This is a genomic window from Nocardia sp. NPDC102475 (genome assembly GCF_055584605.1).
Genome location: NZ_JBVJLS010000005.1, coordinates 397,492 through 452,065 on the forward strand (window position 1 = coordinate 397,492; position 54,574 = coordinate 452,065).

General features: G+C 64.9%; 55 protein-coding genes and 1 pseudogene (1 of these 56 cut by a window edge). 30 read left to right on the forward strand and 26 right to left on the reverse strand.

The window, feature by feature from the left end; genetic code table 11:
• Nucleotides 1–1,096: the 3' portion of an FAD-dependent monooxygenase gene (locus ACZ60G_RS12355; RefSeq protein WP_465809766.1), read on the forward strand. 422 nt of this gene lie to the left of the window's left edge; the window shows 1,096 of its 1,518 coding nt (coding positions 423–1,518); its start codon lies off the left edge, out of view; the stop codon is at nt 1,094–1,096.
• Between the two features lie 47 nt (nt 1,097–1,143).
• Here ACZ60G_RS12355 and ACZ60G_RS12360 read toward each other — a convergent pair whose 3' ends face one another.
• Complete coding sequence (locus ACZ60G_RS12360) at nt 1,144–1,554, reverse strand: nitroreductase family deazaflavin-dependent oxidoreductase (RefSeq protein WP_465809768.1); 411 nt, start codon at nt 1,552–1,554, stop codon at nt 1,144–1,146.
• Nucleotides 1,555–1,685: 131 nt separating this feature from the next.
• Here ACZ60G_RS12360 and ACZ60G_RS12365 point away from each other — a divergent pair, with 131 nt between their 5' ends.
• On the forward strand, nt 1,686–2,453 hold the full coding sequence (locus ACZ60G_RS12365; protein ID WP_465809770.1) for a trans-aconitate 2-methyltransferase: 768 nt from the start codon (nt 1,686–1,688) through the stop codon (nt 2,451–2,453).
• 201 nt (nt 2,454–2,654) lie between these two features.
• Here the strand turns inward: ACZ60G_RS12365 and ACZ60G_RS12370 are convergent, their stop codons facing one another.
• The 6 genes from ACZ60G_RS12370 to ACZ60G_RS12395 all read right to left on the reverse strand — a co-directional run bounded on the left by ACZ60G_RS12370 (nt 2,655) and on the right by ACZ60G_RS12395 (nt 8,649).
• Nucleotides 2,655–3,092, reverse strand: a complete 438-nt coding sequence (locus tag ACZ60G_RS12370) for a nuclear transport factor 2 family protein (RefSeq protein WP_465809772.1) — start codon at nt 3,090–3,092, stop codon at nt 2,655–2,657.
• 94 nt (nt 3,093–3,186) lie between these two features.
• Entirely contained in the window at nt 3,187–4,083 is an 897-nt protein-coding gene (gene murQ, locus ACZ60G_RS12375; protein ID WP_465809774.1) for an N-acetylmuramic acid 6-phosphate etherase, read from the reverse strand.
• A 16-nt stretch (nt 4,084–4,099) separates the two neighbouring features.
• Nucleotides 4,100–4,963 (reverse strand): MurR/RpiR family transcriptional regulator, encoded by an 864-nt coding sequence (locus tag ACZ60G_RS12380; RefSeq protein ID WP_465809776.1) that lies wholly within the window; start codon nt 4,961–4,963, stop codon nt 4,100–4,102.
• A gap of 3 nt (nt 4,964–4,966) precedes the next feature.
• Nucleotides 4,967–6,127 carry an anhydro-N-acetylmuramic acid kinase gene (locus ACZ60G_RS12385; RefSeq protein ID WP_465809778.1) on the reverse strand — a complete coding sequence of 387 codons (1,161 nt, stop codon included), beginning with the start codon at nt 6,125–6,127 and terminating at the stop codon, nt 4,967–4,969.
• Complete coding sequence (locus tag ACZ60G_RS12390) at nt 6,127–7,656, reverse strand: sodium:solute symporter (RefSeq protein WP_465809780.1); 1,530 nt, start codon at nt 7,654–7,656, stop codon at nt 6,127–6,129. The genes ACZ60G_RS12385 and ACZ60G_RS12390 overlap by 1 nt, the downstream gene beginning before the upstream one ends.
• A 63-nt stretch (nt 7,657–7,719) precedes the next feature.
• Nucleotides 7,720–8,649, reverse strand: coding sequence for an N-acetylglucosamine kinase (locus ACZ60G_RS12395; RefSeq protein WP_465809782.1), 930 nt, complete (start codon nt 8,647–8,649; stop codon nt 7,720–7,722).
• A 58-nt stretch (nt 8,650–8,707) separates the two neighbouring features.
• On the opposite strand from ACZ60G_RS12395, the gene ACZ60G_RS12400 reads away from it, so the two are divergent.
• Entirely contained in the window at nt 8,708–9,208 is a 501-nt protein-coding gene (locus ACZ60G_RS12400; protein WP_465809784.1) for a DnaJ family domain-containing protein, read from the forward strand.
• Nucleotides 9,209–9,237: 29 nt separating this feature from the next.
• On the opposite strand, the gene ACZ60G_RS12405 is transcribed toward ACZ60G_RS12400, so the two are convergent.
• Complete coding sequence (locus ACZ60G_RS12405) at nt 9,238–9,897, reverse strand: RraA family protein (protein WP_465809786.1); 660 nt, start codon at nt 9,895–9,897, stop codon at nt 9,238–9,240.
• 203 nt (nt 9,898–10,100) lie between these two features.
• Here ACZ60G_RS12405 and ACZ60G_RS12410 point away from each other — a divergent pair, with 203 nt between their 5' ends.
• The 3 genes from ACZ60G_RS12410 to ACZ60G_RS12420 all read left to right on the forward strand — a co-directional run bounded on the left by ACZ60G_RS12410 (nt 10,101) and on the right by ACZ60G_RS12420 (nt 12,095).
• Nucleotides 10,101–10,700 carry a cupin domain-containing protein gene (locus tag ACZ60G_RS12410; protein WP_465809788.1) on the forward strand — a complete coding sequence of 200 codons (600 nt, stop codon included), beginning with the start codon at nt 10,101–10,103 and terminating at the stop codon, nt 10,698–10,700.
• A gap of 57 nt (nt 10,701–10,757) precedes the next feature.
• The gene (locus ACZ60G_RS12415; RefSeq protein WP_465809879.1) at nt 10,758–11,165 is read left to right on the forward strand and encodes a TIGR03668 family PPOX class F420-dependent oxidoreductase; all 408 of its coding nucleotides are present in this window, start codon (nt 10,758–10,760) and stop codon (nt 11,163–11,165) included.
• 99 nt (nt 11,166–11,264) lie between these two features.
• On the forward strand, nt 11,265–12,095 hold the full coding sequence (locus tag ACZ60G_RS12420; RefSeq protein WP_465809790.1) for a mycofactocin-coupled SDR family oxidoreductase: 831 nt from the start codon (nt 11,265–11,267) through the stop codon (nt 12,093–12,095).
• 2 nt (nt 12,096–12,097) lie between these two features.
• Here the strand turns inward: ACZ60G_RS12420 and ACZ60G_RS12425 are convergent, their stop codons facing one another.
• The gene (locus ACZ60G_RS12425) at nt 12,098–12,331 is read right to left on the reverse strand and encodes a hypothetical protein (protein ID WP_465809792.1); all 234 of its coding nucleotides are present in this window, start codon (nt 12,329–12,331) and stop codon (nt 12,098–12,100) included.
• Nucleotides 12,332–12,588: 257 nt separating this feature from the next.
• On the opposite strand from ACZ60G_RS12425, the gene ACZ60G_RS12430 reads away from it, so the two are divergent.
• The 3 genes from ACZ60G_RS12430 to ACZ60G_RS12440 all read left to right on the forward strand — a co-directional run bounded on the left by ACZ60G_RS12430 (nt 12,589) and on the right by ACZ60G_RS12440 (nt 16,479).
• Entirely contained in the window at nt 12,589–12,798 is a 210-nt protein-coding gene (locus ACZ60G_RS12430) for a TOBE domain-containing protein (RefSeq protein ID WP_040690806.1), read from the forward strand.
• Nucleotides 12,799–13,173: 375 nt separating this feature from the next.
• The gene (locus ACZ60G_RS12435) at nt 13,174–15,525 is read left to right on the forward strand and encodes an arylsulfatase (RefSeq protein ID WP_465809794.1); all 2,352 of its coding nucleotides are present in this window, start codon (nt 13,174–13,176) and stop codon (nt 15,523–15,525) included.
• A gap of 45 nt (nt 15,526–15,570) precedes the next feature.
• Entirely contained in the window at nt 15,571–16,479 is a 909-nt protein-coding gene (locus tag ACZ60G_RS12440) for a formylglycine-generating enzyme family protein (protein ID WP_465809881.1), read from the forward strand.
• A gap of 45 nt (nt 16,480–16,524) precedes the next feature.
• Here ACZ60G_RS12440 and ACZ60G_RS12445 read toward each other — a convergent pair whose 3' ends face one another.
• On the reverse strand, nt 16,525–16,689 hold the full coding sequence (locus tag ACZ60G_RS12445) for a hypothetical protein (RefSeq protein ID WP_433527235.1): 165 nt from the start codon (nt 16,687–16,689) through the stop codon (nt 16,525–16,527).
• Between the two features lie 507 nt (nt 16,690–17,196).
• Here ACZ60G_RS12445 and ACZ60G_RS12450 point away from each other — a divergent pair.
• Nucleotides 17,197–17,541, forward strand: a complete 345-nt coding sequence (locus ACZ60G_RS12450; RefSeq protein ID WP_465809796.1) for a hypothetical protein — start codon at nt 17,197–17,199, stop codon at nt 17,539–17,541.
• A gap of 10 nt (nt 17,542–17,551) precedes the next feature.
• On the opposite strand, the gene ACZ60G_RS12455 is transcribed toward ACZ60G_RS12450, so the two are convergent.
• Entirely contained in the window at nt 17,552–18,499 is a 948-nt protein-coding gene (locus tag ACZ60G_RS12455; protein ID WP_465809798.1) for an FkbM family methyltransferase, read from the reverse strand.
• Between the two features lie 460 nt (nt 18,500–18,959).
• Between ACZ60G_RS12455 and ACZ60G_RS12460 the strand changes: the two genes are divergently transcribed.
• The 3 genes from ACZ60G_RS12460 (at nt 18,960) to ACZ60G_RS12470 (ending at nt 22,582) form a co-directional block, all read left to right on the forward strand.
• Complete coding sequence (locus tag ACZ60G_RS12460; RefSeq protein ID WP_465809800.1) at nt 18,960–20,051, forward strand: acyl-CoA synthetase family protein; 1,092 nt, start codon at nt 18,960–18,962, stop codon at nt 20,049–20,051.
• Nucleotides 20,051–21,430 carry an aldehyde dehydrogenase family protein gene (locus tag ACZ60G_RS12465; protein WP_465809802.1) on the forward strand — a complete coding sequence of 460 codons (1,380 nt, stop codon included), beginning with the start codon at nt 20,051–20,053 and terminating at the stop codon, nt 21,428–21,430. Before ACZ60G_RS12460 ends, ACZ60G_RS12465 begins: the two co-directional genes overlap by 1 nt.
• Before the next feature lie 111 nt (nt 21,431–21,541).
• Nucleotides 21,542–22,582, forward strand: a complete 1,041-nt coding sequence (locus tag ACZ60G_RS12470; protein WP_465809803.1) for a fatty acid desaturase family protein — start codon at nt 21,542–21,544, stop codon at nt 22,580–22,582.
• On the opposite strand, the gene ACZ60G_RS12475 is transcribed toward ACZ60G_RS12470, so the two are convergent.
• On the reverse strand, nt 22,579–23,715 hold the full coding sequence (locus ACZ60G_RS12475) for a helix-turn-helix transcriptional regulator (protein WP_465809805.1): 1,137 nt from the start codon (nt 23,713–23,715) through the stop codon (nt 22,579–22,581). The two genes, ACZ60G_RS12470 and ACZ60G_RS12475, sit on opposite strands and share 4 nt — an antisense overlap.
• 238 nt (nt 23,716–23,953) lie before the next feature.
• Here ACZ60G_RS12475 and ACZ60G_RS12480 point away from each other — a divergent pair, with 238 nt between their 5' ends.
• On the forward strand, nt 23,954–26,167 hold the full coding sequence (locus tag ACZ60G_RS12480; RefSeq protein ID WP_465809807.1) for a glycoside hydrolase domain-containing protein: 2,214 nt from the start codon (nt 23,954–23,956) through the stop codon (nt 26,165–26,167).
• Between the two features lie 66 nt (nt 26,168–26,233).
• Here ACZ60G_RS12480 and ACZ60G_RS12485 read toward each other — a convergent pair whose 3' ends face one another.
• Complete coding sequence (locus tag ACZ60G_RS12485) at nt 26,234–26,716, reverse strand: hypothetical protein (RefSeq protein WP_465809809.1); 483 nt, start codon at nt 26,714–26,716, stop codon at nt 26,234–26,236.
• Between the two features lie 92 nt (nt 26,717–26,808).
• Nucleotides 26,809–26,970: a hypothetical protein gene (locus ACZ60G_RS12490; RefSeq protein ID WP_465809811.1), complete on the reverse strand. Its 162-nt coding sequence runs from the start codon at nt 26,968–26,970 to the stop codon at nt 26,809–26,811.
• A 143-nt stretch (nt 26,971–27,113) separates the two neighbouring features.
• Here ACZ60G_RS12490 and ACZ60G_RS12495 point away from each other — a divergent pair, with 143 nt between their 5' ends.
• Nucleotides 27,114–27,440: a hypothetical protein gene (locus tag ACZ60G_RS12495; RefSeq protein ID WP_465809813.1), complete on the forward strand. Its 327-nt coding sequence runs from the start codon at nt 27,114–27,116 to the stop codon at nt 27,438–27,440.
• Between the two features lie 22 nt (nt 27,441–27,462).
• Nucleotides 27,463–27,855 (forward strand): SLATT domain-containing protein, encoded by a 393-nt coding sequence (locus ACZ60G_RS12500; RefSeq protein ID WP_465809815.1) that lies wholly within the window; start codon nt 27,463–27,465, stop codon nt 27,853–27,855.
• Between the two features lie 4 nt (nt 27,856–27,859).
• On the opposite strand, the gene ACZ60G_RS12505 is transcribed toward ACZ60G_RS12500, so the two are convergent.
• The 5 genes from ACZ60G_RS12505 to ACZ60G_RS12525 form a co-directional block, all read right to left on the reverse strand.
• Nucleotides 27,860–29,305: a M6 family metalloprotease domain-containing protein gene (locus tag ACZ60G_RS12505; RefSeq protein WP_465809817.1), complete on the reverse strand. Its 1,446-nt coding sequence runs from the start codon at nt 29,303–29,305 to the stop codon at nt 27,860–27,862.
• Between the two features lie 220 nt (nt 29,306–29,525).
• The gene (locus ACZ60G_RS12510; protein ID WP_465809819.1) at nt 29,526–30,518 is read right to left on the reverse strand and encodes a TIGR03557 family F420-dependent LLM class oxidoreductase; all 993 of its coding nucleotides are present in this window, start codon (nt 30,516–30,518) and stop codon (nt 29,526–29,528) included.
• Nucleotides 30,519–30,585: 67 nt separating this feature from the next.
• On the reverse strand, nt 30,586–31,059 hold the full coding sequence (locus tag ACZ60G_RS12515; protein WP_465809821.1) for a CinA family protein: 474 nt from the start codon (nt 31,057–31,059) through the stop codon (nt 30,586–30,588).
• Nucleotides 31,060–31,116: 57 nt separating this feature from the next.
• Nucleotides 31,117–31,626: a CHAP domain-containing protein gene (locus ACZ60G_RS12520; RefSeq protein ID WP_465809823.1), complete on the reverse strand. Its 510-nt coding sequence runs from the start codon at nt 31,624–31,626 to the stop codon at nt 31,117–31,119.
• Between the two features lie 151 nt (nt 31,627–31,777).
• Entirely contained in the window at nt 31,778–32,557 is a 780-nt protein-coding gene (locus ACZ60G_RS12525; RefSeq protein ID WP_465809825.1) for an enoyl-CoA hydratase-related protein, read from the reverse strand.
• A 233-nt stretch (nt 32,558–32,790) separates the two neighbouring features.
• Between ACZ60G_RS12525 and ACZ60G_RS12530 the strand changes: the two genes are divergently transcribed.
• Both ACZ60G_RS12530 and ACZ60G_RS12535 read left to right on the forward strand, forming a co-directional pair.
• Complete coding sequence (locus ACZ60G_RS12530) at nt 32,791–33,963, forward strand: alpha/beta hydrolase family protein (protein ID WP_465809827.1); 1,173 nt, start codon at nt 32,791–32,793, stop codon at nt 33,961–33,963.
• 178 nt (nt 33,964–34,141) lie between these two features.
• Entirely contained in the window at nt 34,142–34,390 is a 249-nt protein-coding gene (locus ACZ60G_RS12535) for a hypothetical protein (RefSeq protein WP_465809829.1), read from the forward strand.
• Between the two features lie 44 nt (nt 34,391–34,434).
• Here the strand turns inward: ACZ60G_RS12535 and ACZ60G_RS12540 are convergent, their stop codons facing one another.
• Together ACZ60G_RS12540 and ACZ60G_RS12545 are read right to left on the reverse strand one after the other, a co-directional pair.
• On the reverse strand, nt 34,435–35,628 hold the full coding sequence (locus ACZ60G_RS12540) for a L,D-transpeptidase (protein WP_465809831.1): 1,194 nt from the start codon (nt 35,626–35,628) through the stop codon (nt 34,435–34,437).
• Nucleotides 35,629–35,851: 223 nt separating this feature from the next.
• Nucleotides 35,852–36,718 (reverse strand): SAM-dependent methyltransferase, encoded by an 867-nt coding sequence (locus ACZ60G_RS12545; protein WP_465809832.1) that lies wholly within the window; start codon nt 36,716–36,718, stop codon nt 35,852–35,854.
• A 254-nt stretch (nt 36,719–36,972) separates the two neighbouring features.
• Here ACZ60G_RS12545 and ACZ60G_RS12550 point away from each other — a divergent pair, with 254 nt between their 5' ends.
• A complete protein-coding gene (locus ACZ60G_RS12550) occupies nt 36,973–37,227 on the forward strand; it encodes a YgaP family membrane protein (RefSeq protein WP_465809834.1) in 255 nt (84 codons plus the stop codon).
• Nucleotides 37,228–37,229: 2 nt separating this feature from the next.
• On the forward strand, nt 37,230–37,634 hold the full coding sequence (locus ACZ60G_RS12555) for a DUF302 domain-containing protein (protein WP_465809883.1): 405 nt from the start codon (nt 37,230–37,232) through the stop codon (nt 37,632–37,634).
• Nucleotides 37,635–37,887: 253 nt separating this feature from the next.
• On the opposite strand, the gene ACZ60G_RS12560 is transcribed toward ACZ60G_RS12555, so the two are convergent.
• From ACZ60G_RS12560 to ACZ60G_RS12570, 3 genes are all read right to left on the reverse strand, one after another.
• Nucleotides 37,888–38,565 carry a phosphodiesterase gene (locus ACZ60G_RS12560; protein ID WP_465809836.1) on the reverse strand — a complete coding sequence of 226 codons (678 nt, stop codon included), beginning with the start codon at nt 38,563–38,565 and terminating at the stop codon, nt 37,888–37,890.
• A gap of 298 nt (nt 38,566–38,863) precedes the next feature.
• A complete protein-coding gene (locus ACZ60G_RS12565) occupies nt 38,864–40,072 on the reverse strand; it encodes an NAD(P)/FAD-dependent oxidoreductase (protein WP_465809885.1) in 1,209 nt (402 codons plus the stop codon).
• 328 nt (nt 40,073–40,400) lie between these two features.
• Nucleotides 40,401–40,871 carry a hypothetical protein gene (locus ACZ60G_RS12570; protein ID WP_465809838.1) on the reverse strand — a complete coding sequence of 157 codons (471 nt, stop codon included), beginning with the start codon at nt 40,869–40,871 and terminating at the stop codon, nt 40,401–40,403.
• Between the two features lie 308 nt (nt 40,872–41,179).
• Between ACZ60G_RS12570 and ACZ60G_RS12575 the strand changes: the two genes are divergently transcribed.
• The 9 genes and pseudogenes from ACZ60G_RS12575 to ACZ60G_RS12615 all read left to right on the forward strand — a co-directional run bounded on the left by ACZ60G_RS12575 (nt 41,180) and on the right by ACZ60G_RS12615 (nt 52,073).
• On the forward strand, nt 41,180–43,738 hold the full coding sequence (locus ACZ60G_RS12575; RefSeq protein WP_465809839.1) for an AAA family ATPase: 2,559 nt from the start codon (nt 41,180–41,182) through the stop codon (nt 43,736–43,738).
• 422 nt (nt 43,739–44,160) lie between these two features.
• Complete coding sequence (locus ACZ60G_RS12580; protein ID WP_465809841.1) at nt 44,161–44,487, forward strand: hypothetical protein; 327 nt, start codon at nt 44,161–44,163, stop codon at nt 44,485–44,487.
• A gap of 535 nt (nt 44,488–45,022) precedes the next feature.
• Entirely contained in the window at nt 45,023–45,469 is a 447-nt protein-coding gene (locus ACZ60G_RS12585; protein WP_465809843.1) for a TetR/AcrR family transcriptional regulator, read from the forward strand.
• Between the two features lie 100 nt (nt 45,470–45,569).
• Complete coding sequence (locus ACZ60G_RS12590) at nt 45,570–46,520, forward strand: alpha/beta hydrolase (protein WP_465809845.1); 951 nt, start codon at nt 45,570–45,572, stop codon at nt 46,518–46,520.
• A 419-nt stretch (nt 46,521–46,939) separates the two neighbouring features.
• Nucleotides 46,940–47,821 (forward strand): alpha/beta fold hydrolase, encoded by an 882-nt coding sequence (locus ACZ60G_RS12595; protein WP_465809847.1) that lies wholly within the window; start codon nt 46,940–46,942, stop codon nt 47,819–47,821.
• A gap of 140 nt (nt 47,822–47,961) precedes the next feature.
• Nucleotides 47,962–48,975 (forward strand): GlxA family transcriptional regulator, encoded by a 1,014-nt coding sequence (locus tag ACZ60G_RS12600; protein ID WP_465809849.1) that lies wholly within the window; start codon nt 47,962–47,964, stop codon nt 48,973–48,975.
• Between the two features lie 395 nt (nt 48,976–49,370).
• Nucleotides 49,371–49,712 (forward strand): annotated as a pseudogene (locus ACZ60G_RS12605) (DUF4158 domain-containing protein); the annotation flags it as partial.
• Between the two features lie 73 nt (nt 49,713–49,785).
• The gene (locus ACZ60G_RS12610) at nt 49,786–50,853 is read left to right on the forward strand and encodes a glucose 1-dehydrogenase (RefSeq protein WP_465809887.1); all 1,068 of its coding nucleotides are present in this window, start codon (nt 49,786–49,788) and stop codon (nt 50,851–50,853) included.
• An 8-nt stretch (nt 50,854–50,861) separates the two neighbouring features.
• Nucleotides 50,862–52,073: an acetyl-CoA C-acetyltransferase gene (locus tag ACZ60G_RS12615; protein ID WP_465809851.1), complete on the forward strand. Its 1,212-nt coding sequence runs from the start codon at nt 50,862–50,864 to the stop codon at nt 52,071–52,073.
• Nucleotides 52,074–52,151: 78 nt separating this feature from the next.
• Here ACZ60G_RS12615 and ACZ60G_RS12620 read toward each other — a convergent pair whose 3' ends face one another.
• On the reverse strand, nt 52,152–52,889 hold the full coding sequence (locus tag ACZ60G_RS12620; RefSeq protein ID WP_465809853.1) for a FadR/GntR family transcriptional regulator: 738 nt from the start codon (nt 52,887–52,889) through the stop codon (nt 52,152–52,154).
• Nucleotides 52,890–53,011: 122 nt separating this feature from the next.
• The gene (locus tag ACZ60G_RS12625; RefSeq protein WP_465809889.1) at nt 53,012–54,205 is read right to left on the reverse strand and encodes an acyl-CoA dehydrogenase family protein; all 1,194 of its coding nucleotides are present in this window, start codon (nt 54,203–54,205) and stop codon (nt 53,012–53,014) included.
• Between the two features lie 218 nt (nt 54,206–54,423).
• On the opposite strand from ACZ60G_RS12625, the gene ACZ60G_RS12630 reads away from it, so the two are divergent.
• Nucleotides 54,424–54,574: IS110 family transposase (locus tag ACZ60G_RS12630; protein WP_465809891.1), on the forward strand; the 151-nt coding region annotated here is incomplete at its 3' end.

The window sequence follows — 54,574 nt, forward strand, 5'->3', positions numbered from 1 at the left end:
CGGGATCGAGATCAGGCGCGGTGCGGAGTTGACCGAGTTCGACGATAGCGGAACCGCTGTCACCGTCCACCTCGGTGACAGCACCGTCTGCGCGGATTGGCTCGTCGGCTGCGACGGCGGCCACAGCACAGTCCGTAAGCTAGGCGGATTCGACTTCCCGGGACTGGATCCTGAGATCACCGGCCATCAGGGTGTCGTCGATATGATCGGCGCGGAGGGCTTGCGGCCGGGTTGGAACACCACCCGAACCGGGATCTATACCAATGGTCCGACACCGGGCCGGATCGTGACCGTGGAACTCGACGGGCCGCCCGCCGACCGGACGACGCCGGTCACCGCGGCCGAATTGCAGGCCAGCCTCCGCGCGGTGTCGGGCGTGCCGGTCGAGATCACCGCCGTGCATTCGGCAACGCGGTTCACCGACAACACCCGCCAGGTCACCGACTATCGCAAGGGCCGGGTGCTGCTCGCAGGCGATGCGGCCCATGTGCATTCGCCGTTCGGCGGGCAGGGGCTCAATCTCGGAATCGGCGATGCGGTCAACCTCGGCTGGAAATTGGCGGCGGTGGTGCGCGGCGATGCGAGCGAAACCCTGCTCGACACCTACACCGCTGAACGTCATCCCGTCGGTGCATGGGTGCTGAAGTGGACCCGCGCACAGGTCGCGCTGATGCGACTCGACCAGCGCAGCAAGGCATTACGCGAGGTAGTGACCGATCTGCTCGGCACTCGCGACGGTAGTACCGCGATCTTCAAGAGGATCGCCGGTGTGCTGCACCGCTACGACCTCGGCGGTGACCACCACCTGATCGGCGCGGTCGCGCCGGATATCGAACTGTCCGACGGCAGTCGGCTCGGTGCGCATTTCGCCGATGGCTGGGCAATCCTGTTGGATCTGGCCGATTCCGCTGAGCTGCGGACGATCGCCGCACCGTGGTCGGATCGAGTGCGCGTGGTGACCGCGAAACCTGTTGCACCACGCGACCTTTCCGCGATGCTGATCCGACCGGACGGCTACGTGGCCTGGGCCGCGGATTCCGGCGAGCGCGATGGACTTGGCGAAGCGCTGCGCCGCTGGTTCGGCGACAAATCCTGATAGATGTGCCAGCCCGGACATCGTGGACCGGGCTGGCACGTCAATCGTCAGGCCTCTTGGCGGTATACCGCGACAACCGGAATCACCCGGGAAGTCTTCGCTTGGTACTCACCGAATCCCGGCATGATCTCGACCATCCGCGCATACAGTTCGTCGCGTTCGGCGCCCGTCACCACCTCGGCCTTCGCCGGATAGGTCTCGGTGCCGAGTTCCACGGTGAATTCCGGATTCGCGCGCAGGTTGTGGTACCAGGCCGGATGCTTGTCCGCACCGCCGTTCGAGGCGATGAGCACGATCCGCTCGCCGTCCGGGAGGTAGACCAGCGGGCTGGTGACCTGGCGGCCGGATTTGGCGCCCGTCGTCGTGATCAGCACCATCGCCGCACCGTCGAACATCCCGCCGACCTTGCCCGCATTGGCGCGGAACTCATTGATCACCTGCGCGTTGAAGTCGTTCACTGCACTCCCATCGGTTGTTTTCCGCACCAACCCACGCGGCGCGCCGGAAATTCCGGCCGCTTGTTGCCGGACCAGCCTATGCGGAATACAGTACGTACGTACGGTTTGGCTGAATCGACTTGGAGCTGCCGATGTGGGATCCCAAGAAGTATCTGGCCTTCGATGACCACCGCTCGCGTCCATTCTTCGAACTACTCGGCCGAATCGGGGCCGAGGATCCGCGCCGCGTCGTCGATCTCGGCTGCGGCCCAGGACATCTCACCACTTCGCTGGCCGAGCGCTGGCCGGGAGCGGTTGTCGAGGCCTCGGATTCATCGCCTGAAATGGTCGCCGCGGCAAGGAGTCTCGGCGTCGACGCACAACTCGGCACGGTGCAGGACTGGCGACCGGCACCGGATACCGATGTCGTGATCAGCAACGCGGTACTGCACTGGGTGCCGACGCACACGACGCTGCTGCCCCAATGGGTACATGCGCTACCTGCGGGCGCCTGGCTCGCATTCCAGGTGCCCGGCAATTTCGACGCTCCGTCGCACCTCGCGATTCGCGAACTGGCGGGCCGCGACGAATGGCGCGACCGGCTCGCACCCGCGGGCATCCTGCAGCCGCGTGATGTCCTCGACCCCAGTGGGTATGCCCAAATGCTCACCCGCGCAGGCTGTGCGGTCGACGCATGGGAAACGACTTACCTGCAACGGCTGTCGGGGGAGGATCCGGTACTCGAATGGGTCACCGGAACCGCTCTGCGTCCTGTCCGCAGCGCACTCGACGACACCGCCTGGCAGGAGTTCATCGAACAGTTGGCGCCGCTCTTGCGTGCGGCCTACCCGCGCCAGCTCGACGGCACCACCTGGCTGCCGTTCCGACGGGTCTTCGCCGTGGCACACAAGACCGGCTGAGACCTGGTTATACTTCCCGGCTATAGCTCAGGCGGCAATCCCTACTTCGGAGAGGTTTGCGATGGTTCCCAGCGTTCTTCCCTGTGCTTGCGGTCCAGACTGTCGGTGCGGTTGCCAGGAGGGCGGCAAGTGCTCGTGCGGAGACAAATGCCAACACGAATGACGATCGAGGCTCCCGAATCCGGGAGCCTCGATTCGTATTCAGGCGGTGCCCGGCGCGACGAACATGAAGCTCTTCTCCTCGACACGCTGCTTGATCCGCCATCGGCCATCGACGCGGGCGAAGGTGTCGTGATACCAGAGCCCGCACAGCATCAGACTCTGCTGACCTTCGCCGGTCGCGACCAGCATCGGGTTGTGACACATGGTGCGCCCGCTGGCGCTGTCACCGTCGACGGTAATGGACGAATTGCTGATCAGATGTTGGAACGCAAGGAAGTTCGGCATCACGGTGGCGAGGAACTTCTTGGTGGATTCGAGATCACCGACCGCGCCGCCCATGGCCGAATAGTCGATATGCGCATCCGCGGTGAAAATCTCGTCGAGCAGATCCCACTGTCGGGTGTCGACCGCATGCGAGTACCGGACCATGAGGTCCTCGATCTCCAGGCGGTCGGAAATCTCCTGCAGGGACAGCATCGCGCCTCCGAATTGCCGACACATCGTTCCGCCGGGGCGCGGAACTGTGGGTCAGGGTAGCGGTTGGCCGCGTGCGGATTCGGCGAACGGGATATCAGTGACGCGCGGCGTCGCGCACCCGTCCGTCCGCACCGTGGAGCAGCGCGCGGGCCGCCGACGCGTCGACTCCGGCCAAGCGCATGACGATGGCGGTTTTCACGTGACCATCCGCTGCGTCCAGTAGGGCCGCGGCGGTGGCGGGGTCGGCGCCCGTCGCTTCGGCGATGATGCGGCGTGCGCGGTCGACGAGTTTGGCATTGGTGGGCTTCACATCCACCATCAGGTTGCCGTAGACCTTGCCCGCCCGCACCATCGCCGTGGTGGAGAGCATATTGCACACCATCTTCTGTGCCGTGCCCGCCTTCAACCGGGTGGAACCGGTCAAAACCTCAGGGCCCGTGTCGATTTCGATTCCGACGTCGGCGTGTGTGCTGGCTTCGGCATTGCGGTTGCACGAAATCGCGACCGTCGCGGCACCGACCGAGCGGCCATACCTGAGCGCACCGACGGCGTAGGGGGTTCGGCCGCTGGCGGCCAGTGCGACGACGACATCGTCGCCGGTGAGTGCGATGGCGGACAGGTCGGCGACGGCCAGCGTGGGATCGTCCTCGGCACCTTCTACGGCCCGAAGGAAGGCGTCCGGTCCGCCCGCGATTATGCCGAGGACCTCGCCGGGATCGGTGCCGAAGGTCGGTGGGCATTCGACCGCGTCGAGCACCCCGAGGCGGCCGCTGGTGCCCGCGCCGATGTAGATCAGTCGACCGCCGCGCCGCCGCGCCGCGACGATCAGCTCGATCGCCCGCACGATCTCCGGAATCGCCTGCGCCACAGCGGAAGCCACACCCGCATCCTCGGCGTTCATGGTGCGCAGCAGCTCGTCGATCGGCATCGAATCCAGCGCGGTGGTGCGTGGATTCGACGCCTCGGTGGTCAGCGAACCGATTTCGGTCACCGCGGCACCGGGTGATTCATTCGGCCTCCTTGGTTCGGCGATCGGCAACCGCCTCGTAAGTTCGCCGCAGCGCCCTGGCCGCCGACGGCGTGCGTTGCAGGACGCCGACATACAGTGCGTCGACGATGAGGAGCTGACTCATGCGACTCGCCATGGCCGCGGAACGGAATCCGTCCTCACGTCCGGCCACGAGCACCGTGTGCGCGGCGGCATTCGCGAGTCCGGATCGCGCTCCCGCGGTCACGGCGACCGTGGTCACGCCCGCGTCGACGGCCCGGCGCACGGCCTCGACGATCGCGGCGGTTTCGCCCGAATGCGAGAACGCGACGGTTACATCACCGGCCTGGAGCAGGCTGGCCTGGACCAGCGCGTCATCTTCGGACGTGCATGCGCCGCACCACATTCCGATGCGGGTCAGCTTCTGCGCCATATCCATCGCGACGAGTCCGGACGCGCCGATACCCACCAGGTGCACCCGTCGCGCGCCCACCAGTGCGTCGACGACGGCCTCCATGGTCGCCGGATCGGCGAGTTCGGCGGTTGCCATCATGCCCTCGGTTTCGAAGGCGGTGAGTTTGTGCAGCACCTTCGACAACGCGTCGTCGGCGTCGATATCGGTGGCGAATACCGGCGAGCCGTCATCGCCGCCGACCGCGGCCATTGCGAGTCGCAGCTGCGGATAGCCTTCGTAGCCGAGGGTTTTCGCCAGCCGGACGACCGCGGAGGTGCTGGTCGCCGACCGGTCGGCGAGTTGGCTCACGGTGAGCTGTGCGGCGGCGGCCGGGTCGTGCCGGATCACCTGCGCGACGCGCTGTGCGGTCGGGGTGAGTCGTGGCAGTGCCGCCAGTAGGCGAGTGCGTACATCGTCAACCTCGGGCATGATTCACCTCGTCACCATGAGTCGTCGGGGCATGGCGGTCGGCACACTGGGCAGCGCGAATCCGGCCGCACCCGGGGTGATCGAACCGAGCACCGCCGCGCGACTCGCTCCGGTACAGGCGGGATGGCTACCCGCCAGACAGTGTGCGGTGAGGAAGCCGAGCACCGCGAATGCGGTTGCCTCCTTCGCCGCCGACGGTAGGCCGAGTTCGTCGGACGTACGCAACTTCGCGGTACCGAGATGTGCACCGAGCATTGCCATCAGGGTGGGATTGTGTGTCCCGCCGCCCGACGCGATGACCTCGGTCGGGCGCAGCGGTGCGAGGGCATCGGCAATGGTGCGGGCGGTCAGCGCGGTCACAGTGGCGACAATATCGTCGGAGGAGGCCGAACCGCCGTCCAACACGCGCTCCAAGTAGGTGCGGTTGAACAGCTCTTTCCCGGTGCTCTTGGGTACCGGTGCGCGGTAATAGGGTTCCGCGAGAAGGGTTTCCAGCAGATCGGTATCGATGTCGCCACGCGCGGCCCGTGCTCCGGCGCGGTCGAAATGCTCGGCGCCGCCGGTGCACAGTTCGACAGCCGCATCGATGAGGGCGTTGCCGGGTCCGGTGTCGAAGGCGACCGGCTTGTCGCCGGTGACCGTGACATTCGCGATTCCGCCGATGTTCAGCGCGGCCGCGCGTTCGGGACGTCCCGCCAGCCACAGCAGGTCGAACAGTCCCACCAGCGGCGCGCCCTGTCCGCCCGCGGCGATATCGCGCGAACGAAAGTCGCTGACGACCGGCAACCCGGTGCGCTCGGCGATCCACGCAGGCTGCCCCAGCTGCAGCGTGCCTTTCACCGCGCCGTCGCTCACCCAGTGGTAGACGGTCTGTCCATGCGAGGCGACGAGATCAGCTGTGCCGTCGAAGAACTCGTGCTGTGCCGCATCGGCAGCATCGGCGAAGGCTTGGCCGATCGCGGTATCCAGACGGCACACGGTGGCCATATCTATGGCACCCGGCGGCAAGGCGGCGATGAGTTCCGAACGCAGTTCATCCGAATACGGTCGGCTGAGCTGTCCGAGGAGATGCACCTGAATCGTCGCGTCCTGCGATGCGATATCCGCGCCTACGGCATCGATCGCATCGTGCGAGGTCCCCGACATCAACCCGATGACGCGCACTACGCCACCGCCGCGACGGGTTCCGGCTCATCCGGTGCGGACGCCGGATGGAACAGGCTTGCGATTCCGCCGACGATCAAGGTGACGAGCACGCCGATCGGCACCAACCACTGTGCCGCGATACCCTTTTCGACCACCTTCCCCGCGACGGTCACATCGATCTTGACCACCCGCACCACGAACGTCATCACAATCACCGTGGCGATGAAAGCGACGATCGCGTCGAACTGGTTGGCGCGCGCGACCAGTCGCCCGAGCAGGAACGCACCGAGCAGCGCACCGTAGGTGTACCCCGCGATGGTGAGCGCCGTCAGGTACACATTGCCCGTCGTCGCGCTGAAACCCATCGCGAACGCCGCCATCAGCGCCGCCCACACCAGTGTCATCACCCGCGCCAGGCGCAGCAGGGTGTGATCGGCGAGCGTGCGCCGGGAGAAGCTGCGAATGATATCGGCGACCGTCGAATTGGCCATGGAATTCAACGCCGAGGACAGTGAACCCATGGCCGCACCGAGGATTCCGGCGACCAGCAGTCCGGAGACCACCACCGGCAACCCGTGCAGAATGAAGTTGGGATACAGGCTGTCCGCACTGGCCAATCCGAGTTCCTTGGCCGTCTTGCCGCTGTTGTAGGACCACAGCAGCACACCGACCAGGGAGAACGCGGCGAACTGGATGGCCACGAAGATGCCCGAACCGATCATCGCCTTCTGACTGTCGCGCAGCGACCGCGTCGCCAGAATGCGCTGCACGATCAGCTGATCCGAGCCGTGCGAGGCCATCGCGAAGATCGCCCCACCAATAATCGCGGTCGGGAGGGCAAAGGTGCTGGTGAGAATGTGGGCGAGACCGAAATCGGTATCGAAGACACCGAACTTGCCCGCATGCAACGCATCCGACCAGCCGGACGCGCCGACGTGGCCGGTGAGCACGCAGATCGCGATGAGCGCGCCGGTGAGGTAGAGGCCCATCTGTAGTGCATCGGTCCAGATCACCGCCTTGATGCCACCCAGGTAGGTGTACACGACGGTGAGCAGCGTCAGCGCCACGATGATCGCGTCGTAGCCGAAGTCGAGTCCTAATTCGCTGAGCAGCAACTTGATCGGAATGGCGGAGGCGAACAGTCGCACGCCCTCGGCGAGCAGCCGGGTGAACACGAACGTCACCGCGGCCACGCCCTGCAAATAGCGACCGAAGCGCAGCTCGAGGTATTGATATGCGCTGACGAACCCACCGCGCTTGTAGAGCGGGATCAGCACGATCGCCACGACCGTGCGTCCGATGATGTACCCGATGGCCAGTTCGACATTTCCGAAGGCCTGATCGGTGTACGCTCCGCCCGGAACCGAGATGACGGTGAGCACACTGGTTTCGGTGGCCACCACCGAGAAACACACCGTCCACCACGGCATTCGGCCCTCACCGACGAAATAGTCGCTGCTGGACTGCTGTTTTCCGGACAGCCGCAGGCCGATCCACGCGACGGTGACGAGATAGACGACGATGACGGCGAGATCGAGTGCGTTCAACGCAGCTCCCCGGTGACGCGATGGACTGAATGCAACTAAGTGTCAGATGTAACGACGTCTCTGTCAATAAGTGTCAGAGATTCGAGTGACCAGCGCTTCGAGCGCCGTGGTCGGGTCGAGGGCTAGTAGCGCGGCACCGTCGATCGGGTGGCCGAGCGGATCGCGACGGTCGATCGCGTGCACGATCTGGTTGTCGAGCGGCTCGAGGAGTGGTGCGCCGAGCTTGGCCAGGCCGCCGGTGATGGCATAGGGGACCGGTGGGCGGATTCCGGATCGTTCGATCACGGCAAGGACGGTGCGAGCGAGTGCATGTGCGGCGGCCGCCATGATCGCGGCCGCGGTATCGTCGACGGCAGCGGCAACTACGGGCGCGAATTCGGCAGCGGCAAGAGCTGGATTATCGTGTTCGCCAAGGTATTTCGGCAGTGCGTCAAGTTCGATGCCGTAGTGTTCGCGGACCCTCTCGGTCAGGATGGTGCGTGGCCCGCGGCCGTCATGCGCACGCAGTGCGGCACGCAGACCTTCGAGGCCGATCCAGCCGCCACTGCCCTCATCGCCGAGTTGCGGCCCCCAGCCGTCGACCCGGGTGAACCGGCCCGCCTCGTCGACGGCCATCGCGACGGCTCCGGTTCCGATTGCCAGCACGACTCCGGGCGATCCTCCCAGCGCCCCGGCATGTGCGGTGACGGCGTCGGAAGTCACGGCGACCGCGGCCGCGCCGGGAACCTCGGCCAGCCTCCGACCGAGCGCCGCGGCCGCGTCCGGTGCCGATGCGGCGCCCGCCGCACCCACCGAGAGCGTGAACGTTGTCGGTAGCGCCACGATCTGATCGATCACCGCGCGGATCGCTCGCTCCGCCGCATCGACACCCGTACTGTCCGCCAGCCCCGGCGCGCCCGGCGCTTCCGCATAGCCCACCTGGCCTCCATCGATCCGCAGCGAACCGCGACATCCGGTCTTGCCGAGATCGATCGCGAGGACATGGCTGGTCATGGGAATATCTTTACCGTCCGTAGACTGGAGTTATGGACGTTCCGTCGATGCTGTTGCCATGACCGAGCGCAAACCCCGCGGTGTCACCTTCGAATCGTGGATCGACAAACAGGTCCGCGAGGCCACCGAACGCGGCGAATTCGAGAACCTCCGTGGCACGGGCAAACCGATCCCGAGCTCCGTCGACGACGAGAACTGGTGGTTGCAGAACTTCCTGCGCCGCGAGGGCGTGCGTGGCGGCGGCCTGCTGCCCCCGTCTCTCATATTGCGCCGCGATATCGAGGAACTTCCGGAAACGGTGCGGGACATGACCTCCGAACGCGAGGTCCGTAAAGCGGTATCGGAGCTGAACGAGCGCATCGTCGAGTGGTTGCGAATGCCGCACGGGCCGTTTGTACCGGTCGGACCGGTGAATACCGAGGAGATCGTCACGCAGTGGCGCGCCGACCGTGCAGCCACACGTCGAGTGACTCAGCCCGAATCGAGCGTGTCGAGTCCTCGGCCCGCGGCTGCCGAACCCCATTGGTGGCACCGGATCCTGCGTCGCGGTCAACGCTGAATCTACCTGCAGTGCAAGTTGTTTCAGGATCAGGACAGAAACCGCAATGTCGAGGGTTCACCGCGATTCAGAGCTGCGGTGTGCTCGGCGAGGTTGAGTCCATCGCTGAGTGTCGACCCGGCATCGAGCAGAGCGACCAGTTCGGCCTCCGCGTCTTTGACCGCTGCCGCCGCATCGAGGAGCCAGTCGATGCGGTCGGGTTCGACAACGATGACGCCCTCCTCGTCGGCGAGGATCAGGTCACCCGGGGATACCTCGACACCACCACAGGTCACCGGTATCTGCAGTTCACCGAGCTGTGCGGTGGTGCCCGCCATGGGCGTGACGAAGCGGCTGTACACCGGCAGTGCACACTCTCGGACATAGGCGATATCGCGATACCCGCCGTCGACGATGATGCCGCCGAGATTGCGCACCAGCGCGCCGCGCGCGAATAGTTCTCCGGCGAGCGCGATTTCGGCACCACCGCCATCGACGACAATGACGTCGCCAGGCGCGGCGGTCTCGACGGCGCGCAGCACGGCGAGGAAGTCGCCGCGACAGCGCACAGTGAAGGCGGGCCCGAGGATCCGCGGCTCGGCCGAACGCAGGCGAATGGCGCTGTCCAGCACCCGAATCGACTTATCGGCATCACAGATTGCGGTCGTATCGACGGCCCGGAACTTCTGGACGAGCTGGTCGGTCGGCATCGATGACGCCCCCTTCGTAACTCGAATGACGGATCAATTCGCATCGTACGGTCGAACACCGCGCGGACCAATCGTGACCATGCGATGCGCGGGGCGGGTCGAGTTGATCTTGCCGGATATCCAGCAAACTATTGGCACACCACCGTATGCTGCGTCAAGAATTCGGTTTGCCCTGCTGCGATGACGTCCAGGAGGTCATGCGCGTGGAAGACAACCGATACCTGGCCGAGGCCGAGGCCGAGGACGAAACGGCGCGCGAAATGCGCCGCAGAATCGCGCTGGCGCTACCCGCACTGGGGCTGGCGCTGCCCGTGGTCTGGAAAGGCTCGAACGGTGACGCGGCCGAGCCGTCGACCGTCGAATTTCCGACCGTCCAAGACCGGTCCCCGGGCCCGGGCACCACGATTCACGGCATGGCCGACCTGAACTGGCAGCCCGCTCCCGGCGCACCACCACAGAGCTTCGAAACCGCCGAGGTGCTCGGTTCCTATCGCGCCCCCGGCTTCTACGCGAGCTATGCCCGCTGGCACCCCGGCTGGATGAGCGCCCCGCATGCCTACACCTTCGACCGCCATGCGGTCGTGCTCTCGGGCATCTGGACCGTCGGCGCGGGCGCAACCATCGACCTGACCACGACTCTGCCCATGTATCCGGGCGAATTCGCCACGCGCACAGCGGGTACGCCACACTACGACGGCACTTTGCACGACAGCCCGGAGCCCGCGGTCTTCATCCTGTTCGGAATCGGCCCGGCCATACCGATACCCGTGGACCCCGCGCGGCCGCTGTTCGTCCGCATCTAGTCGCCGACCAGGTGAAAATGGGGCCGTTGCCGATCGTAATGTGGAGGTGCGGTGCGACTGAGTGCGAAAGTGGCGCGGGAACGGTTCATGGCAGAACCGGTAGCCCGACTCGCCACCATGTCCACCGACCTGCGCCCACACATCGTGCCGATCGTATTCGCGGTCACCGACGACACCATCTACAGCGCCGTAGACGCGAAACCCAAGACGACAACCGCCTTACGCCGCTTGGCGAATATCGCCGCCAACCCCGCCGTAGCCGTACTCGCCGACCGCTACAGCGACGACTGGTCGCACCTGTGGTGGGCCAGGGCCGACGGCACCGCACGAATCCTCGATGACTCCGAAGCCCAGCAGGCCCTGGACCTGCTGACCGCACGCTATCCCGTGTACCGCACCCAGCCGCCACCCGGTCCGGTGCTCGCCGTCGACGTCACCCGCTGGTCGGGCTGGTCCGCGAGCTGACCCTCGCGGCGTGGTCCGCGGCTGTCGCAACTCCTATTTCGAATGCGCGGCTGCTACGGGTCGTGGCAGCATGGGCTGACCAGTCGAAAGGGGACGCGCGTGGGCCAGTTGGAAGGCAGGGTCGCGGTGATCACCGGCGGCGCTCGCGGTCAAGGGCGTTCGCATGCGGTCACTTTGGCGGCCGAAGGCGCCGACATCGTGCTGTGCGATATCAGCGAACCTATCGGCAGCGTGCCGTATCCGCTGAGTTCCGAAGACGATCTCGCCCAGACTGTCAAACTCGTCGAGGAGACCGGGCGGCGTTGCGTCGCGGTGCAGGCCGATGTGCGCAGCCGCTCGGCGATGGACGGATTGGCCGAACGAGCCATCGCCGAGTTCGGTCGGATCGACATCCTGCTCGCCAATGCGGGTATCGCCTCCGGGGCGGCCGTCGCCGAAATGGACGAGCAGATGTGGCAGGACATGATCGATGTCAACCTCACCGGCGTCTTCCACAGTTTCCGCGCGGTCTTGCCGCATATGATCGAACGCCGGTGGGGCAGAATCGTTGCCACCTCGTCCATTGTCGGCCGTATGGGAGCTGCGAACTCCGGCCACTACGCGGCGGCGAAATGGGGTGTCATCGGTTTGGTGAAATCGCTTGCACACGAAGTAATTCCGCACGGCATCACGGTCAACGCGGTACTACCCGCCGGTGTGCGCACCGATATGATCATGAACCCGGCAATGTATTCGGCGATGGTGCCCGATATCGAGAATCCAACCCTCGAGGATGTGGAGGCGATGTTCGCCGCCGGTCCGCCGAATGGCGATCTCATTGTCCCGCAAGAGGTTTCCCAAGCGATCCTGCTTTTGATCGGCGAATCCGGACGTCACTTCAACGGCGAAGCGATCACCATATCCGGCGGCATGAGCGCGGGCACCACCTGAGGCTAGAACCCGACAGTGTCGAGAATCGCCAGCACGAACGGTGCGGCGACAAGGAGCACTCCGATAACCACCAGCGCCGCAATCACATTCGCGATACGCCAACCACGCGAGGCGGAATAGCGGCGCGACATCCGATGCGCATCCGCCGTGGACTGGCGCGCCCAATCCATATGCCGGGCCACGTTCCGATTCGCATTCTGACTCGCCTGCCAAGACGAGAATCCGGGATTTGTCATCGTCGATGTCCTTCCGACACTTCGAGAACCGATACCACCAACACTATTTCCGCACCACCGCAGCCGAATCCGCCGAAGTACTCATCCCCCTACTCATCCGCCCACGTCAGAATCCAGACATCGCACCTGTCAGATGCCATCTCGGCGCGGAATTCGCGTCGGCACGACCGGTCGCGTTTGCGCGGGCAAAACGCAACCCCGTGCGACCTGAACGAACATCCGATGAATCAGCGCCCGCACTGCGTAGGATCACTGACATGCGACTATCCACACGTAACCAACTCGATGGAACAGTCGTCTCGGTCACCCGCGGCGAAGCGATGGCCGTCGTCCGAGTCCGGCTGGCCGGCGGCGACGAAATCACGTCCTCCATCACCCGCGACGCCGCCGACGACCTCGAGCTCAGCGACGGCTCCCGAGTCACCGTCCTCATCAAATCAACCGAAGTCGCCCTCGGCGTCGACTGAACCTCAGATCTTCAGCAGTTCGAATCCGAGGCTCGCACTGTTGCGGCGACTGGCCACCGCCTTCGCGGATTCTCAACCTGTTCCGAACTCGGTCGCCCTGCCGCCGAACTCGTGACACATCACGGTGAGCCGCCGTACTCTCTGTACGGAAGGCGTTGATCAGCGAACTTCCCGACAGCATGTCCGGGAGAGCACGACCACCACACGTCGAATCGAATATCTGAGCCCGTCTCCGCGGTATCGCCGGAGATGGGAGGCACATCCCAACACGACAGCCGCACCGATCGGCGTTCGCGCGTGAACTCGGCATGAGGTCCGGATCCCGGACAGCAGGACGAATGGCAAACGAACAGCTCTCGCACCGGAGGTTGGATGATGGCCAGGAAGTTCGAGGGGAAGGTCGCGCTCGACATACGTGATTCGGTTCCCGATTGGGGGCCTTACGCGGAACCGACCGCGCCACGGGGCGCGCCGAACGTGCTGTATCTGGTGTGGGACGACATCGGGATCGGTACCTGGGACTGCTACGGCGGTCTGGTCGAGATGCCGAACATGAAGCGAATCGCTGATCGCGGTGTGCAGTTCACTCAGTTCCACACCACCGCCCTGTGCTCGCCCACTCGTGCCTCCTTGATGACCGGCCGGAATGCGACCTCGGTCGGTATGGCGACCATCGAGGAGTTCACCGATGGGTTCCCGAGTATGTGTGGTCGGATACCGGCCGAAACCGCGCTGTGCTCGGAGGTCCTCGCCGAGCGCGGGTGGAACACATACGCGGTCGGCAAATGGCATATGACACCACTGGAAGAGGAGAATCTGGCCGCGTCCAAGCGGCATTGGCCGCTGGGGCGTGGGTTCGAGCGGTTCTACGGGTTCCTCGGTGGCGAGGCCGACCAGTGGTATCCGAATCTGGTGTACGACAACCACCCGATCTCGCAGCCGTACCCACCGGAAGACGGATATCACCTGTCGAAGGATCTGGCGGACAGGGCGATCGAGTTCATCCGCGACTCGAAGGTGGTCGCCCCCGACAAGCCGTGGTTCACCTACCTGTGCCCGGGATGCGGGCATGCGCCGCACCACGTGCCGCGGGAATGGGCCGACAAGTACCGCGGCCGGTTCGACATGGGCTATGAGAAGTATCGCGAGATCGTGCTGGAGAACCAGAAGCGCATGGGTCTGGTGCCGGAGAACACCGAGCTGTCGCCGATGAACCCGTATGCGAATGTCACCAGTGCCGACGGCAAGCCGTGGCCGATGCTGGACACGGTGCGAGCATGGGATTCGCTGTCGGAGGACGAGAAGCGGCTGTTCCGACGGCAGGCGGAGGTGTTCGCCGGATTCCTGTCCTACACCGACGCCCAGATCGGCCGACTGCTGGACTATCTCGAAGAAAGCGGCCAACTGGACAACACCATCATCGTTGCCTTCTCCGACAATGGTGCCAGCGGCGAGGGCGGTCCGAACGGCACCGCCAACGAGATGAAGTTCTTCAACGGCTACATCGACACTGTCGAGGACAGTCTGACCAAGCTCGACGAGCTGGGTTCGCCGACCACCTACAGCCATTACAGCATCGGGTGGGCGATGGCGTTCAACACCCCGTACAAGCTGTACAAGCGCTATGCCTCGCACGAAGGCGGCATCGCCGACCCCTGCCTCATGTCGTGGCCCGCCGGGGTGGCGGCCCGTGGCGAGGTGCGCCACCAGTACCTCAATGTCTGCGATATCACCCCGACCGTCTACGACCTGCTCGGCATCACACCGCCGGACACGGTGAAGAACGTGCGGCAGCGTCCCTTGGAAGGGGTCAGTTTCCGGGCGCTGTTCGATGACGCGAACGCGGACGTAGGCAAGCACACGCAGTTCTATTCGATGCTCGGCACGCGCGGGATCTGGCATCGCGGTTGGTTCGCCGACACCGTTCACGCCGCATGCCCGTCCGGCTGGGGGCATTTCGACCAGGACCGCTGGGAACTGTTCCATATCGAGCAGGACCGCAGCCAGATGCACGACCTGGCCGAGGTTCATCCCGAGAAGCTGGAGGAGCTGAAGGCGCTGTGGTTCTCGGAGGCCGAGAAATACAACGGTTTGCCGCTCAACGATCTCGACGTCATCTCCATGATGACCCGCTCCCGCCCGACCTACGGCGCGAAGCGCGACAGTGCTGTCTACTATCCGGACGTCGCGGAGGTGGGACCCGGTGCGGCACTGGAGATTCAGGGACGGTCGTTCGCGTTGCTCGCGGAGACGACGATCGACAGTTCCGATGCCGAGGGGGTGCTTTTCGCCCACGGCGGCCGACTCGGTGGACACACCCTGTACGTCAAGGACGGCCACCTTTGTTACACCTACAACTTCCTCGGTGAGGAAGAGCAGACCATCGTCTCCGATCGAACGGTACCGCTGGGCGACCACATCCTCGGGATCCGGTACGAACGCCGCGGCACCCGCCCGGACAACTTCACACCCACCGGTGAGGCCGTCCTGTACATCGATGAGAACCCGGTCGGCTCACTGGAGGACATGCGGACCCAGCCCATCGTCTTCTCCGGCGTCGGAGAAGGAATCCGCGTCGGCCGCGACAGCGGCCAGTCCGTATCCGCGAGCTACCGCTCACCGTTCCCGTTCACCGGGGGAACCATGCACCAGGTCATCGAGGACGTGAGCGGTAAGCCCTACCAGGACCTGGAAATGGCGGCGGCTGCGGCATTTTCACGCGATTGAGGCGGGGGTTCCGTGACCGCGATCCGTGACGATATCCGGCGAGGCATGGTCCGGATAACCAGCGGCAGCTTCGCGATGGGATCGCAGGACTTCTTCCCCGAGGAGCGTCCGGTGCACCGGGTGCGGGTCGATGAGTTCTGGATCGACCCGCACCCGGTGACCAATGCCGCGTTCCGGCGCTTCGTGAAGCACACCGGATACGTCACCGTCGCCGAACGTAGTCCCGCAGCCGAGGACTATCCGGACACGGAGCTGGAGAACCTGATTCCGGGCGCACTGGTGTTCCGGCCCACCCGGGGACCAGTGCCGTTGGACGACTGGCGCCGATGGTGGCGGTATGTGCCGGGCGCGTGCTGGCGCCATCCACACGGGCCCGGCAGCACACTCGACGGGCTCGACCGCCACCCGGTCACCCAGGTTGCCTTCGAGGATGCGGCGGCATACGCGGCCTGGGTCGGCAAACAGCTGCCGACCGAGGCCGAATGGGAGTACGCCGCCCGCGGCGGACTGGATGGAGCCACCTACACCTGGGGAGACGAGTTCGAACCGACCGGCCGTCGTATGGCCAACATCTGGGTCGGCGCATTTCCGTGGCAATTCCACCCCGGCCGCGGGCAGACCGGGAGACCCGGCACCACGGCGGTCGGCACCTATTCACCGAACGGTTACGGCCTGCACGATATGACCGGAAACGTGTGGGAGTGGACCGTGGACTACTTCCGCCCCGAGCACCCGACACCGACCTGCTGTGCCCCGCGCAACCCGCACGTGGACACCCCCGAACCAACAGCGGCGCAACGCTTTCCACGCCGCGTCATCAAGGGCGGATCGTATCTGTGCGCGGCCGACTACTGCCTCAGGTACCGGCCGGCTGCCCGACAGGGGCAGACCGAGGACACCGCTACCTGCCACATAGGCTTCCGGTGCGTCGTGCGCGACGCACCGGAAGCGTGAAATTGTGTCCTCAACCGGCTAGCCCGGTTCGAGGGAGCCGCGGTCTCAGATGCACCAGACGACACTACCGAGCGGGAAACATATCGCGACCGATCCGGCCGGAGTCGCGTAGGACGACGGCGAATCGGCAGAAGCTGCGGGAGCTGCTAGGACGAGCAGGGGCAGGGCCATAACAGTCGCGGCAGCGGTCTTCACTATTTTCTTGGACATTTTGCATCCTTCAACTAAATGCTGAATCGAGGAATTGTTCTCGACATCTCCGTCATAGCCCTGTTGGGCTGATGCGTGCCCATGGTCTGTTAGACGTGGGCCACTGAATTCGGTGATGTCGGCCAGGACCGAGCTTTGTGACGTCCGCATGCTCGGCCACGCTGCCGAGCCGCTGGATTCGGTTGTGAATGTCACCTGCCGAATCGGCTGCTGTGACCCGATTCGTTGCTCGGTGAAGCGCGCACGATTTACCCCCGACCGGAGTGCGTATTCCGACCGACCGACAGCTGCGCCATCGACCGAACCGGACAGGACACCTCCTGGTACCGCTGAAAGGCGTCCAGCACAGCTTACCGCTGGCTATCCGCCAAATCAGCCGGAACGAGAACATTTAGAAGATAACTATCCTGTTAATGGCCGGTGAGGCGGAACTTTTCACGCCCCTCGACTGTCTCCGGTTCGGCAGATTCGGCGATCGGGCGTTCACGGACACCGCGGGTTCGGCTTGTGTGTGTCGTCCGCGACCGGCTGGCGACACACCTTTCGGCTGTCCTGATCGTCGGGTTGCGACTCAACAGCCTGTTCGGCTGGAACTCGGCCGACCCCATCGCAGCCTTCGTCGTCGCCGCCGTCGCGGTCAAGGAAGGCGTCAACGCCTGGCACGGCGACACATGCTGTCCCACAACCCAATTCAGCATCGACGCAGCCCAGCCCGGCGGCCCCGACTGCGGATCCGCTAGGAACTGGTCGGGCCGTCGGATCCTGGTGCGCAAAGACGGGTGGATCGCATCGCTGCACCGCGGCGATCCTCGTCGTCCGTGTGAGCCATGGCCAACCGAGCACCGGGCGTGATCGGCGGAACTCAGCTTTCGGCGGCGCGAGTGAGTAGTAGATCGATCTGCCGGGGCAAGGGCCCGGTGGCCGGCGCGGGCGGGAGTGGGTGTCGCAGCATGCCCGGAATATCCTCCGGCGCGTAGGAGTTCTGGATCCGATAGGAGTGAAAACCGTTGTCCATGAACGGTTTCAGAATCGTTCCCACGTCGTGACCGGCGATGTCGAGCCAGTGGGGAGTGACTTCGACGATGATCTCGCAGTCCTTGCGCAGCCGAGGGATCGAGGCGGCGAGCTGGGTGAGGACTGCGCCTTCGGCGCCTTCGACGTCCACTTTGATGATTCTGGCGTTCTCCAGGTCGCCCGGGTGCAGCATCTGGGCCAGTGGCAGGCCGGGAGCAGTGGCCGTGGACTGGTAGCTGTCGGGGCGGATCGTCGTGGTGGCGCCGGTGTTTGCGTGCGGGGTGTAGAGAGTCACCGTCCCTGGTTCGGTGGTGACGGCGGCTTGGACGACGCGAACGTTGCCGACGCTGTTCAGCGCCAGGTTCGCTAGCAGCTGTTCGTGTGCCGCGGGCTCGATCGCGATGACGTGTCCGGTGGGGCCGACGAGTCGTGCCGCGAGCACGGCGTACCACCCGTCCGCGGATCCGATGTCGATGAATCCGTCGCCTCGCTGCAGCCGCGAGGCGACGAGCCTGGAAATGCAAGCCTCCCAGCAGCCGTGAATGTAGATCGCGCGGGCAATGAAGTCGCTGGTCGTCGGGACCAGGAACCGCTGGCCGTATCGGGTGCGCACTGTTTTGGGTGGCCGTGGTCTCTGCTGGAGACCGACGTCGAGCCATTCCCGCAGCAGCCTCTGTTTGACGGCGATTCCGGGACCGTATCGAACCCACCAGCGGGCGGCGATGAGCAGCGGCGGCCAGGGCGGTGGTCTGAGCACGGTCTGTTGCCACCGGGGAGGAGTCGAGACAGGATTCACCGCCGTGACGGTATCGGGTCGCGCGGGGTCGTCGAGCGATTTCGCGACAGTCTCTGCCTGGTCGATGGAGGGCCGGTGCCATCCGCGACGTTTTGGCCTGTCGGTCGTCGGCAGGCCGGTGTGTGGGCGTCGCGTGTGCCTATGGCGACGTTCGGGTGTCCGGTCGTGACGGCAGCGCAGGCAACGACCAGGTGGCGAATCCCAGGTCACGGGCCCGCAGGGTCGCCATTACATTGAGCCAGGACGTGTACCGCTCAAAACTGTTGTAGCAGGCGCAATTCCGCCTAGTTGGAGCACGCGTCGCCCCGGTGGTATCCGTCGTGATCACCGCAAGCCCGACAGGTGGTTTCGATCGGGGGATCGAACCGGGTCGGTCGCGGGTTTGGCCGCCGTCAGGCACGGGAAGATTGCCCCATTCGAGCGAAATGCCCCGATTCGGGCTTTATCTGGAGGCCGATAAGTGCTCCCTGAAATTTTGGACCTCTCCCGCCGCGAACTCGCGGCAAGCAACGCGGACGACTATATCCGTGCCCTCATGCACTGGCATTTCAACGAAGATACGGGCAGCCCGTTCTGGCTGCGGCGCGCGAAGACACTCGATTTCGATCCGCTCTCCGAAGTGCGGACCTTCAGCGATCTGAGCCTTTTTCCCAATGTCGTCAACGAATTCCGCGAGGTGCCCATCGAGGATATGATTCCGCGCGGGCTGACCGGTGCGGATCGAGTCATCGCCGGGATCTACGAAAGTGGCGGCACCACCGGCGATCCGAAGCGTTTCGTGATGTTCGACAGGTGGATGGACTTCGCGCTGGGCTGGGACGAGCACCACTACACCGGAATCGGCGACGCGAATGTGCTCGCGGTGACGCCGAGCGGGCCGCATATGTTCGGAGAGTTCGCCGAGCGCCGGGCACGCAGGCACAACGGTGTGAAGTTCACCGTGGATCTCGACCCACGGTGGATCAAGCAGATGATCGGCCGGGGCGACACGGCCGACACCGAACGCTACGCCGATCACATCGTCGACCAGGCAGCCCACCTGCTGGCGACACAATCGATCGGCATACTCATCACCACACCGCCGATCCTCGAACGGATCGCGCAGCGTGATGAATTGGTCGACCTCGTGCGCGAGAAGATCGGATTCATCTGCTGGAGCGGTGCCCATATGGATGCGGATTCACGGAATATGTTCCGCCACGACATCTTTCCCGGCATTCCACTCAAAGGTCTCTACGGCAGCACCACAATCCTTGGCATGTCGCGGGAACGTGACGAGGAGCGGCCAGACGGGCTGGCGGTATTCGACACACCCAGCCCCTATATCGCGTTCCGTGTCGTCGACGCGGCAACCGGCGCCGAAGTGAACTACGGCGAGCGCGGACAGGTCGTGATGAACCATCTCACCAAATACGCACTACTGCCGAACAACCTGGAACGCGACATCGCACTGAAGGTCGAGCCACCCGCGGACACACTCGGTTGTTCGGTCGCCGATGTCGGACCGGTACGAACGTTCGACGACGTCGAGGTCATCGAGGGCGTGTACTGATGAGCGAGTTCATCCAGATCGACGCGCTCGGCCCGGACGGCGCCTACCGCGCACACGCCCGCAAGCCGCTGATCACCGTGTCCGGCGACCAGATCGGTGAGATCAGTCAGGTTCCGCCCCTCTACGTGCGGCGCACCATGGCGGCAATGCGCAAAGCACCGATCATGCCCGCGACCGCGCGCTCGTCGGCCCTGCAGCGCGCCGCCGACCTCTTCCTGCACGGCGTCATCGACGGTCTGGACTCCAGCGATTACACACGTCTGGTCTCGGTCACCTCCGGTGTGCCGCTGGCCGTCGTGCATCAGGCGGTGCACTGGGTCGCCGACGTGCTGCGCGAGCAGCCCGCAACCGTCGAGCTCGCCATGCCCAGAGGAGCCGTACGCGACTGGCACGATCCACAGACCGGTGCGGGTTCGGCCGTCTGGACTCGCAAAGGAGACCTGTTCGCGGTGCACGCCGCGGGCAATACGCCTGCGGTGCACGGACTTTGGCCCGAGGCGCTCACGCTGGGATACAAGGTCGCGGTACGACCATCCACCCGCGAACCGTTCACCGCTTTTCGCTTGGTCAGCGCCTTACGTGCGGCCGGGTTCCCGCCGGACGTCGTCACGTTGCTTCCGACCGACTACGCGGCCGCCGACGTCATCTTGGCCGAAGCGGACTTCTCGATCGTCTACGGCGGGGACGACGTGGTCGACAAGTACGGCACCAACCCCCGAGTGCTGACTCAGGGCCCCGGACGATCCAAGATCCTGGTCACCTCGGACGTGGATTGGCGCGACCATATCGAGTTGATCGCCGACTCGGTGAGCCACCTCGGCGGCACCGCATGTACGTGCGCGACCGCGGTGCTGGTCGAGGGCGACCCGGCACCCCTGGCTCGAGCGCTGGCCGAAGTGCTCGACCGGATTCCGAGCTTGCCCGCCGACGATCCGGCCGCGATCCTGACCGTGCAGCCCACCGAGGCCGTGGTAGCGATCGACGCCTACCTGCACAAGGTGGCGGGCGACGCGCACCCTATCCTCGGCGGTGACACCATCGTCGACGAACTCGATACCGGTGGCGCGGTCCTGCGCCCCTCGGTACACCTTGTGGCGGACAGCACCGCAGCACAACTCAATGTCGAACTGCCGTTCCCTTGTGTCTGGGTGGGCCCGTGGTCGGCGTCGGACGGCATTGCGCCGCTGAAGAACTCACTGGTGTTGACCGCGATGACCCAGCGACGGCAGTTGATCGAAGCGCTCCTCGACGAGCCGACGATCACCAACCTGTACCTCGGCGACAACCCGACCACCTGGCTGCGCCCGGGCGTGCCCCACGACAGCTACCTGGCCGAATTCTTGATGCGCACGAAAGGAATGATCCGTTCCGGAGTCTGACTGCCACATCGACCCCGAGCGTTCGGGCTGTGTGGGGCCGTTGTTCGGTTGACACCGGTAGGTTTGTGGACATCCTTCGCAGCCGGTGACATATCGATAGGGGCCCAACGCGTGACATTGACCGAGACCGACCCGCGTGTCGAGCCCGACCGGGTAGCGGACCGGGGCAGCGACTATGCCCGGCTGTCTCGCCGAGTGCGACAAGCGGGACTGCTGAACCGGCGGCTGCGGTACTACGGCTGGCGGATCGCGGTCACGATGGCGGCGCTGGCTGCGGGGTGGACGGCGTTCGTTCTCATCGGCGACTCGTGGTGGCAGCTGGGCACTGCGGTGTTTCTGGCCGTGATCTTCGCTCAGTTCGCCTTTCTCGGCCACGATGCCGGGCATCAGCAGATCTTTCGCACCCGGCGGGCCAACCAGCTGTTCGGCATGATCTGCGGAAATCTCGGCATCGGGTTGAGCATCGGCTGGTGGGTCGGCAATCACAATCGGCACCACGCGAACCCCAACACCGAGGGCGCCGACCCCGACATCATGGGCGTGCTCGCGCATTCCAGTGTGCGGGCGCGGGCCGGCCGTGGCATCCGGCGGCTGATATTCCGATACCAGGCATGGCTGTTCTTCCCGATGCTGTTCCTCGAGGCGGGCAGCCTGCACACCGCCAGTGTTCGAGCCCTTGTGCGGCGGTCGACGCCGTACTGGGGCCGGGAGGCCGTGCTGCTGGGCGCCCACGTGGCCTTATATCTGTCCGCGGTGTTCCTCGTGCTGTCTCCGGCTAAGGCAGTTGTCTTCATCGCGGTGCAGCAAGGCCTGTTCGGGTTCTACATGGGGTGCACCTTCGCGCCCAACCACAAAGGTATGGCCGTACTGCCGACTCCCGGTTCAATCGACTTCCTGCGTCGTCAAGTTCTCACGTCCCGCAATGTCCACGGCGGGTGGCTGACCGATGCCGCCCTCGGTGGCCTGAACTACCAGATCGAGCATCACCTTTTCCCCTCCATGCCCCGGCCCAACCTGCGCCGAGCCCAACCGATGGTCGCCGCATTCTGCGCTGAAATCGGTGTTCCCTATTGCCAGACCAGCCTTCTGGGCTCATACGGCCAAGCGCTGCGTCACCTGCACACGGTCGGTCGGTCCGCCGGCGCGGCCTAATCCTCGCGGTGTTCGACGAACTGACCGGTTCCGGACAGCACAGCAGTAAGCACCCGAACCAGTTCGGCCTGTCGATGTGTACCGGTCTTCTCGAAGACGCGTTGCAGATGTGTGCGCACGGTGTTCGCCGATACCGCCAGTTCTTCCGCGATCGACCGCAGGCCTTCGCCGCGTAATGCCGCCGTCGCAACGCGCGCTTCGGCTCCGGTCAACCCGTACAGTTGCCGCAGTGCCTTCGGTCCACCCGGAATTTCGTGATCCGGGTCGACGATGACGACGAGCGCCGCCGATGCGTACTCCTCCGGGCAGCTGATCTTCGGATCCAGCGGTAACACCAGCAGCGCGTACGAGCTGCGACCGCTGTCCCGGGGAATGAGGGTGCGCCCGCCGACGTAGGGCCCATACTTGCGGACTGCCGAATCGATCATGGCGCGCATCCCGACTGCTGTTCGGCTGTCCGATGATTCGAGGTGCCCGCGGCGTCCTATGCCGAGGCCGTCTCGCGATTCCAGGATCGACAATGCCGCCGGGTTCGCGTAGCTGATAGCGCCGCAACTGGACACGATCACCAGCCCGTTCCGATGCGCGTCGAGCACGGCGATCGCCAAGCCGTATTCGTTGCGGGCGTCCGTCAAACAGGACTGCACGTTCAGCGCGTTCCGCAGATGCGGGAGCAGCAGGCGCATCGTCGATGTCGCCTGTGATCGGTCGAGATTGCGGCTCCCATCGGGATACACCCCGATCCAGGATGTGCTGGCGCCACTGGTGAGGAGTGTGAGTATCCCATTGCCCAGCCGGTGCGGCACCATCCAGTCGCAGAAGAACGGATGCCGGTGCAGGTACTCCGGCCCCAGCAGCTCCTCGCACGTCGTAATGACACCGGCGGGTTGATGTTCGAGCGCATTCGCGATCGGATCGATACGCCAGTATCGGGTGTTGTAGCTGTGGCGCAGATCGTCCGCGCCGAGTGAACAGGCGGTCATCCGCCGGCTACCCGATGCCGAGACGACCAAGCCGCCGCGGTGCGCACCCAGTGCCGTGACGATATCGTGCACCGCCTGCGGCCAGTCAGCCGGATGCAGCGCCGCACGGTTGATTCGCGCGACGATCGCGGAGAACCTCTCGACTGTCATCGGCATATGAAATGACCTGCGACACAAGAGAAACGGCAATCATCCTGGGGTGGATCATAGGTCTTCGGGAGGTGCTTCACACGAGTAGTCCGACACTCGATTCCATTGTCGGCGAATGTCGTCGACCGGGACCGCCTTTTCATCGGTTTGGATGACGAACCGCGCCACGAGCCCTGCTCTACTCGTTTGGGCAACTGCTTCGCAGCCGGTCGGCTACGACTTCTCGGAGGGGAACGACATGACCAGGTACTGGCCCTTGGCGCGTGGCCGCATCGTCACTTCCCGATTCGGTCCCCGCGACGACGGTTTCCACTGGGGTGTCGATCTCGGCTGGCTGGGCGGCAGCGGCGGATTACCCGTCTACGCGGTTCAAGCCGGCACGGTGGTATTCGCGGGTCCGGCCTCCGGGTTCGGCGGACCCGACCCGGCAGGCTGGGTCGTCCTGGACCATCCCACCGAAGACGGCGGTGGCACGACCGTGTACGGACACGTGATTCGCGAAGTCGCGGTCGGTGTCCGGGTCGAAGCCGGGCAGCGGATCGCCCGCATCAACCCCGATTCCGCATCCAACGGCGGCGTTGCCCCGCACCTGCACCTCGAGTGGCATCGGCATGTCTGGGTGCCTCCCGGATCGGACCGGCTCGACCCGCTGCCGCTGCTGGCCGAAGCCGCAGACCCGCCACCCTCGACCAATGGAGTTCCCCGCATGTCTACCGCAGTTGATTTCGCCGCGCGTTTCATCGATCCCGACGCCATCAAGGCAGCCGGACACAGTGCTGTCATGGTCTACGTGTCGCCGAGCAGACCCGGATCCAGTTTCGGCGCCAAGCCGGTGACCAGGGAATATGCCGACAGTGTGCAGGCAGCCGGGCTCGACGTCGTTTCGATATGGCAGTACGGCAAGCCCGGTAATCCGCAGGCGCCTTCGGACTGGACCACAGGCTACGACGGCGGGCATCGGATGGGCCTCCAGGCCAGGGAAATCCATACCGCCGTCGGCGGGCACGACCGGTGCCCGATCTTCTTCGCGGTGGACGAGGACATTTCGCTGGACCAATGGAATGACGAGGCGGTCAACTTTTTCCGTGGCGTCAACGACGCGATCGGGCGGGAGTGGACCGGAGTCTACGGCTCGTCCAAGGTATGCGCCTGGGCCATCCAAGACGGTGTACTCGGCCGGACTTCCGAAGGCCGGTTCTGGGCCTGGCAGACGCGCGCGTGGTCCGGCAATCGGCTCGACACACCCGAGGCCGTCCTTTATCAGCGCGTCATCGATACCGCATCCAATCCCGGCCCCGTCATCGACGGTAGCTCGGTCGACGTCAACGACATCTTGGCTACCGACTTCGGGCAGTGGTCCATCCAACGCACTCAGGCACAAGGAGAACACGCTGTGAACGCCGCCGTATTCACCGAATTGGACAGAATGGGAAACTCCCGGTCGGAGCGCTGGGGGGCTCGCATCACGAACTTCTTGCTGCATACCCAGGAAGGCGACGGCACGGCCGAGTCGCTGGCGGCGTACCTCAACAACTCGGCCAACGGCGCCTCGTATCACTACACGCTGCGCAATGGAATCGTCTGCGATGTCGTCGACGCGGATTACGCGTCGTGGTCGGTCCTGGATGCCAACGCGCAGACGATCAATCTCTGCTTCGCGGGCAGCCGGGCGGCATGGTCGCGGGACGAATGGATGGCCATCGACGAAGACCTCCGGATAGCCGCCTGGCTGGCTGTTCAGGACGCGAAGAAGTACGGCTTCGCCACCGATGTCATCGCTCCACCGTATACGCGGCGCGACGGCATCTCCGACCACAAATATGTGACGGAGTGCCTGGGGATCGGCACCCATACCGATGTCGGCCCGAACTTCCCGTGGGACGTTTTCGAAAGCCACGTCCGAGAGTTCTCCGGCGCCGCGTTGGCCGGAGAAGTCGATGCGAAGGCGGCGGCTTCGCCGTGGCTGGGCCCGCGTCTCGGTACCAACGGCGAAGTGAAGACAGCCGACGGCGTCGGTCGATTCGCTCAGTTCAAGAATGGATACATCTACTGGCATCCCTCCACCGGAGCACATCCGATCCCGTCGTCGTTATTCGACAAGTTTGCCGAAACTGGTTGGGAAGCAGGGCCTTTGGGGTATCCGATCACCGACAACACTGTGCTGCGCGATCCGAAGGACGTGGAATGGGGCGAGGTGGAGGGTTTCCAGAACGGGGCGCTCTACCACCGCAACGGCCGACCGGTGTACTGGGTGCACGGCGAAATCCGTGACCGATGGAATCGGAGCGGATTCGAGAACGGACCCCTCGGCTGGCCGACATCCGACGAAACCCCCTTCGACACCGGGAGCTACCAGGAGTTCGAAAACGGCCGGATCTATTGGACACCAAAACAGACCCTCGCTCTTCGGTCGGTCAACGGACATGAAGAGCCGTTGCCCGATGGTCCGTGAGAGGTCCGGATTCCATCCATCGACCGGACCGGTAATCGCCGGAAGCGATTACCGGTCCGGTCGGGCTCAAAGAGCCGTGAACCGACCGAACCCCGAGGAAATGGTGATGGCGAGGCCGCCCGCGGTGGCGAGTGCGACGATCTGGCCTGCTCCGGTGAACACCGGCACCGGCGCAGGGGCGCAAGCGCAGGGCTGCTGCGCCGTTTCCCGATCTGCCACGTCGACCACACCGACTGCTCCGGTCGTCAGGTTCGACCACTGGATCCGGGCGTGGGAGTCGAGCATGGTGCTACCGCCGAAGGGGCCGGGATTGGCGACACCGAAGGTGGTGACTCCGGGTTGGTCGCCGACGGTCGCCGTCAAGTAGATGTTGAATTGCGTTGGAATACCCCATGTTTGGGAAATTTTCACGAGCGGGAGCTGGAACGTGGTCGTCTCCGCGGCGCTGGCGACAATGTGCTGCCCCAGCACCAGCGCACTCACCATTGCACCGACGAAACCCAGCTTGGCACGCACGGGGGTAGCCCGGCGAACCCCGTTGTTCGTCACTAGCCCTCCTCATAGTCGATTCCGGCCTGCATCGATGCCCGCAAGGCGATGAAATGATCGCACGGCATAGACCCGTTGCCGCGCTGACCGCTTCATTGCGAGTGGCGCCCCAGGCGGATGACCACATCGAGCAGCAGGACTGCCGCGGCCACCGCGAGCATCACCGCCACGCCCGAATGGCCGTCGGCGCGACCGTACCCGATCGCCAGCCCGACGATCAGTACCGCGGCCGTGAATAGCAGGCTCCGCTTCACGGATGCCAGTGTGACGGACTGCGGCGGTATCGAGTAGGGCGATACTCGCGTGCGGCGGTTTGTTCGAGCGCAGGATTTTCGTATGACGCTTGCGGCATTCGACGCGCGCTTCCATCGGCGTCTGTGCACGGTGGTGTAAAGCGATGTCCAGGGTATTTCTGAGTCACTCCAGCCGGGACGATCGTGAAGCGATCGCACTCGAGGCGTGGTTGACCGATGCCGATCCCGGCCTCACCGGCGAGATATTTCTCGATCTGGACCGGCCGACCGGAATTCCGGTAGTCACCGCGGTCGCCTTCAACGCCGGAACCATCCGCGTTTGGCCCATCCCGACCGCATCAGAAGACATCTTGTGCGACAAGATGACCTACAACATGAGCCGGGAGCGCTGGAACTCCTGGGTCTCGCCGGAAATCCCCTACCAGAAACTATGCCCGAACCTGCCGATCTCCGGTGAGGCGAGCAAATGACAGTGGCATCCGATGACGAGAGGTGAATGCCCTGTGGGAGAAGCGGATTCGCTGGTCTTCCGCGCGAGCACAATTCCTGCGTCGGGTCGCCATCGCGCTGGGCCTTGCCACCACGATCGCGGCATCGGTCAATACCGCGGTAAGCGCCGACGCCGCCACCCGAATCGCACCATGGATCGCCGTCCTGACCACACTCAGCGGTTCGCTCGTCGCCTTCCTCGCAAGCAGGCGATACGACTTCTTGGTGATCAGCTATCTCGCGACCGCAAACCGGCTGCAGCGACTGCTCGACCACTGGCGAACAGCGGGATCTCCGACCGATCCACCGCGATGGTCGCAATTCGTCGACGACTGTGAGAACGCCATCTCGATCGAAAACGAAAGCTGGCCGGCAAAGTGGGCCGACGCCCGCTGACCGTTCAGGTCATGGTGACGTCGATGGCCATCTGGTCGTCGCCGGGTGTGCCTTTGACGGCGATCGTGATGCCGGACCACTTTCCGCCGGGCATGTTCAGGGCCGGGGTGGTGGTCTTGCCGATGGTCGTGTTGTCACCGAAGGGATACAGGTCGTTGGCGTCTCCACGGTTCCCACCGCGGAATATCGCGGCCAGGTCCCGTTTGCCGTCGGCTTGCATCAGCTCGATCGCGAGCGCGTCCTCGTCGTTGACGTCCGCGATCTCCTCATCGACGACGTAGATCGCGACACCTTGGTCGGGCAGGAATGCGTCCTGACCGGTCTTGCGCCGGTATTCCACGGCAATGTACTGACTTTCGCGACGCATCCGTTCGGCGTTCCGAATGAAAACCGTGCCGCCGCCTTGCGCGGCAGGTTCGAGCGTGATGTTCTTCGTCGTCTTGGTGACGACGCGAGGCTGTAACCAACCGTGGAACGCGCGGAGCATGCCGTTGGGAAAGACCGGGGTGATGCCGTGATTGCCCCAGCTACCGCCGGCCATCAGGCAATAGTCGCCGAGGCCTGCCGACTGGAAGTTCGCGGACTGGGTGGTGTCGTAGTAGTCGGCCCAGCGGGCGGCGAGGTGGCCCCATTCGTGGGCGCAGACACCCATATTGCAGTCCTCGGGCACGGTGAGAAATGTCGTGACGGACAGATCGGTCGCCACCTTTTCACCGTTGCCCGGGATCGCCCATTTCAGGCTCCAGATATCGTCGACGGATCTGGTTTCTTCCGCGCCGCGCCCGGCGTGGACGATGAACAGCGCGGTGACGATCTTCTCGCCGAGTACGTCATAGGGACCGAAGTCGACACCTTCGGCAAGGGCTGCCTTGACGGCGTCACGGGCCATGCCTGCCGAGTTGCGGGGAAAGCTGTTGCCGGTTCCGGAGTTGCCGTCGGTGTAGAACGACAGGGGATGCGGCATCCGGAACCAGCCGTGTACGGCGCCCTGGATGTCGATACCGGTATCGGCCGCCGCGTCGAAGCCGCTGACTTTGCGGTAGAAGTCGCGCATGCTCCCGGACGGGAAGGTGTCTTCGCTGAACAGCATTGCCTCGTAGTAGCCAGCGCCGTGCACGGGATCGTGCGGTTTGTCGGAAAAATCGACGAGCAGCACGATTGTCTGGATTACTCCTTTGAGCTGCACGTCGGGCCGGGTGATCAGTTCCTTGCCTTTGCCCGGTTCGAGCCGGGTCGCGCCGTCGTCGAGACCGACCAGATTTTCGCCGCGTCGACCGGACCGCCAGTATTCGTAGTACTGCTCGAAGGTCATTGTCGCGGGTAGCCGACTTGCGTTCAGGAGTTCGAGATAGTGCAGGTAGAGCTGGCTGAACGCCTGTGGGGACAGCGGCACCAGACACGGTGTCGCATCGCATGTGTGGCGGGGGAGCGGGGACAGAGTGATTCTCATGATTGTGACCTTGCGTCTGTAGACAATGCTGTGTCCGCGGCGATGTTCCCCGACGACGCGCGGATGGGCTCCTCGGATGAATACCGGAGCAGGTTCGAGCGTGCGCTATCCGTGCGAGCGCGTCACGGGTGGTTAACTACCTGATTGCGTTCTCACCGGTACGCGTACGCAGATAGATTGCTCTACGGTCCTGGGCAGCGGGTGGCTGCGTTCGGGACGTTCAGGAATCGGTATCGGCCGCACGCAGTTTCGCCAGCAGCGGCTCGGCGGCCTCGGCAAGGAACCGGTCCTGTTGTTCGTCGCCGATTTCGACGACAGCGATGTCGGTGAAGCCGGCATCCTGGTAGGGCCGCACCGCCGCCACTATGGCGTCGAGATCGGGGCCACACGGGATCGTCTCGGCGACATCTTGCGGGCGAACGAACTGAGTCGCGGCCGCGAAACTCGCCGGTGTCGGCAGGTTCGAGTTGACATCCCAGCCGCCCGCCGACCATCGGAACTGTTCATGGGCGCGCTGAATTGCTTTGTCGCGGTTGACATCCCAGCTGATCGGCAGTTGCCCGGTCACGCGGGAATGCACCGCGGCGGAGTCGTTCGCGCGGATGCGATGCCACGACCGAACGAGTTCGGCGTCGGGACTGGTGCTGACCATCTCGTCGGCCAGAGGAGCGAATCGCTGCACCGATCGTCGTCCGGATACCGCGACCGCGATCGGTACCGGCTGATCCGGCAGGTCCCAGACCTTAGCGGCGTCGACTCGATACCACTTGCCGAGTCGGCTGAGCGTCCCGCCCGCGTGCAGGTCACGAATGATGCCGATGGCCTCCGCGAGTCGCTCGAGCCGTTCCTCGAGCCCGGGCCAGCCCGCACCGATGACGTGCTCGTTGAGGCTCTCACCGCTTCCGAGGCCGAGAGTGAACCGCCCTTCGGCCAGGATCTGCAACGTCGCGGCCTGCTGCGCCACAATCGCCGGGTGGTAGCGCAGGGTCGGGCACGTCACGTAGGTCATCAACGGGATGCGGCGTGTCGCCTGTGCGACGGCCCCGAGGGTGGTCCACGCGTTCGGTGCGTGGCCCTGCTCCTCGAGCCACGGTGCGTAGTGGTCGCTGCTGACCAAGAAGTCGAATCCTGCCTCCTCGGCGGCGACCGCATAGCGGACGAGTTCGCGCGGGCCACTCTGTTCGGTCATCAGTGTGTATCCGAATCGGGTCACTGTCGCTCCTTGGCTCGGCGGTGGATATCGGTGGGCTACCCGTCTGCCGCGTAGTTATCGGTCGCGGTCAGCCCGGGGCTTCGCCTATCGCCTCGCACACCATGTCGAGCGCGACTTCGACCGTCCGCCTCAGCACGTCTTCGGGTCCGCCCTCGAAGAGCTCATGCCGTGCCCAGGTCCCATCCTCGGCGTGGACCGCCAGCCATACCGATCCCGCCGGTTCACCGTCCTGGGGATCGGGGCCGCCCACCCCGGTGACCGCCACAGCCACGTCCGCGCCGAGCAGTGCCCGCACGCCGACCGCCATGGCTCGGGCCGCGGTCTCCGACACCACAGGAACCTCGGGGACGTTCAGCACCTGCCGTTTGACATCCGCACTGTAGGCAACCACCGCACCCCGCAACCACTGCGCCGAGTCCGGGGCAGCACCCAATGCCGACGACAACTGCCCGCAGGTCAACGACTCCGCAACCGCCACCGTCCGTCTCGACCGCAGGGCGGCCGCGGCCACTCGGCTCGCACGCTCGTCGATTCTGGACATCGAACCCACCCTATCGACTCCGGCAGTCCCCTCCCGATAGTTCGCCGCGCAAGTCGGCTACGCGTTGACCAGGGACTTGGCCGGCGGGTGTATGACTCCGGTGAAGTTTCCGCCGGCGAGGTTGTAGGTGTGCTGGCGTACGGCGTCGCCGGAGTTGCCTTCGATGGTGGTGATGCTGTTGCCGTTGCGGGCCACCACTACACCGATGTGGTGTTGGCCGCCGAAAACAACGAGGTCCCCGGGGCGGGCGCTCGACATGTCGCTATCGGCCCAGCCCTTACTGGCGGCGTAGGACCAGACGCTGGGCACGTGGTTCTTGTTGCTCCAGTCGACGTCGATTCCGGACTGTTTCCAGACCCAGGTGGCAAAAGACGCGCACCATGCGTCGTCGATGTTGTACGGGCGGTTCACGTGGTTGGTTCCGGTTTCGGCGACGCCGAGTTCGTTCGCGGCGAACGCTTGGACCGCCGCGTGGGTGGCAACGACGATGGCTTTGAGCGTCTCGGATGCGTACTCGGGAACGGTCAGCTCCGGAACGATCCGATAGTGGTCTACGGTCGGGCTCATCGCAGCAACCCGTCGCCGCTCGGCTCTGGACAGACCAATCGCGACATCCGAAATCCTCTACTCACAGGGACCGATGCGATTCGAGTATCGGTCATTCCCAGAATCGGGAATGACGGTCCAGTCCCTGTTGACAGAGTCCCCCTGCCGGGCGCTAATCGCGCCAGACGGGCGGGCGCTTCGCCAGGAAGGCCGCCATCCCTTCGCGGGCGCCGGGAAGCTGGGCGGCGGCTGCCATGACTTCCAGGGCGAGGGCGTAGGCATCTGTTTCAGGGCGGTCGAGTTGGCTGTAGAGAGTGCGTTTGCCGAGTGCCTTGCTGGCCCGGCTGCCCCGGGTGGCGCGGGCGAGCAACTCGTCGACGGCGGTGTCCAGCTCGGCGTCTGGCACCGCTCGGTTGATCAGGCCCCATTGTTCGGCGGTGCGGGCATCGATCGGGTCGCCGGTGAGGGCCAGTTCCATCAGGCGTTTACGGCCGACGGCGCGTGCCACCGGCACCGCGGGGGTGTGGCAGAACCAGCCGCCTTTACCGCCGGGGAGCGCGAATCCGGCCGATTCGGCGGCGACGGCCAGATCGCATGAGGCCACCAGCTGGCAGCCGGCGGCCGTGGCCAGACCGTGCACCCGGGCAATCACCACCTGCGGGACCGACTGGACGGTCGACATGAGCTCGGTGCACAGTGTGAGCAGTTCCCGTACGCCGAGCAGGTCGCGGGCGGCCACATCGGCGAAATCATGTCCCGCGGAGAACACCGGACCGTGCGCCCCGAGCACTATCCCGGTGGCGTCGGTCTCGCCGGCGGCCCGGAAGGAGGCGAGCAGTTCGGCCAGATGTTCGCCTGACAACGCATTACGTCGCTCCGGCCGGTTCATGGTGATGCGCACCGTGTCGCCGTCCCGCGCGACCAGCAAATGCCGATACTCCAAGGCGGTCATATCTCCACCGTAGATCTTTGCGGGCAACGACACCTCCACAGTTATCCGGAAAGGTGACCGCGCCCCCGCCCAGGGATCGCATTCCTGATGCGGCGCGAGCTGTCTGCTCGGATAGCTGTGGTCGGCCTGAAGGGTGCGATTTCTGCGGAGCAGTGTGTTGAAGCGAGTTGTCGCGTTCTGATCTATAGCCTCGTTCACGAATGTGACGGTGTCGGACCGGAATGAGGTGTTCGATGCGAGTTGTCCACGCGGGTAAACGAGCGGCGGCGGTGGTCATGTTGTCCACACTCCTGATGCCTATCGCCCCGGCGTATGCAGAAATCCCAGGAACCCTGATTGCGGAGTACCCGCTACCCGACGGTACGCGCGGAATGTCCAATACCGATGGCTCGGTGATCGAGTACTGGATGCGCGGCTCGAACGGGACGACGCAGCCCGCCAGCGGAGCGCTGTACGTCCCGGCCGGTGCCCCGCCGCCGTCCGGGTGGCCGATCATGGCCTATGACCACGGCACCAGTGGACTCGGACCGGGCTGCGGTGGCCAGTCCGATCCACTCGAGCACCCCGCCCAGACGATCGCGGGAGATGAAGACGCGCTGCTCCAGTACCTGGCGTCACAGGGATTCGCCGTGGTCGCACCCGATTACCTCGGCCTCGGCCGCTTCGACACCGGACCGCATCCATACCTGGGGATCGACACCGAGGCGACGGCCACGATCGACCTCGTGCGCGCCGCCCGCACCGCCCACCCGGAACTGTCGCGGACGTGGGCGGTCATGGGCGCATCCCAGGGCGGGCAGGCCGCGCTCGGCACCGGCCACCTGCAGGCCACAGATTCGCCGGACCTGGACTTCCGTGGCACCATCGCGATCGACCCCGAGTCCGATGTGGAGAAGCTGGTACCGCTGTTCGGACCGGGCACTCCCATTCCGTCCGTCATCGCGGACGGTTTCATGGACCTGTTCGTCAGTATCTTGGCCGGGCTGCGCGCTGCCCGGCCCGAGGTGAACGTCGACGAATACCTCACCCTCGAGGGCCGGTCCGTGCTCGACAGTGTCGGCGCGATGTGTACACCCCAGATCATCGACCGCGTCCGCGGCCTCAGCATCGGCGAGTTGCTGGCGAAGCCCCTGTCCGTCGCGCCCATACCCGCTGCCGCCGACGCTTACATGACCGTTCCCGCGAGTGGCTACAACGCCCCGATCCTGTTGTGCGTCAACATCACCGACACCACCGTCCCGTCCCCGCTGCACGGCATCCTCGCCGCCCAACTCGCCGCTCACGGCGTCGACTTCCACAGCGTCCTCGGCACCGGAAAGCACACGCAACTCAGCCCCCAGATGTGGACCGCCATCGAGCAGTTCGTAGCCCGCATTCGATCCGACCCGGCCATCGGTAACCCCTGAGTCCACCCCTGTCCCACCGTAGGCCTGCGCGGACCACTTCGTCGACGCCGCCTCAGCAGTGCCTATCGGCCCACGAGAGTGGGACCAGTGGCCCTGTCCCCGCCACGATGGAGCAAATACGGTCGGTCGACAAAGCCATCCACGCACGAGCCGGCAAGAAGGGTACGAGATGACATCGGTGAGATCGGATAGAGCCACACCCGACGTCGTTGTCGCCGATGCGATCGAGCACCTCCGACACGACTTTCCCGCTGTCGCCGCCGACGTTCTGCACGCCGCCGCCGCCCGCGCGCGACACGATCTCTGCGATGCGCCGACCAGTTGGTTGCCCGAACTCGCCGAGCGGTTGGCGTGGTGGCGGCTCGAAACGGCTTCGGGCGGGTTCCGCCGATGGAGTCCGGTCACTTCCGTGGCAACGCCCCTGTGACGGTCGACAGGTACGCGAGGATCAGCCCCTTTTTCTAGTTCGTGTCATGTGGGGGCGCCACCGCGAAGCCAGTCGGACCAGGGCATGCTCCAGTCGCCGTTCTGCCAGATATCGAGGGGGTCGCCGCCGGTGTTGCGGACCTCGACTACGTCGCCGGGGATGACGAAGTCGTAGAACCATGCGGCGTCGTTGGGGGAGATGTTGAGGCAGCCGTGTGAGACGTTGGTGTTGCCTTGGGCCCACATGGTTGCTGCCAATTCGTGCACGAAGATTCCGTCGTGGCTGATGCGGACCGCATGGTTGATGCTGGTGCGGTAGCCACCGGAGTTGGCGGGCAGGCCGTAGCTGGTGGAGTCCATGATCACCGGGTCGTTTCGGTCCAGCACGGTGTAGATGCCCGGGCGGGTCCAGAACGACATGGCTCTGCCACCGACGACGGTGGTGCCGCCCTTGCCCATCGATGTGGGCATGGTGCGCACCAGGTTTCCGTTGTCGAAGACGTCGATCTGTTTGGTGTCGTCGTCGGCGATCGCGACGTGTGCGGGCCCGATGATTACCGAAACCCGTTGGTCGCGCAGGCCGTAGCGGCCCTGGCCGAGCGCCAGGCCGAAGAGTTCGGCCTCGATCGTGATCCTGGTTCCCGGTGCGTAATAGTGCTCCGGCCGCCAGTGTGCGTTCTGATCGTCGAGCCAGTACCAGGCACCGGTGACGGCCGGCTGGGTGGTGACCTTCAGGTGGCGTTCCACGGCTGCCCGATCGACAGGTTCGTCGAACTGGGCGACGAGCACGAAACCTACTCCGTAGGTGTCGTTTTCGGCCAGCTCGACGAGATTGGCGGAGCGCAGAGAGACATCGATGAGCTGTTGCGGTCGCACCGTGGCGCAGCTCGACGTCGCGGTGACGTCGCCGGATTCGCCATGCGCCACCGCTTTCACGGTGTAGGTGTGTCCATAGCCGAGTGGTTCGGCGCTGGTCCAGGTTCGAAGATCGGGTGCCGATGCGCCCGGCAGTGATCTGCCCGTTTCATCGATCCATTCGACCGACCGCAGCGTCCCGTCGGTGACCGTGGTCGTGCCGGGGCTGCGCGCATCGACATCGTGGGTGCCGGGCGGGGGATCGAATCCGATCGTGGCGGGTTTGGGTGGCGGCGCGGGTTCTCGCACCCACCCGCATCCGGTCAGGGCGAGGCCACCCGCACCGCCGAAACCGATCAGCAACCGACGACGTCCCAATGCCACCGTGCATCTCCCTTCTCCGGGGTGCTGGGCCGACCTCTGTCCGTCAGCATGCGGCAGTTACGCGTCGGCCGTGATACCGACGACCAGGATCTCCACCGATCCGTCGCTCAACCGATACCGTTCCTCGATCGGATCCGGGTTCTCGTAACTCGGTCATCGGCGGTCTGCGAAACCCGGGACGGTCACGGTCCGGTGGCGCGCAACGGTCAGCCGAAAAGCCAGCTCAGGGCCGCACGACGGTGACCAGGCTGATCAATGACCGGTCGGCGGCCGGTGTGCGGCCGATGCCGCGGATGTAGTCGGTGAGGTAGACGCGCTGGCCGGTCCAACCGCGGTCGGTGAACCACTCGGTGACCTCACCGCGGGGGTCGTTGTAGATCAACCGCACCCATTCCGAGCCCGCGTCGTCGTGTTCGGCCATCTCGGCGACGGCCTCGGCGGGCAGCGGATCCATCTGCTCGATCGCGACCCGGCTGCCGGGCGCGCTGAGCGAGACGATGGCGTCGAACAGCTGATCCTGCGCAGCCGACGACAGATAGATCAGCAGACCCTCCAGCAGCCACGCGGTCGGCAGGGCAGGATCGAAACCGCTGTCGCACAACGCTTTCGACCAATCTTCACGCAGGTCCACCGGCACCTCGTGGCGCTCGGCGATCGGTTGGCGACCAGCCTGCGCGAGAGTTTCGCGCTTGAACTCCAGCACCTGCGGCCGGTCCAGTTCGTAGACGACCGTGCCGTCGGGCCACGGCAACCGGTACGCGCGGGCGTCGAGGCCGGCCGCGAGGATGACCACCTGCCGGATGCCAGCGGCCGCGGCCGCGTGGACGTAGTCGTCGAAGTACCGGGTGCGGGCGACCTGATGCTGCTGGAACTGAATGCCGAATTCGGGAGTCAGCAACGGATGGGCAGGCACTCGACCGTCGAGCAGGTCGGCCCACTCCCCGCCCGCGGCCCGCACGAAAAGCTCCGCGAACGGGTCCTCCACCGGCGCGTCGGCCGCGCGGCCGCCCAGCGCGCGAGCCGCCGCGACGAACAACGCCGTAGATCCCACGCTGGTATTGATGTCCCAGGAATCTCCATCGGTGCGCATACTCGCCAACGTAGCGATCGTGGCGAGAGCTCGGTCATTCCAGCGGACCGCGAGTGCCACGTTCACAGCGCTGCCAGCATCCGGCCACGACCACTGATCCTCGACGAACCCGCCACCCAGGTCGTCCGGCGCATTACCGCGAATACCTGAACGACCGTGGCGACAGAGCGATCGCCGTCGTAGTGCTGCCGTCGATCAGCTTCGTGTATGCCTGACGTCACAGCCTGATATACCCCAGGGGGTATATGCTGTAGATGGCTAGAGAGCTACAGCTGCTAGCGGGAACCTTCATCGTGATCAGCGTGGCTCTGGCCGCGGTGTGGTCGACCTGGTGGCTGGTCCTCGCTGGGCTCGTGGGCGCGAATCTGCTGCTGTACGACGTCGCGGGCTGGTGCCCGATGACCCTGCTGTCGCGGCGGCTCGGGCTGCCCGCTACGGCTGGCCGCACCGTGTCCCGGATCAGACCGCCGACCGCAGCTCCGATCGTTGTCGACAGGAAGTATGGGTGATCATGAACCTGGCCATCTCCACCACAGTGCGTACCGACCGGTTCGACGATGCCGTCGAGCAGACTCGTGTCGCTCTGGCCGAACAGGGTTTCGGGGTCTTGACCGAGATCGACATGACCGCGACGCTGAAGGCCAAACTCGGCGATGACATGGAGGACTACCGCATCCTCGGCGCCTGCAATCCGTCGCTGGCCCATGGCGCGGTCGGCGTCGACCGCCGGATCGGATTGCTGTTGCCCTGCAATGTCATTGTCCGTCGCGACCCGGCCGATGACGCCACCGTCATCGTCGAAGCCATGGATCCCGAAGTGATGGTTCAGGTTACGGCCGAATCGGACCTGGAACCGATCGCGGCGGAGGCCGCCACCAAACTCCGGGCCGCCATCGCTGCCCTGGGCGACCGCTGACAACACCGCGGTCGTCAGGATGATCCCCGGGAGCCGACTCTTACCCGCTGAGGAGCAAACCGGTTCGCCTTCAACTCATTTCGAAGACGCAAGTGGGGTCCAGGACCGTCGACGACGTCGGATTCCCTGCGGCGACGCCCGCGCCGGGAGTTGCAGAGCGACGAGGCGGTCATGGTCATCGGCGACTTCTCGGGCCGAGTTCGGGGCAGCGGAAGACGATGCCGACGCGAGCCGAACCGAGCCGTGTGCTGGGTCAATCCGCCTCGCCACGTCCCCGGCGGCTACCCGCGTAAGCGAACTCGCGCAGTTGCCGCACCGCCTTCGGGACCATTTCGACCTCGGCGGGGTGGTTGAGCATCGGGTCGAAGTAGTCGGTCCGGTGCTCGGCACCTTGGGCCAAGCGCAGGGTGATCTCGGCAAGTTTGCGGGTCGGGCCGGTGATGGGGCTGCCGATCAGGTCGAAGTGCACTTCGTGCTCGAGCAGGTACTCTTCGAGTGCGCCGATGGACGCCGTTTTCGGTTGCGCCGCATCGGGTTCGGCGAACACCCAGGTCGGCGTCGAATTGCCGAAGCGGTACGGCGTCAGTCCGCCGTACCTGGCGCGCGCCCAGCCGGTCGCAACGGTGATCACGAACCGGCCGACGATGCTGCGGCCCGTGGTCGCGAGCGCGAAGTCCCACGGATTGTCGTCGCGATCCAGGACGCGGAAGGCAAAGCCGAGCACGTCCGGCACCGGTCCCGGCAGGCCGGTGCCCTTGGACAGGCGGGCGATGACGGCGCGTTCACCGCTGCCGAAGAGGTGCTCGAATTCGTACTCGGCGTGCAACCGGCCCGACAGGTACACCCCGTTGGGATGGAAGACGCGCGCGTGCCGGAGCCGGGCGCCGGCCGCGAATGTGCTTCGCACGACGGTGGCAGGTACATCAACCATGGCGAATCCTCCGGGCTAGACGACGTGTCCTCTCCCGGTTGCCCCGAGCCTCGCGGGATAAACGGCAGGCAACCGTGCGACCGGAGAGCCCGTCCGGAATTCGGGGCCCTGGTCCGTGGTCAAGTGGTGCCGTGCGGCGACGGCGGGCCCGGCAATCGCGCTCGTGGCAGCCTGGAACGCGCACGCAAACCGTCACATGTGGTGGTCGTGCATGCGGGCGGATGGGGGAAGCCGGTGTTCTTCTTCCGAGATCGTTGCCCGTTCGGTCGGCTGATGTATCCATCAGCGCGATTGGTTGTCAATGGGTGGACTCAGGTCCGTGCTCGGGCGCGGCCTGCACTTCGGGCGCGGCGGCGGCCAGCAATGCGTCGCGGTCGCGGCTCAACGGAGGATAGATGCGCCGGGTGTTGATAGCGCGCTTGGTGACTTTAGCCTGCTCGCCGCACGCCACCACCTGGCGATCCCAGCCCTCGGTGTACACCGCGCCTGCCGGTCCCAGATCGAGAACCGTTACATACCAAGGGATCCGCAACGGCTTCACGGGTTTGCCCAGAAGATCGCCGATGACGTTGTATCCGGCCCATCGGCCCATCGGGCGGCTGTGCTGGCAGGACATCACCGACATATGCTCGTCGTCCATTTTTGCGGCGGCGACGTCACCGGCGGCGAATACCCCAGGCACACCGCAGACCCGCAGATAATCGTCGACCGGGAGTCGCCCCAGCCGGTCACGGTCGACCCCGAAGTCTGCGGTCAGCGGATTGGCCCGCATGCCGGCACACCAGACGACGGTGGCGGCGGCCACCACGTCACCCGAGGAGAGCGTCACGCCGCGCTCGTCGATGGCGACGACTCCGACGCCCAACTTGGTCTCGATCCCGGTTTCGGCCAGCGCCGCCTCGATGACCGGTCGCGCCGACGCGCCCATGTCCGAGCCGACGAGCGGGTTGCGGTCGATCAGGACGACCCGCGGTGCGACGGCACGCGTCGCAAAGGCGTCGGCGAGCATCGCGGGCAGCCCGGTCGCCTCTTCGATCCCCGTCAAACCTGCCCCGACGACGACTACTGTCGCGGCCGCCGGATCAGCGGGGCCTCCGGCAAGCCGGCGCAGGTGGGCTTGCAGTCCGGTCGCCGCGTCATGGGTGTCGATGTCGAAACCGAACTCCCGCAGGCCAGGGATATCGGGCTTGACCACCTGGCTGCCCAACGCGAGCACGAGCCGGTCGTAGCTGTGTGCGCCCGCGGTGGATTCCACGACCCGCGCCAGCGCGTCGATCGCCGTCACTTCGCCGAGGATGTGCTTGATTCCGACCGGATCGAGAAGATCGCTCAGTGGGATGCGGGACGTGCTCAGATCGGTCTCATAGTCGCGCACGCGGATGTCGTGGTACGGCGTGGAACTGATCATCGTGACATCGACGGTTCCGACCGCCACACCGAACTCGTCAAGCCGCCGGGCCGCCGCGAGCGCCGCCCACAGACCCGCAAACCCGGACCCGAGAACCATGACACGCGAAGGATCGGTCACCGCAGCGCGCTGCACATCGTGATTCTAATAGTCGGGCAGCCACACTCGCGCCAGCCAGTTCGGGCCAGCCCATCGCCGCGATACAGATGGAGACCATGTAGACCGACGGATAGTTCCTCGAGCCTGTCGGGTTGAGCAAGACGCGCACGATGTTCAGATCTGGACGGCCGTGCCAGACTGTGGCACGCGTGGTAGGTGCGAGTGAACGTTGAGGGTCTTGCCTCAGTCACGCGTGGTGCTGTGGCTGGTCGCGAAGAGAAGGGATCGGGGTGGAAGAGGCGTCGGCGGCAATGCCTGTCGAGTTGGTTCAGGACACGTGGCCGCCGCCGCCTGGATCTTGCTCGTCGAGCACTGTTCGAGCGAGTGTCGTGGACAGGTCGCACTGCTGATCCACGGTCTTCACGGCCGGGTTGTTCTCGGGGATCTGTTGGGTGAGGTTGATCAGCAGCGGCTGTGCCGCTCCGGTGTCGACGGCGAGCATGCAGGCTGTCTTCAGCACGCTGCTGCTCAGGCCGGCGGTCCACTGGCTGCCGACCCGGACCGCGTAGTAGCGGTCCTCGAGAATGAAGCGCTCGAACAATTGGGCGGTGGTCTTCTCGACCGTCATCGCGGTGAGCCCGCTGCCGTCGTCATTGGGGTAGGCGCGTCGCCAAAAGTCCCCGAAAGGCGTTGTCGTTGTGAGGATTGCGACCACGGGGTCGTTGCCGCCCCAGCAGCCATGGCCGGGCTCCATGGGCGTGGGCGGGTTTCTCTGTGGGATGGCGGCGATCTCGCGCATCCGCGGAGTGAAGGCGGTGCACTCGGTGCCGGGGAGAACCGGCTTGCGGTTGGTGAGGAACTGCACGTTGTCGTCGTTGACGGTGTCCGACGGTAGGGTCGAGCCCCGATCGTTGCCCGCTGGGGGTTTGGTGGGCTTGCAATGGTGTGGCGTCGGGTTATGCCGCACCAACGGCCGGTGACGGCGAAACAGCGGGTGAGCCACCGGAAAACGCCGCGCCCCAACGGGAGCAATAACCGCTGGACGTGGGTCGATCCAGGTCTGCTCAACACGGGTCTGCCTGCTTGCGGGGACTACAATTCTGTTGTATGGATGTCAGGCGTCGGGAAGGCGTGGACAGCCTACCGACCACTACCCATAGCTTTGTCGGTCGAGACCGCGAGCTGGAGAAGATCAGCACCCGACTGCTCGGTCCGGCCCGATTGATCACCCTCATCGGCCCGGGTGGGATCGGGAAGACCCGTCTGGCCGTCGAAGCGTTGCGCCGTTACGGTAAGGCCGAATCCAAGAAAACACGAGTGTGCTGGGTGCGATTGGCCCGACTGACGCCAGGTTCGGATACGACCGCGGTGGCAGAAGAAGTCGCCCACGCGGTGATCGAGGCGGATTTCTCCGGGCGATCGGCGTGGGATGCCTTGGTCGACACCCTCATTCGAACCGACTCCGCCGGGCGTGCCCCGCGCAGGGTTCTGGTGCTCGACAACTGCGAGCACGTGGTCTCCGGCGTCGGGCCCCTGATCGCCGACCTCATCGACACGGTACCGGGGCTGACTATCGTGGCCACCAGCCGCGAACCCGTCGGCTGGATCGACGAACACGTGATCACTGTTCCGCCGCTATCGCAGCGAGAGGCCTTGGCCCTGTTTCGGCATCGCGCCGAGCTCACCGAACATCCTGTCACCGGCAACGACCAGAGCGCCACGGCCGCCGAGATCTGCCGCCGCGTCAACAACCATCCCCTCTACATCCAGTTGGCGGCCGCACGCCTGCTTCGCCAACCGTTGGACGCCATCCTGCACGGGCTCACCGGCCACGCTGATGACACTCGTCTGAGCTGGTCGCACGGCCCCCGCGTGGGCACCGATCCCCGCCATCGAGGAGTCGTCGATGTCATCTCCTGGTCCTACGAGCTGTGCAGCGACAAGGAACGTCTGCTCTTCGACCGCATGTCGGTATTCGCCGCCGGCTATGACACCAATCCCGACGACACCACAGAGGCCGCACCGGATGTGGGTGCCGAGCTGGACGCCATCGAGACAATCTGCTGCGACGATGAACCCAGCGACACGCAAGCGACGCTGACCCGGCAGGAGATCGCGGGCGTGCTCGAGCGTCTTGTCGATCAGTCGTTGGTCACGACGCACCGGGCGGCTACCGCGGTGCGGTATTCCCTGGTGGAGAGCCTGCGGGTGTTCGCCCAGCAGCGACTGCGCCAGCGCTGCACTGACGCGGTGGACGAACCCGCCCGGCTGGCCCAGCGGCACTGCCGCTACTACCACGACAAGATCGCCTACGCCGCGGCCAACTGGTTCAGTCCCGAAGGGCAGGCCCTGGTGGACTGGGCCCGGACGGTCTGGGCCAACACCCTCACCGCGATCGAAACCAGCATCACCACCCCGGGCCGAGCCGGAGACGGTCTGGAGATCTGTCTCGGGCTGATCACCCTGCAGGTGTGCTTTACCAGCGGCTCGGTACGAGAAATACGCCAATGGACCCTGCGCTGCCTCGACGCCACCCGGTCAGCGACCCCGCAACCCATTGAACTCCAGATCGGGGCCATGGCCACCATCGCATGGCTCGCCACGCTCCAAGGCACCATCGAGGATGCCGAACAGATTCTCGAGGACTGCGTCGCCGCCTGCATCCCGGACCCAGACACCAGGCGGAACTGGCGAGATACCGCCGAGACCGACATCGGCCTGCCTGCTCCAGTCGAATTCGCGTGGGGGGCGGAGCTGATATTCGCGCGCCGTGACGCCCGCGCCATCACCGTCCTGAGCCGATCCCGGGATAAATTCGAAGCCTACGGCGACCACGGCGCTGCCTCAATGAACGAGCTGTTCGCTGCGCTGGCCGCGGGCCTGCTGGGAACCGCGCAGCAAGCCCATGAGATCACGCAGCGCTACCTCGATCGCGCGACCGTCTCCGGAATTCCATGGGAAAAGGCTTGCGCCGAACTCACCAGGTCGGCCGCCTTGACCCGACACGGCAACCCCACCGAAGCACTGGCCCTCGAACGATCCTCGCTGGCATATCATCTCGCCACCAACGAGCAATGGGCCGCGGTGTGGTTGGTGCAGTACCGGACCTGGTCATTGGCGCACATCATCACCGACTCGATCGTCGCCGGAAAACCCGACCGCGAGAAGCTGGTCGCCCTGGCCACCGAAATCGCCCATTTGGCCGGCGGCACCGCGACCCTACGAGCCAAGCTCGGCATCGATATCAAGGCGTCGGGCCCGCTGCTGGACGAATCCGAAAAAGCTATCGCTGTCGCCCGCCGAGTGCTGGGGCCCGACGCCTTCGCCGCGGCAGAATCCCGAGGCATGCGTCTGCGCCCGGAACGAAACGAAGTGCAACGGCTGGCACTGGGCACACTGACCACCGAGACTTCAGCGGACGAGGCCCCCGCCTCGCACTGGGACGAACTGTCCTGCACCGAACAACAGGTTGCGATCCTGGCCGCGGCCGGGTGGACCAACACCGCCATCGCCACCCGCCGTGGCAAATCGTGCCGAACTGTCGACACCCAGATCTCGGCGGTTTTCAATAAACTGGATATCGCTTCACGTGCAGAGATAATCGCGCACATTCCAAAGGAATTCGCCGAGCGGGTCCAAGGCGAAACCACCCGACGACCGCGCTGACCAGTAGAACTGTCACTGCATGATGCCTGCCCGCAATCGCCAGCCTCGGTAGACCCCTCTGACCAGTGCAAACGACGACTCTCAGCCTCATCCTGCACGGCCAGATTCCCGGCCGCGCGGTGATCATCTTCTCCGGCCGCCGACACCACCGGATCCCGACTTGCGTAGGTAGCAGCATCGGTATGTCTTCGGTATGTCACGGATGTGGGGTGGTTGTCACTGACGCATGGTGGTCGTCGTGCAGGAATTCGGCGCAGAGCTTTACAGCGGAGCAGCCGGATCGCAGCCGAGCTCGACCGTTACGTCGAGTCAACAGTGAACGGGTACGTGCGCACATGCCGCACAGCGATAACAGATCCATCCGGCGCACCGAGACACAATCTCCGGTGACCGGGCCGACTCCGACCGGAACCGAATCACCCATGACCTCTGCTCTATTGCCTCTTGCATACGGATATCTGCGCGACGATTTACTCGGTGCCAGCGACTCGGATTCGAGTGAAGACCGGCTGCGGAACACCGCCAGGTCGCTCGGCTACGAGCTGGCTACGGTATTCCATGAACCCTCACCCCAGATCGGGACGCTGCCCCCAGCATTCGTCGACCTCGTCCAGGAATGCCGGCGAGCCGCAGCCCACGTGGTGATAACCCCGCGTGGGCACATGTCAGAAATGGCCGTATGCCGGATGGTGCTGCTGGCGGTTCTCGATGTGCGCGCCGGCGCCGCAGTGCACGAAGTCGAGGTCTGAACCACTGCGGTCGCGCCACCGCAGCGGCGCTCGACCCAGGTGGTTGTGGTGCGCGACCCTGGCCTTCGCGGCCATCCGCGACCCCGATCACTGACGGCAGCTGGCCCCGCGAGGCGGAGGCGTTTGAGCAACAACTAGCCACGAAATCGACCACCACCACGACGAACAACCGTGACCCGTGTCGCGATCACGGCCGCCATCGCGAACTACACCTTCACCGTCGACGAGGGCGCCTACCTTTACTACGCCGGCCCGGTGAAGGTGACTGCGGATGGTATGAGCTGACGCCTGGCGATCCAAAATGCGGCGGTATGTTCCTGGAATGGCCCCAACGACACCAATTCAGACCGGGGATGCGGACGCTGAACACCCCGGCGCACCTGGACACGCAGAGTACCGGCGGTCAACCGGGTCGGCGCGCGGTGAGGCCAGGCGTCAGGAACTTCTCGATAGTGTCGCCGACGACCTCGCGACCAATGGCCTGGTGGACTTCTCGCTTCGGCGGGCCGCACGGGCGGCCGGTGCCACACACAAAGTGCTTCTCTATTATTTCGACGGCGCCGACGACCTGCTGGTGCAAGCGATCGTCCGGTTGCGCGAGAGGCGTATCGGCAACGCGTTTGCCGCGGTCGGCCGAGACCGCGAGACGTTGTCGGATCGAGTGCGCGCGCTCTGGCCGATCCTGACCGGTGCCGAATCGGGCCTGCGAGTGCTCGACCAAGCCATCGGATTGGCGATGTACAACCCGCAACGGCACGCGGAACTTGGCCGCGAGGCGTCGAAACAGTATCTGCCGATGCTGCTTTCGATCTGTCCACAGGAATGGTCGGACCAGCGCAGACGCGAGGTCGCCGAGATGATCCTGGCAACCCTGCGAGGCTTCCTTGTCGACTGGCTGACCAGCGGGCAGACCGCAGGAGTCGACGCCGGCTTCGAAGGATTGATCCGCGCTTTGGACCGGGAAGCGGCAGCATCCGAATAGTCCGGACGCGTGACTTCATGGGCCGTTGACTCTGAAGTGAACCACATGGTTCACTTCAGTGGCGGGGGAGGCTCCGCATACATCGAGAGGGCGGTCACAGATGTCCATCCAACGGGAGAAACAACGCTTTGCCAGCGGCGACACCGAGTGTGCTGCCTGGCACTACCCAGGAACCAACGGCGGCTGTGTGGTCATGGCAGGCGCCATCGGAGCGACCAAGGAACCCGCGACAGATATGTTCGCGAAACGGTTCAACGAGGCCGGATTCACCGTGCTCGCCTTCGACTATCGCCACCTCGGCGAAAGCGGAGGGCAGCCGCGACAGGTCGTTCGCATTGGAGAGCAGCTGGCCGATTGGCAGGCCGCAATCGAATTCGCCGCCGGCCTACCGGAGGTCGATTCGGGCAGGGTAGCAATCTGGGGCCATTCACTATCCGGCGGTCACATCCTCCACCTTGCCGCGCATCACCCTGATGTAGCGGCGGCGATCGCCCAATCGCCCCACGTAGACGGACAGGCGATCTCACGCAACGCGTCTCGCCATCAGCGGCCATTCGCTCTGTTGCGCTTCACCGGCCGCGCCATTCTGGACGCCATCGGTGCGCTTATCGGCCTGCGACCGCGCCTGGTGCCGCTTGTCGGGGAACCAGGGGTGGTCGCCGCCCTCACGACGCCGGACGCCGGCGACATGCCACGGGCACTCAATCCCGACAATATATATCCAGACTGGGAGCAGGCTATTGCCGCGCGCTCCGCCCTTCGCACCGGGTTCTACGGGCCAGGCCGATACGCGTCCCGGGTGAGCTGCCCGTTGCTGGTCATCGTTTGTGACCAAGACCAATCCGCACTCACCGAACCTGCTGTCCGCGTGGCCGATCGAGCGCCGGATGCGGAATTGGTACGCCTGCCTGGTGGGCACTACGCGACCTACTTGGCCGCGCATGAGCAAGCCGTTGACGCGGAGTTGTCCTTCCTGCGCCGGCGGATACTTGATCCCGCGCCGACATCGGAAACTATGGTCGGCCCAGCAGACGGCGCTGTCTCGCGCTGACTTTCTGCGAGCGACCAAGGGCCTGCCCGTAGGCGACCGTGATCCCTACGGCATGTGGCTTGTCGTGGAGGCGCGCCGGAGTTCCTTGCGCTCGTAGTAGCGGGTGACCGTGCCGCCGAGGAGCGGGCCGAGGACGATGACGCCACCGAACCCGCGCCCCGGCGCCCGACACAACCACGGCAGGACGCCAAACCGCAGCCATGGTCAGTAAGCGAACACGCCTATTTCACACCCAATCCACGCCGACGGCAGAACTCTCACCCGCAATCTTCGCGCGGTGACACTGGTCAGGATCTGACGAAGTCGGCCGTCCGACTGACCCTCCCGGCCTTCGGTATCGGCCGCGCCGATTTCCCGGCGTTCAATTCCAGCAGGTCGCAGTCGCGGCCACCGGATGATTCCGCTGGAAGGAAACGACAATGACCGAGTATGTGACGCTCGAACACGGACAGCTCGCTTGCGATGTGGTCGGCGACGGACCGCTCGTGGTGCTGTCGCACGGCATGGGCACCGTGCGGCACGACTTCCGCCACCTCGTCGGCCCCTTGGCCGACGCGGGCTACCGGGTGGTCAACGTGGACATGCGCGGGCACGGCGAATCGAGCCTCGACTGGCCGTCGGTGACCGGAAAAGCCGCCATCAGCCGCACTGATGTAGCGGAGGACCTGCTGGGCGTCATCCGGCACTTCGGCGGCCCGGCGGTGATCGTCGGGCACTCGCTGTCGGGCGGCTCGGCAACGATCGCCGCGGCGCAGGCTCCGGAGTTGGTGACCGCGATCGTCGAGATCCAACCCTTCACCCTCACTCAGAGCGTGCATGTCGGTGCCCTGCTCACCAGCCGCAGATACCGCCGCGGCGCGGTGCGTCTCACCCTCACCACGATGATGAAGTCGCTGCCCTGGTGGCGGCGGTACCTCGACATCGCCTATCCGACCAAGCCTGCCGACTACGACCGCTATATGGCCGGTCTCGAGGATATCCTGCGGCAGCCCGGCCGCTGGGCGGAGTTCATGAAGACCGCACAGACCACCCCCGCGGACGCACACGCCCGGTTGGCGGACGTCCGCTGCCCGGCGCTGGTGATCATGGGTTCGGCGGATCCGGATTTCGCCGATCCCGAGGCCGAGGCGAACACGATCGTGGCCGCCATGCCGGACGGTTCGGGCAGGGTGGTGATGGTCGAGGACGGTGGACACTATCCGCACGCTCAGTTCCCGGATCGTGTTGCCGCAGTAATCATCCCGTTCCTCGATGAGCACGCGGTGCGCGGCACGAGCGCCGGGGCCGAGCGCGTCCGCTGATGGGGACGCCCGGACGGGCCTCCCGATCGTCGTTCGATGCAGCGATACCTCCGCTGCGGGCGGCGATGCGGGAGCCCGGCGGCCGTCACGGTCACACACTGATCGTGGCGGCCACATGTCCCGGCTGCGATGATGGGGGAATGCCCGCACCGCGCACCATCGTTTTCGTCGCCTACGAGGGCATGCAGTTGGTCGAATTGGCCGGGCCGATGGATGTTTTCGGATTCGTCAACGCGATCACCGGGAAAACGCTGTATCGGCTCGTGACCGCCTCGCCGCAGGGCCGGTCGATCAAGGCCGACGGTGGTCTGACCATCGCGGTCGAACACTCGCTGCATGACCTGGCCGCCTCCGCTGACGAGATCGACACCCTGATGGTCGTCGGCGGCTGGGTCTCCGGGCCGGTGTCCGCAGAGGTGGTCCGCGAATTACCCGCCCTGGCCCGCAAATCCCGCCGAGTGACCTCGGTGTGCTCCGGCGCGCTGCTGCTCGCCGCCGCCGGCCTGCTCGACGGCTACCGAGCCACCACCCACTGGGGTACGACCGATCGACTGGCCCGCACCTACCCTCGCGTCATCGTCGATCCCGACCGCATCTACGTCCACGATCGCAACCGCTGGACCTCCGCGGGCGTCGCGGCCGGGATCGACCTCGCCCTGGCCCTGGTCGAGGACGATCACGGCCGCGAAATGGCCCAGCAGATCGCCCGCGCCTTCGTCGTCTTCACCCGCCGCTCCGGCGGCCAAGCCCAATTCAGCGCCCAACTTCGCGCCCAGCCCGCCCGTACCCCTGCCATCCGCGCCGTCCAACAGTGGCTCCCCGACCACCTCGACGGCGACCTGGAAGTCTCCGCTCTGGCTCAGCGCGCCGGCATGAGCGAACGACATTTCGCCCGCGCCTTCCGCGTCGAAACCGGAACCACCCCGGCCGCATTCGTAGAAGACCTCCGGATTGAAGCGGCTCGCCGCCTCCTGGAATCCACTGAACTCACCATCACCGCCATCGCCCGCGCGGTCGGCTACCGCCACGGCGAAACCCTCCACCGAGTCTTCACCCGCCGACTCTGCACCACCCCTGACCGCTACCGCCAGCACTTCGCCACCGGCGCAAGCCCCGCCGAAGACCACCCCCTGAGCCCGATGCACAACAGCTGATCCTTCGGCGACCCATCACACTCCTCGTCGAGTTGTCCCAGCCCCGAGTCGCGGACACGTCTCAACTTCCCACCACCGCAAACACCGAGCCGTTCGGCTGCGGAGAACATCTCGTCGGGCCACAGCAGCGACGCAGCACGGATCACACCGTCACACGCCCCCGCGCATCGGTGCCCCGTTGGCTGGCGGACTCGTCGGGACATGTCGTCACGCTATGGCTATGGCTTGTTGCGGACGGGTTGAACTTGCTATGCCCATGATCGCTGAGCTCGAACTCGGGAATCTGCTTGGTGATCAGATCGGCCGCTCTCGCCTGGTTGCCCTATCCGTCAGGACCGGCCACGGATTGCAGCGGTGCTGCCGATGGTGTTTGTCGGTGTGGCGGAGGTTGTTTCGTGGCGACGCGGGTGTTCGCGGATGAGGAGTTGGCGCGTCTGCGGGAGTTTCCGGAGATCGGTCGCGAGGAGCTGTTCCGGTTCTCCACGCTGACCCCGGCGGATGCGGCGTTCGTGGATCAGGGGCGGGGGCGTGGTCCGGCGGATCGGTTGGGGATGGCGGTGGCGTTGTGCACGTTGCCGTGGTTGGGCTTCGTGCCGGACAGGGAGTCGGGGGCTCCGCCGGTGGCTGTGGCTCGGCTGGCCGAGCAGTTGGGAGTCGACGCAGGCGTGATCGGTTCGTATGGGAGGCGCGCGCAGACGCGCACCGATCATCTGCGGTTGGTGGCCCAGTATCCAGGAAGCCCGGGCTTCTGCCATTTAAAAATGGCGTCTGCATAAACAGGCGCCGAAACAGGCGCGAGGCAGAGTCCTCATCCGTGAGGCAGAGGAAGAAATCGGGATCAGCATCAAGCCCGAAGACGTCCAGTTCGCTCACATCATGCACAACTCGTCATCCGGTGGCCGGATGGCTTTCTTCTTCACTGTGCGGAGCTGGCAGGGGGAACCTGAAAATCGCGAGCCCGAGAAATGCACTGAGCTGCAATGGTTCTCAACCAATGAACTGCCCGACCACATGATCGACTACTGCCACGTGGCCATGGGGCATATCTGGTTGCGGCGGTTCGGTGCGGTCTCTGCGCCCCGGCAACAGGTCGCCAATATTGACATCTTGGTAATTGTAAGACAACATGTGGTCATGTCGCCTTCAGTCGCCATCGTCACTGGTGCCAGTCGCGGATTAGGCAGGGCCACAGCCCTCGCTCTCGCTGAGTCAGGGGTACAGACCGTTCTCGCGGCGCGCGGCGCTGACGAACTCCGGTCGCTGACGGAAGAGATCAGCGCACTCGGGGCGAAATCTCTAGCGTGCGTTACCGATATCTCGGACGAGTCCGCCGTTGATCATCTCTTCGCCACCTGCCTGAACGAGTTCGGCCGACTCGACATCCTGATCAACAACGCTGGCGTTGCGTTGCAGCGGAATCTCGTCGATCTGAGCGACTCGGACTGGCAACGCGTCTTCGACATCAATGTCCGCGGAATGTTTCACTGTTCACGTGCTGCGGCAAGACATTTCGCATCGGTCGGCGCTGGGCGGGCAGTGAATGTGGCCTCCGTGTTCGGCCTCGTCGGCCGACCGGGATACACATCCTATTGCGCCTCCAAGGGGGCGGTGATCAACTTCACGCGCGCCGCCGCCGCCGAATGGGCACGCTTCGGCGCGCAGATCAACGCGGTCGCACCCGGCTACATCGCCACCGACATCAATGCCGAGTTGCGTGGAAACGCCGAGGCCATGAAGAAGGTGCTGCGCCGTATTCCCGCCCACCGAATGGGCGAGCCCGACGAAATTGCCAACGTGGTCCGGTACTTGGCGCTGGATGCCCCGACTTTCCTCACCGGACAGACCATCGTCGTCGATGGCGGCGAGACCAGCGTTTAGGAGATGTTATGCGTGAAGCAGTCATATGCGAGCCCCTCAGGACACCGGTCGGCCGCTACGGTGGCATCTTCAAGGATGTCCCGGTGGCCGAGCTCGCATCCACCGTCATCAGAGGACTTGTCGACCGGACTGGTATCGCTTCGGTGGACGTCGACGATGTAATTTTCGGGCAGGGCTACCCGAATGGTGAAGCGGCTGCACTCGGCCGGATCGCTGCGTTGGATGCAGGATTGGACATCACGGTCCCAGGGCTTCAGGTCGACCGTAGGTGCGGATCAGGCTTGCAGGCTGTGATCTACGCTTGCATGCAGGTCGCAAGCGGCGGGTCGGACTTGGTCCTCGCCGGCGGCGCTGAGAGTATGAGCCAGACCGAGTTGTACCTGGCGGACGCTCGGTGGAATCAGGGCGGCACTCCTGTCGTGAAGGACAGGCTCGCCGAGCCTCGCAAGAACTCCGGGGGTAAACGATTCCCTGTACCGGGCGGAATGATAGAAACCGCGGAGAATCTCCGGCGCGACCATGGAATCAGCCGCACCGAGCAGGACGAGTGGGCGCTGCGCTCGCACCGCCGTGCGGTACGAGCGATCGAACAGGGGCTATTCGACGACGAGATCGTCCCGGTTAGCCTCCCGGACACGCGGAGGGCTCCGGAGCGGGTGATCATCCGCGACGAGCATCCGCGGCAGGACGTCTCGATGGACAAGCTGGCCGCGTTGACTCCCATGCTCAGGTCTGTCGATCCCGAAGCAACTGTCACCGCGGGCAATTCAAGCGGCCAGAACGATGCAGCCGCAGTGGCGATCGTAACAACGCCAGGACGGGCCGATGCCCTCGGTCTGCGCCCTTACGGCAGGCTGGTCAGCTGGTCGCTGGCCGGGGTGGAACCGTCACGAATGGGTATCGGACCCGTCCCGGCGACGTATGCGGCACTCATGCGTGCAGGGTTGCAGTGGTCCGACATCGACCTCGTCGAACTGAACGAGGCGTTCGCGGCTCAGGTATTGGCGTGCTTCCGCGAATGGAAATTCGCCGAAGCGGACCTCGACAGGGTCAACGTGAATGGTTCAGGTATCTCTCTCGGGCACCCGATCGGTGCCACGGGAGGACGAATTATGGCGAATCTGCTCCGGGAGATGCAGCGTCGGCAAGCGCGCTACGGGATCGAGACAATGTGCATCGGCGGCGGCCAGGGTCTGGCAGCTGTGTTCGAGCGGATATGAATGCGCATAGGTCGATGAAGAGGCGATTCGGGGAGCGTTCCGATGGCGAATCCCTCCCCGAATCGTTGCCCGTCGAACTCAGGATTCGGTCTCGGGGTAGTCACGACTGCGCTGACGCACATACGTCAGGTGTTCGCGCATTGCTTCAGCAGCCGCTCGTTCGTCACGATCCTCGATCGCCTTGATGATCTTCGTGTGTTGACGGATCGTCTCATGACCCACCTCTGGTGTGAGTTCGAGGTAACTGACAGGCGCTGTGCACGCGTGCAGTGCCTGCACGAAGGCCACGAGCAGACGGTTCTCCGTGGACTCCGCGATGATTCGGTGGAATTCCTGATCGAGTACCGAGACCTGGGGGTCGAACAGGTCGATTGTTTTCTGCCTCGAGACGACCGCACGTGCGGCGGCGACCTGCTCGTCGGTGCGGTTGCGCGCCGCGAGGCGGGCGCAGGGAACCTCGATGATCTCTCGGGCTTCGCTTACTTCCTCGATGTTGAGGGATCCGAGCTGCAGCACGTGCGACATGGCGTCCTGGAGCATCCGGCCCAGCGCCTTGCTGTCGACCTCACGGACGAAGGACCCACCGCTCACGCCGGGGATCTTGCGAACCAGTCCAGCGGCTACCAGCGATCCAAGTGCCTCTCGGACCGTCGGCCGGCTGACACCGAACATGTCGGCCAGCGCGTTCTCCGACGGCAACTTCTCTCCCTGCGCGAACCGTCCATCCAATATGGCGTCCGTGATCTGCTTCTGCACTTGTTCACGCGGCCTGAGCACCTGCTGCGCAACGAACGGCCCAGCCCCTAGCTCTGTCATTGATCCATCCCCTCACACGCTATAGCCATTTGATACAAGCTTAACAGTCGATAAATTGCCTGACTGTTAGCAGTTGGGAAATTAGTCGGGTGTCACGGTGTGCGTGACCCCCGAACTCCTTGTCAGAGTTGGTACTCCTTCAGCAAGCTCCGACCGATGATGAGCTTCTGGATATCGGACGTACCCTCCCCGATGAGCATGAAGGCTGCCTCACGGTAGAGGCGCTCGATCTCGTACTCCTTCGAATAGCCATATCCACCATGGATCCGGAACGCATTCTCGACCACCTCGTTGCAGTACTCGGATGCCAGCATCTTGGCCATCCCAGCCTCGACGTCATTGCGTTTCCCCGAATCCTTCAGGCGAGCCGCGCGAACGACCATCGAATGTGCGGCCTCGACCTTTGTGGCCATCTCCGCCAAGCGAAACAGGATCGCTTGGTGCTGGGCGATCGGTTTACCGAAGGTCTCCCGTTGCTGAGCGTAGGCAATGGCGAGCTCGAACGCCCGATTAGCGATGCCCACCGCGCGGGCACCCACGTTGACCCGGCCGACCTCGACGCCGTCCATCATCTGGTAGAAGCCCTTGCCGGGTACGCCGCCCAGGATCTGATCGCTCGACGAACGATGCTGGTCGAGAAGCATCTCTGTGGTGTCGATGCCCTTGTAGCCCATCTTGTCGATCTTGCCGGGGATCGTGACGCCGTTGGCTGTCTCGCCGAACCCAGGCTCCTTCTCGACCAGGAAGGTCGTCATGTTCCGGTAGACCGACTCGGAGCCCTCATCGGTCTTGGTCAGAACCGCAACGAGATTCGAGGATGCACCGTTGGTCAGCCACATCTTCTGGCCGGTGATCGAGTACGAACCATCGTCCTGCCTGGTCGCCTTCGTCGTGATCGCCGCGACATCCGAGCCGAGCGCAGGTTCACTCATGCTGAACGCACCACGTACCTCTCCCGTCGCCATCCGCGGCAGGTACTTACGCTTCTGCTCCTCGGTTCCATGCTGCATCAGCATGTAGGCGACGATGAAGTGGGTATTGATCACACCGGATACACTCATCCAGCCTCGGGCGATCTCCTCGACCACCAATGCGTAGGTCAGCAGCGACTCACCGATTCCCCCGTACTCTTCTGGGATCATCAGACCGAATACGCCGAGTTCCTTCAGACCGTCAACGATCGCGGTGGGGTATTCGTCTCGGTGTTCGAGTTCGGTGGCAACCGGAAGGATCTCCTTCTCCACGAACTTCCGGACGACTTCGAGGATCTGTTGTTGGTCCTCGGTAAGACCTTCTGTTGTGATGAGTCGATTCATGGCGTTCCCTAAGTTCGTTGTTGTCTGGGGTTGGTGCCCTGGATGCCCAGAGCGGTGGGGTGTAGCTGATGGCTTTCTGCCTCGGTCGAGGCTCCGAAGGACTTGCTGCCCCACCGCGCTGGACGCTCCGGCTGCTGATTGAGAGCTTGTTGCGGTCGTCGCTGGTTAGGGATCTGACGGCGGGGTTGTCCACGGGCGGAAACTTCGAGGTCAGGAGCATGTGGGTGACGACTCGCCCTCAGATCTGGGTCGGGATCGATGTCGGCAAGCACGTGCATCACGCGTGCGCGGTCGACAACAACGGAAAGACGGTGTTCAGCCAGAAATTCGGCAACGACCAGGCCGCGATCGAGACGTTGATCGCCCGCG

Excerpts from the sequence above, each read along its gene's own strand:
- ACZ60G_RS12365 (WP_465809770.1), top strand. The coding sequence starts at position 1,686 with ATGTGGGATCCCAAGAAGTATCTGGCCTTCGATGACCACCGCTCGCGT.
- ACZ60G_RS12370 (WP_465809772.1), bottom strand. The coding sequence starts at position 3,092 with ATGCTGTCCCTGCAGGAGATTTCCGACCGCCTGGAGATCGAGGACCTC.
- ACZ60G_RS12380 (WP_465809776.1), bottom strand. The coding sequence starts at position 4,963 with ATGCCCGAGGTTGACGATGTACGCACTCGCCTACTGGCGGCACTGCCA.
- ACZ60G_RS12395 (WP_465809782.1), bottom strand. The coding sequence starts at position 8,649 with ATGACCAGCCATGTCCTCGCGATCGATCTCGGCAAGACCGGATGTCGC.
- ACZ60G_RS12400 (WP_465809784.1), top strand. The coding sequence starts at position 8,708 with ATGACCGAGCGCAAACCCCGCGGTGTCACCTTCGAATCGTGGATCGAC.
- ACZ60G_RS12405 (WP_465809786.1), bottom strand. The coding sequence starts at position 9,897 with ATGCCGACCGACCAGCTCGTCCAGAAGTTCCGGGCCGTCGATACGACC.
- ACZ60G_RS12425 (WP_465809792.1), bottom strand. The coding sequence starts at position 12,331 with ATGACAAATCCCGGATTCTCGTCTTGGCAGGCGAGTCAGAATGCGAAT.
- ACZ60G_RS12430 (WP_040690806.1), top strand. The coding sequence starts at position 12,589 with ATGCGACTATCCACACGTAACCAACTCGATGGAACAGTCGTCTCGGTC.
- ACZ60G_RS12435 (WP_465809794.1), top strand. The coding sequence starts at position 13,174 with ATGGCCAGGAAGTTCGAGGGGAAGGTCGCGCTCGACATACGTGATTCG.
- ACZ60G_RS12440 (WP_465809881.1), top strand. The coding sequence starts at position 15,571 with ATGGTCCGGATAACCAGCGGCAGCTTCGCGATGGGATCGCAGGACTTC.
- ACZ60G_RS12445 (WP_433527235.1), bottom strand. The coding sequence starts at position 16,689 with ATGTCCAAGAAAATAGTGAAGACCGCTGCCGCGACTGTTATGGCCCTG.
- ACZ60G_RS12465 (WP_465809802.1), top strand. The coding sequence starts at position 20,051 with ATGAGCGAGTTCATCCAGATCGACGCGCTCGGCCCGGACGGCGCCTAC.
- ACZ60G_RS12475 (WP_465809805.1), bottom strand. The coding sequence starts at position 23,715 with ATGACAGTCGAGAGGTTCTCCGCGATCGTCGCGCGAATCAACCGTGCG.
- ACZ60G_RS12480 (WP_465809807.1), top strand. The coding sequence starts at position 23,954 with ATGACCAGGTACTGGCCCTTGGCGCGTGGCCGCATCGTCACTTCCCGA.
- ACZ60G_RS12495 (WP_465809813.1), top strand. The coding sequence starts at position 27,114 with ATGTCCAGGGTATTTCTGAGTCACTCCAGCCGGGACGATCGTGAAGCG.
- ACZ60G_RS12505 (WP_465809817.1), bottom strand. The coding sequence starts at position 29,305 with ATGAGAATCACTCTGTCCCCGCTCCCCCGCCACACATGCGATGCGACA.
- ACZ60G_RS12515 (WP_465809821.1), bottom strand. The coding sequence starts at position 31,059 with ATGTCCAGAATCGACGAGCGTGCGAGCCGAGTGGCCGCGGCCGCCCTG.
- ACZ60G_RS12520 (WP_465809823.1), bottom strand. The coding sequence starts at position 31,626 with ATGAGCCCGACCGTAGACCACTATCGGATCGTTCCGGAGCTGACCGTT.
- ACZ60G_RS12525 (WP_465809825.1), bottom strand. The coding sequence starts at position 32,557 with ATGACCGCCTTGGAGTATCGGCATTTGCTGGTCGCGCGGGACGGCGAC.
- ACZ60G_RS12530 (WP_465809827.1), top strand. The coding sequence starts at position 32,791 with ATGCGAGTTGTCCACGCGGGTAAACGAGCGGCGGCGGTGGTCATGTTG.
- ACZ60G_RS12545 (WP_465809832.1), bottom strand. The coding sequence starts at position 36,718 with ATGCGCACCGATGGAGATTCCTGGGACATCAATACCAGCGTGGGATCT.
- ACZ60G_RS12550 (WP_465809834.1), top strand. The coding sequence starts at position 36,973 with ATGGCTAGAGAGCTACAGCTGCTAGCGGGAACCTTCATCGTGATCAGC.
- ACZ60G_RS12555 (WP_465809883.1), top strand. The coding sequence starts at position 37,230 with ATGAACCTGGCCATCTCCACCACAGTGCGTACCGACCGGTTCGACGAT.
- ACZ60G_RS12560 (WP_465809836.1), bottom strand. The coding sequence starts at position 38,565 with ATGGTTGATGTACCTGCCACCGTCGTGCGAAGCACATTCGCGGCCGGC.
- ACZ60G_RS12565 (WP_465809885.1), bottom strand. The coding sequence starts at position 40,072 with ATGGTTCTCGGGTCCGGGTTTGCGGGTCTGTGGGCGGCGCTCGCGGCG.
- ACZ60G_RS12570 (WP_465809838.1), bottom strand. The coding sequence starts at position 40,871 with ATGCGCGAGATCGCCGCCATCCCACAGAGAAACCCGCCCACGCCCATG.
- ACZ60G_RS12575 (WP_465809839.1), top strand. The coding sequence starts at position 41,180 with ATGGATGTCAGGCGTCGGGAAGGCGTGGACAGCCTACCGACCACTACC.
- ACZ60G_RS12580 (WP_465809841.1), top strand. The coding sequence starts at position 44,161 with ATGACCTCTGCTCTATTGCCTCTTGCATACGGATATCTGCGCGACGAT.
- ACZ60G_RS12590 (WP_465809845.1), top strand. The coding sequence starts at position 45,570 with ATGTCCATCCAACGGGAGAAACAACGCTTTGCCAGCGGCGACACCGAG.
- ACZ60G_RS12595 (WP_465809847.1), top strand. The coding sequence starts at position 46,940 with ATGACCGAGTATGTGACGCTCGAACACGGACAGCTCGCTTGCGATGTG.
- ACZ60G_RS12600 (WP_465809849.1), top strand. The coding sequence starts at position 47,962 with ATGCCCGCACCGCGCACCATCGTTTTCGTCGCCTACGAGGGCATGCAG.
- ACZ60G_RS12615 (WP_465809851.1), top strand. The coding sequence starts at position 50,862 with ATGCGTGAAGCAGTCATATGCGAGCCCCTCAGGACACCGGTCGGCCGC.
- ACZ60G_RS12620 (WP_465809853.1), bottom strand. The coding sequence starts at position 52,889 with ATGACAGAGCTAGGGGCTGGGCCGTTCGTTGCGCAGCAGGTGCTCAGG.
- ACZ60G_RS12625 (WP_465809889.1), bottom strand. The coding sequence starts at position 54,205 with ATGAATCGACTCATCACAACAGAAGGTCTTACCGAGGACCAACAACAG.